46 protein-coding genes, 1 tRNA gene and 2 pseudogenes (1 of these 49 running past the window's edge) are annotated in these 57671 nt (G+C 73.1%); 22 read left to right on the top strand and 27 right to left on the bottom strand.

Annotated features, from left to right (window positions below; all coding sequences use genetic code 11):
* The 3 genes from tilS to dacB all read right to left on the bottom strand — a co-directional run.
* Nucleotides 1-15, bottom strand: the start of a protein-coding gene (gene tilS, locus ACNAW0_RS17385) for a tRNA lysidine(34) synthetase TilS (protein ID WP_416288925.1). Its footprint begins 966 nt before the window's first position; the window shows 15 of its 981 coding nt (coding positions 1-15); its start codon is at nt 13-15; its stop codon lies off the left edge, out of view.
* Nucleotides 16-29: 14 nt separating this feature from the next.
* A complete protein-coding gene (locus ACNAW0_RS17380) occupies nt 30-1100 on the bottom strand; it encodes a zinc-dependent metalloprotease (RefSeq protein WP_416288924.1) in 1071 nt (356 codons plus the stop codon).
* 82 nt (nt 1101-1182) lie between these two features.
* Entirely contained in the window at nt 1183-2682 is a 1500-nt protein-coding gene (gene dacB / locus ACNAW0_RS17375; RefSeq protein ID WP_416288939.1) for a D-alanyl-D-alanine carboxypeptidase/D-alanyl-D-alanine-endopeptidase, read from the bottom strand.
* Nucleotides 2683-3257: 575 nt separating this feature from the next.
* Here dacB and ACNAW0_RS17370 point away from each other — a divergent pair.
* Nucleotides 3258-3758, top strand: a complete 501-nt coding sequence (locus ACNAW0_RS17370; protein ID WP_416288923.1) for an inorganic diphosphatase — start codon at nt 3258-3260, stop codon at nt 3756-3758.
* Nucleotides 3759-3842: 84 nt separating this feature from the next.
* On the opposite strand, the gene eccD is transcribed toward ACNAW0_RS17370, so the two are convergent.
* Nucleotides 3843-5246: a type VII secretion integral membrane protein EccD gene (gene eccD / locus ACNAW0_RS17365; protein WP_416288922.1), complete on the bottom strand. Its 1404-nt coding sequence runs from the start codon at nt 5244-5246 to the stop codon at nt 3843-3845.
* A 105-nt stretch (nt 5247-5351) separates the two neighbouring features.
* Here eccD and eccCa point away from each other — a divergent pair.
* From eccCa to ACNAW0_RS17350, 3 genes and pseudogenes are all read left to right on the top strand, one after another.
* Nucleotides 5352-9297: pseudogene (gene eccCa / locus ACNAW0_RS17360) on the top strand (type VII secretion protein EccCa).
* A 69-nt stretch (nt 9298-9366) separates the two neighbouring features.
* A complete protein-coding gene (gene mycP / locus ACNAW0_RS17355) occupies nt 9367-10731 on the top strand; it encodes a type VII secretion-associated serine protease mycosin (protein ID WP_416288921.1) in 1365 nt (454 codons plus the stop codon).
* 44 nt (nt 10732-10775) lie between these two features.
* Complete coding sequence (locus ACNAW0_RS17350) at nt 10776-11612, top strand: phosphatase PAP2 family protein (protein ID WP_416288920.1); 837 nt, start codon at nt 10776-10778, stop codon at nt 11610-11612.
* Between the two features lie 56 nt (nt 11613-11668).
* Here the strand turns inward: ACNAW0_RS17350 and ACNAW0_RS17345 are convergent, their stop codons facing one another.
* From ACNAW0_RS17345 to ACNAW0_RS17320, 6 genes are all read right to left on the bottom strand, one after another.
* Nucleotides 11669-12847 carry a MarP family serine protease gene (locus ACNAW0_RS17345; RefSeq protein WP_416288919.1) on the bottom strand — a complete coding sequence of 393 codons (1179 nt, stop codon included), beginning with the start codon at nt 12845-12847 and terminating at the stop codon, nt 11669-11671.
* Between the two features lie 63 nt (nt 12848-12910).
* Nucleotides 12911-13603 (bottom strand): NUDIX hydrolase, encoded by a 693-nt coding sequence (locus ACNAW0_RS17340; RefSeq protein WP_416288918.1) that lies wholly within the window; start codon nt 13601-13603, stop codon nt 12911-12913.
* A 34-nt stretch (nt 13604-13637) separates the two neighbouring features.
* Nucleotides 13638-14246 (bottom strand): TlpA family protein disulfide reductase, encoded by a 609-nt coding sequence (locus ACNAW0_RS17335; RefSeq protein ID WP_416288917.1) that lies wholly within the window; start codon nt 14244-14246, stop codon nt 13638-13640.
* Complete coding sequence (gene nth / locus ACNAW0_RS17330; RefSeq protein ID WP_416288916.1) at nt 14243-15022, bottom strand: endonuclease III; 780 nt, start codon at nt 15020-15022, stop codon at nt 14243-14245. The genes ACNAW0_RS17335 and nth overlap by 4 nt, the downstream gene beginning before the upstream one ends.
* A gap of 61 nt (nt 15023-15083) precedes the next feature.
* Nucleotides 15084-16259: a CapA family protein gene (locus ACNAW0_RS17325; RefSeq protein ID WP_416288915.1), complete on the bottom strand. Its 1176-nt coding sequence runs from the start codon at nt 16257-16259 to the stop codon at nt 15084-15086.
* A gap of 86 nt (nt 16260-16345) precedes the next feature.
* Nucleotides 16346-17008: an adenosylcobinamide amidohydrolase gene (locus ACNAW0_RS17320; RefSeq protein ID WP_416288938.1), complete on the bottom strand. Its 663-nt coding sequence runs from the start codon at nt 17006-17008 to the stop codon at nt 16346-16348.
* 130 nt (nt 17009-17138) lie between these two features.
* Here ACNAW0_RS17320 and ACNAW0_RS17315 point away from each other — a divergent pair, with 130 nt between their 5' ends.
* Nucleotides 17139-17816, top strand: coding sequence for a Crp/Fnr family transcriptional regulator (locus ACNAW0_RS17315; RefSeq protein ID WP_416288914.1), 678 nt, complete (start codon nt 17139-17141; stop codon nt 17814-17816).
* A 65-nt stretch (nt 17817-17881) separates the two neighbouring features.
* Here ACNAW0_RS17315 and ACNAW0_RS17310 read toward each other — a convergent pair whose 3' ends face one another.
* On the bottom strand, nt 17882-18529 hold the full coding sequence (locus ACNAW0_RS17310) for a DUF3592 domain-containing protein (RefSeq protein ID WP_416288913.1): 648 nt from the start codon (nt 18527-18529) through the stop codon (nt 17882-17884).
* A 304-nt stretch (nt 18530-18833) separates the two neighbouring features.
* On the opposite strand from ACNAW0_RS17310, the gene ACNAW0_RS17305 reads away from it, so the two are divergent.
* From ACNAW0_RS17305 to ACNAW0_RS17270, 8 genes are all read left to right on the top strand, one after another.
* On the top strand, nt 18834-19487 hold the full coding sequence (locus tag ACNAW0_RS17305; protein ID WP_416288912.1) for a TetR/AcrR family transcriptional regulator: 654 nt from the start codon (nt 18834-18836) through the stop codon (nt 19485-19487).
* A 31-nt stretch (nt 19488-19518) separates the two neighbouring features.
* On the top strand, nt 19519-20313 hold the full coding sequence (locus ACNAW0_RS17300; RefSeq protein WP_416288911.1) for a TIGR03084 family metal-binding protein: 795 nt from the start codon (nt 19519-19521) through the stop codon (nt 20311-20313).
* A gap of 67 nt (nt 20314-20380) precedes the next feature.
* Nucleotides 20381-22084, top strand: coding sequence for an acyclic terpene utilization AtuA family protein (locus tag ACNAW0_RS17295; protein ID WP_416288910.1), 1704 nt, complete (start codon nt 20381-20383; stop codon nt 22082-22084).
* Nucleotides 22081-23220, top strand: coding sequence for an acyl-CoA dehydrogenase family protein (locus tag ACNAW0_RS17290; RefSeq protein ID WP_416288909.1), 1140 nt, complete (start codon nt 22081-22083; stop codon nt 23218-23220). The genes ACNAW0_RS17295 and ACNAW0_RS17290 overlap by 4 nt, the downstream gene beginning before the upstream one ends.
* Nucleotides 23221-23276: 56 nt before the next feature.
* Entirely contained in the window at nt 23277-24878 is a 1602-nt protein-coding gene (locus ACNAW0_RS17285) for an acyl-CoA carboxylase subunit beta (protein ID WP_416288908.1), read from the top strand.
* Between the two features lie 67 nt (nt 24879-24945).
* Complete coding sequence (locus ACNAW0_RS17280; RefSeq protein WP_416288907.1) at nt 24946-26901, top strand: biotin carboxylase N-terminal domain-containing protein; 1956 nt, start codon at nt 24946-24948, stop codon at nt 26899-26901.
* Nucleotides 26898-28088 carry an acyl-CoA dehydrogenase family protein gene (locus ACNAW0_RS17275; protein WP_416288906.1) on the top strand — a complete coding sequence of 397 codons (1191 nt, stop codon included), beginning with the start codon at nt 26898-26900 and terminating at the stop codon, nt 28086-28088. The genes ACNAW0_RS17280 and ACNAW0_RS17275 overlap by 4 nt, the downstream gene beginning before the upstream one ends.
* Nucleotides 28089-28484: 396 nt before the next feature.
* Nucleotides 28485-28730, top strand: a complete 246-nt coding sequence (locus ACNAW0_RS17270) for a hypothetical protein (RefSeq protein ID WP_416288905.1) — start codon at nt 28485-28487, stop codon at nt 28728-28730.
* A gap of 70 nt (nt 28731-28800) precedes the next feature.
* Here the strand turns inward: ACNAW0_RS17270 and ACNAW0_RS17265 are convergent, their stop codons facing one another.
* The 10 genes from ACNAW0_RS17265 to ACNAW0_RS17220 all read right to left on the bottom strand — a co-directional run bounded on the left by ACNAW0_RS17265 (nt 28801) and on the right by ACNAW0_RS17220 (nt 40768).
* A complete protein-coding gene (locus ACNAW0_RS17265) occupies nt 28801-29841 on the bottom strand; it encodes a hypothetical protein (protein ID WP_416288904.1) in 1041 nt (346 codons plus the stop codon).
* Complete coding sequence (locus ACNAW0_RS17260) at nt 29838-30779, bottom strand: transporter substrate-binding domain-containing protein (RefSeq protein ID WP_416288903.1); 942 nt, start codon at nt 30777-30779, stop codon at nt 29838-29840. Before ACNAW0_RS17260 ends, ACNAW0_RS17265 begins: the two co-directional genes overlap by 4 nt.
* A 125-nt stretch (nt 30780-30904) precedes the next feature.
* The gene (locus ACNAW0_RS17255) at nt 30905-32698 is read right to left on the bottom strand and encodes an alpha/beta hydrolase (protein ID WP_416288902.1); all 1794 of its coding nucleotides are present in this window, start codon (nt 32696-32698) and stop codon (nt 30905-30907) included.
* Between the two features lie 210 nt (nt 32699-32908).
* Nucleotides 32909-34417, bottom strand: a complete 1509-nt coding sequence (locus ACNAW0_RS17250; protein ID WP_416288901.1) for a serine/threonine-protein kinase — start codon at nt 34415-34417, stop codon at nt 32909-32911.
* A 30-nt stretch (nt 34418-34447) separates the two neighbouring features.
* Nucleotides 34448-34918, bottom strand: a complete 471-nt coding sequence (locus ACNAW0_RS17245; protein ID WP_416288900.1) for a hypothetical protein — start codon at nt 34916-34918, stop codon at nt 34448-34450.
* Nucleotides 34919-35131: 213 nt separating this feature from the next.
* Nucleotides 35132-38710: an adenylate/guanylate cyclase domain-containing protein gene (locus tag ACNAW0_RS17240; RefSeq protein ID WP_416288899.1), complete on the bottom strand. Its 3579-nt coding sequence runs from the start codon at nt 38708-38710 to the stop codon at nt 35132-35134.
* Nucleotides 38707-39507 (bottom strand): MBL fold metallo-hydrolase, encoded by an 801-nt coding sequence (locus tag ACNAW0_RS17235; protein WP_416288897.1) that lies wholly within the window; start codon nt 39505-39507, stop codon nt 38707-38709. Before ACNAW0_RS17235 ends, ACNAW0_RS17240 begins: the two co-directional genes overlap by 4 nt.
* Nucleotides 39508-39636: 129 nt before the next feature.
* A complete protein-coding gene (locus ACNAW0_RS17230) occupies nt 39637-40098 on the bottom strand; it encodes a RidA family protein (protein ID WP_416288896.1) in 462 nt (153 codons plus the stop codon).
* 5 nt (nt 40099-40103) lie between these two features.
* Complete coding sequence (locus ACNAW0_RS17225) at nt 40104-40259, bottom strand: DUF4177 domain-containing protein (protein ID WP_013736319.1); 156 nt, start codon at nt 40257-40259, stop codon at nt 40104-40106.
* Nucleotides 40260-40318: 59 nt separating this feature from the next.
* Nucleotides 40319-40768 (bottom strand): hypothetical protein, encoded by a 450-nt coding sequence (locus tag ACNAW0_RS17220; protein WP_416288895.1) that lies wholly within the window; start codon nt 40766-40768, stop codon nt 40319-40321.
* A 392-nt stretch (nt 40769-41160) separates the two neighbouring features.
* On the opposite strand from ACNAW0_RS17220, the gene ACNAW0_RS17215 reads away from it, so the two are divergent.
* Genes ACNAW0_RS17215 through ACNAW0_RS17205 form a run of 3 tightly spaced genes read left to right on the top strand, consistent with a single transcriptional unit; the run spans nt 41161 to nt 44027 of the window.
* Nucleotides 41161-41817 (top strand): hypothetical protein, encoded by a 657-nt coding sequence (locus ACNAW0_RS17215; protein ID WP_416288894.1) that lies wholly within the window; start codon nt 41161-41163, stop codon nt 41815-41817.
* A 26-nt stretch (nt 41818-41843) separates the two neighbouring features.
* On the top strand, nt 41844-42821 hold the full coding sequence (locus tag ACNAW0_RS17210; RefSeq protein ID WP_416288893.1) for an ArsA-related P-loop ATPase: 978 nt from the start codon (nt 41844-41846) through the stop codon (nt 42819-42821).
* Between the two features lie 54 nt (nt 42822-42875).
* Nucleotides 42876-44027, top strand: a complete 1152-nt coding sequence (locus ACNAW0_RS17205) for an ArsA family ATPase (protein WP_416288892.1) — start codon at nt 42876-42878, stop codon at nt 44025-44027.
* A gap of 30 nt (nt 44028-44057) precedes the next feature.
* On the opposite strand, the gene ACNAW0_RS17200 is transcribed toward ACNAW0_RS17205, so the two are convergent.
* A complete protein-coding gene (locus ACNAW0_RS17200; RefSeq protein WP_091199158.1) occupies nt 44058-44378 on the bottom strand; it encodes a WhiB family transcriptional regulator in 321 nt (106 codons plus the stop codon).
* A gap of 401 nt (nt 44379-44779) precedes the next feature.
* Here ACNAW0_RS17200 and ACNAW0_RS17195 point away from each other — a divergent pair, with 401 nt between their 5' ends.
* Nucleotides 44780-47230 (top strand): penicillin-binding protein, encoded by a 2451-nt coding sequence (locus ACNAW0_RS17195; protein ID WP_416288891.1) that lies wholly within the window; start codon nt 44780-44782, stop codon nt 47228-47230.
* Between the two features lie 66 nt (nt 47231-47296).
* Here ACNAW0_RS17195 and ACNAW0_RS17190 read toward each other — a convergent pair whose 3' ends face one another.
* Nucleotides 47297-47752: a GatB/YqeY domain-containing protein gene (locus tag ACNAW0_RS17190; protein ID WP_416288890.1), complete on the bottom strand. Its 456-nt coding sequence runs from the start codon at nt 47750-47752 to the stop codon at nt 47297-47299.
* A gap of 25 nt (nt 47753-47777) precedes the next feature.
* Here ACNAW0_RS17190 and ACNAW0_RS17185 point away from each other — a divergent pair, with 25 nt between their 5' ends.
* Entirely contained in the window at nt 47778-48671 is an 894-nt protein-coding gene (locus ACNAW0_RS17185) for a metallophosphoesterase (RefSeq protein ID WP_416288889.1), read from the top strand.
* A gap of 72 nt (nt 48672-48743) precedes the next feature.
* A tRNA-Pro gene (locus ACNAW0_RS17180) sits at nt 48744-48820 on the top strand.
* Nucleotides 48821-48961: 141 nt separating this feature from the next.
* Here ACNAW0_RS17180 and ACNAW0_RS17175 read toward each other — a convergent pair.
* Nucleotides 48962-50980, bottom strand: a complete 2019-nt coding sequence (locus tag ACNAW0_RS17175) for a DUF6541 family protein (protein ID WP_416288888.1) — start codon at nt 50978-50980, stop codon at nt 48962-48964.
* Between the two features lie 242 nt (nt 50981-51222).
* On the opposite strand from ACNAW0_RS17175, the gene ACNAW0_RS17170 reads away from it, so the two are divergent.
* On the top strand, nt 51223-52335 hold the full coding sequence (locus ACNAW0_RS17170) for a calcium:proton antiporter (RefSeq protein ID WP_416288887.1): 1113 nt from the start codon (nt 51223-51225) through the stop codon (nt 52333-52335).
* An 84-nt stretch (nt 52336-52419) separates the two neighbouring features.
* On the opposite strand, the gene ACNAW0_RS17165 is transcribed toward ACNAW0_RS17170, so the two are convergent.
* Complete coding sequence (locus tag ACNAW0_RS17165) at nt 52420-52893, bottom strand: hypothetical protein (protein WP_416288886.1); 474 nt, start codon at nt 52891-52893, stop codon at nt 52420-52422.
* A gap of 110 nt (nt 52894-53003) precedes the next feature.
* Between ACNAW0_RS17165 and ACNAW0_RS17160 the strand changes: the two genes are divergently transcribed.
* The gene (locus tag ACNAW0_RS17160; protein WP_416288885.1) at nt 53004-54290 is read left to right on the top strand and encodes an MFS transporter; all 1287 of its coding nucleotides are present in this window, start codon (nt 53004-53006) and stop codon (nt 54288-54290) included.
* A gap of 97 nt (nt 54291-54387) precedes the next feature.
* Here the strand turns inward: ACNAW0_RS17160 and ACNAW0_RS17155 are convergent, their stop codons facing one another.
* Nucleotides 54388-56130, bottom strand: coding sequence for a bifunctional metallophosphatase/5'-nucleotidase (locus tag ACNAW0_RS17155; RefSeq protein ID WP_416288884.1), 1743 nt, complete (start codon nt 56128-56130; stop codon nt 54388-54390).
* Between the two features lie 314 nt (nt 56131-56444).
* A complete protein-coding gene (locus ACNAW0_RS17150; protein ID WP_416288883.1) occupies nt 56445-57224 on the bottom strand; it encodes a phosphodiesterase in 780 nt (259 codons plus the stop codon).
* Between the two features lie 172 nt (nt 57225-57396).
* On the opposite strand from ACNAW0_RS17150, the pseudogene ACNAW0_RS17145 reads away from it, so the two are divergent.
* Nucleotides 57397-57671, top strand: a pseudogene (locus tag ACNAW0_RS17145) (GGDEF domain-containing protein); the annotation flags it as partial.

Raw genomic sequence — 57671 nt, 5'->3', positions numbered from 1 at the left:
GGCTAGTACGGCCATGGAGGGTGGGCGGCTCAGTCGGCGGCCGGGGTGGCGCGGGCCGGCCCCCCGTGCACCCGGGCCACCCAGGCGTCCGGGTCACCCAGCTCGTCCAGCCGGGGCAGGGTCAGCGGCGAAGCGAAGATCTTGTTGAAGCCCGCCATGCCGACCCGGTCGACCACACCGTGCACGAACTTGCGGCCCTCGGCGTACTGGCGCATCTTGACCTCGATGCCGAGCAGCCGGCGGATCGCCTTCTCCAGCGGGTTGCCGGACTCCCGGCGGCGGTTGAACGCCGCCCGGATCGACTCGACGCTGGGGATCACCTGCGGGCCGACGCCGTCCATCACGAACTCGGCGTGCCCCTCGAGCAGGGTCATCAGCGCGGTGAGCCGGTCGAGCACGGCCCGCTGCGCCGGGGTCTGCACGATGTCCAGCACACTGGCCCGGCTGTTCGGGTCCTTCACCGCGTCGGAGAGGGTGGCGACCCCGCGCCGTAGCCGCTCCAGCAGGTGCTCGCCGCCCTGCGCGGCATCCACGAACGCCTGCACCTCGCTGAGGAAGTAGGCCCGCATCCACGGCACGGCGGTGAACTGGGTCCGGTGGGTCACCTCGTGCAGGCACACCCAGAGCCGGAAGTCCCGGGGGTCGGCCTGCAGCTTCCGCTCCACCTCGACGATGTTCGGCGCGACCAGCAGCAGCTGGCCGGGATCGCCGGCGAAGACCTCGTACTGGCCGAGCACCCGGCCGGAGAGGTACGCCAGCACGGTGCCGGCCTGCACCCCGGTGATGCGGGAGCCGATCGCCTCGGCCAGCGGCCCGGGACGCTTGTCGCCGGACAGGCGGGTCACCAGCGGGCCGATCACCTCGCGCAGCCCGTCGATGTTGGCGGCGGCCCAGTCCCGGCGGTCCACCACGCGTACCGGCGGGTGGGCGACCTGGGCCCGGAGGCCGGTGTAGTCGGCCACGTGCCCGGCCGCCTCCTCGGTCAGTCGTCGCAGCGCGCCGACCACGTCGGTGGCCTCGGCGAACGACACCCGGGGGCCCGACTTGCCCAGCGCCCCCGCGGTGGCGGCGGCCAGATCCCAGTCCACGAACTGCGCCATGAACCCACCGTACCCGCGCCGCGACACCCCCACCCCGGCTCGCGGCCTGGCGATCGGCGTCGGCCGCCGGTGCCGGAACGGGTCAGCGGCAGCCGCAGCCGGCCAGCGCGGAGCTGATCCGGTCGAGGGCCTCCCGGGTGTCGTCGAGGCCGCCGGTCGTCCGGTCGGTCAGCACGGCGAAGGTGAGCAGCCGGCCCTCGGCGGTGGTGACCAGCCCGGCGATCGCGTTGACCCCGGTCAACGTGCCGGTCTTGGCCCGGACCACGCCGGCCCCGGCCCTCGTCGCCGCCTTCTGGTAGCGGCCGTCCAGGGTGCCGGACCAGCCGCCGACCGGCAGACCGCCGAAGATCGCCGCCAGCTCCGGGTGGCTGCCGTTGCCGGCGAGGGTGATCAGGTCGGTGAGCAGGGACGGGCTGATCCGGTCGGTCCGGGACAACCCGCTGCCGTCAGCCAGGCTGATCTCGTTGGCCGGCAGGCCCAACTCGCCGAGCACCTCGTCGGTGGCGGCCGCGCCGCCGGCGAAGGAGGCCGGCTTGCCCTTGGTCAGCGCCACCTGCCGGGCCAGGTACTCGGCGATGACGTTGTCGCTGTCGCTGATCATGATGTCGACCAGCCGGATCATCGGCAGTGATTCGACCTTGCCCAGCTCGGTGCCGGGCGCGGAGGTCGCCCCGGCCGAGGCACCGGAGGCGGCGGGCGCGGTACCCGGCTTCACCTCGTCGGCGTCGCCGGAGAGCCCGAGCAGCTTCGCGAACTGCCGGCCGGCGGTGAGGTCCGGCTTCGGTACCCGCTCGGCCGCGCCGTGCGTGTCGTCGAAGTTCTTCCGGGCCTCCTCCGGATCCTTCCGGGCGGCGTCGGTGGTCAGCGCGGTGATCGCCGCGCCGAAGCCGCCCGTCGGGATGTCGGAGTCCCAGCCGGGCTCGTACACCGGGCCGGAGAACAGGGACGAGTCGACCGTCACCTTCGTCGGTGCGGTGCCGCCGAGCGCCTTGCGTACCTGGCCGGCCAGGTCGTCGAGCCGGGCCGCGCCCGGGTAGAAGCCGTTCTTGTCGACGGCGAGGGTCGGGTCGCCACCGCCGACGAGGACCACCTCGCCGGGGGCGGCGCCGGCCACCGCCCGGGTGGGGATCCGGTACGCCGGACCTCGGGCGGCCAGCACGGCCACCCCGGTCGCCAGCTTGGTCACCGACGCGGGGACGGTGGGGTCGTCCTGTCCGCGGCCGTACAGCTCCTGTCCGGTGGCCACGTCGGCCACCGACACGTTCACCCGGTCGCCGAGCGCGGCGGCGCGGACCAGCGGTTCGAGCGCGGCACGTACCCCCTCCGGGGTCGGCAGCGGCGCGTTGGGGTCGGCGCCGACGAGCACGGCCGGCGGGTCGGGCTCGGGCGGCTGGCTCGCCTTCTGCGCGGCCCCGCCACCCAGCCAGCCGGCGACCGGGCCGGGACGGACCACGACCAGCCCGACGGCGGCCAGGGCGACGACCAGCACGGCGGAGAGCACCGCGACCAGTTGGAGGCGACGGCGCGGTGGTGGCTGGGGTGGGGGCGGGGCGGCCCCGGACGGCGGGACGGGTGGGCTCACCGGTACCCCGCCGGGCGCGTCATCCGCCGGCCAGCTCACCGGGGCGGCCGGGCCCGGGCCGTACCACCCCGGGTCGGCCCGGCCCACGGGGTCGGCGTCGTATGCCCGGGGGTCGTTGCCGTGTGCCCGGGGATCGGTGCCGTGTGCCCGGGGATCGGTGCCGTACGTCCGAGGGTCGGTGCCGTACGTCCGAGGGTCGGTGCCGTACGTCCGAGGGTCGGTGCCGTAGGTGCGGGGGTCGGTGCCGTACGTCTGGGGGTCGGCACGGCCGACGGGGGCGGAGCCGGTCGGCCGGCTCGGAACGCGCGGGAGATGCGCGTCGGGGACCGGTACCCGTCCGGTGGCACCACCGGAACCGGAAGGGCCGGACTTGCGTCCGTCAACCCTCTCGGGGCGGTAGTGTGAATCTTCCCTCCCCACGACCCCCTCCTCCCCCGTTCGAAAACACCTTGGGTGACACTACTTTGGTCCGAACACTATGCGGCGGCCGGCGTCGGTGGGGGGTGATTCCCCCGTCCGGGTGCGGCGGCACTGGTTTCCGTTAGCCAGCGTGGGCAAAAAAGGGAGCGTGGGAGATGGATTTCGACGTCACGGTTGAGATCCCGAAGGGTCACCGCAACAAGTACGAGGTGGACCACGCGACCGGCCGGATCCGGCTGGACCGTACCCTCTTCACCTCCACGCAGTACCCGGCCGACTACGGCTTCATCGAGGGCACCCTCGGCGAGGACGGCGACCCGCTGGACGCGCTGGTGCTGGTCTCCGAGCCCACCTTCCCGGGCTGCCTGATCCGCTGCCGGACCATCGGCATGTTCCGGATGACCGACGAGAAGGGCGGCGACGACAAGGTCCTCTGCGTCCCCTACGAGGACCCGCGCCAGGAGCACCTGCGGGACATCCACCACCTGGGCGAGTTCGACCGGCTGGAGATCCAGCACTTCTTCGAGGTGTACAAGGACCTGGAGCCCGGCAAGTCGGTCGAGGGCGCGACCTGGGTGGGCCGCACCGAGGCCGAGGCCGAGATCCTGGCCTCGTTCCAGCGCGCCAAGGATGCCGCCGAGCACGGCGAGCACTGATCTTCGACGTAGCCGGGCCCGGGCCGCTCCACCGAGCGTCCCGGGCCCGCGCGTGGTAGGGCGTGTCTCCGCGAGGCACGCCCGCTAGCCGAGCAGACCACGGGCCCGGTCGTAGAGGTCCAGCACCGCGCTGGCCACCGGCACCACGGAGACCACCAGCGCGGTGTCGGCCAGGTCGGCCAGCCGCCCGAGGTACGGGGAGACCGGCCGCCGGGCGTACGTGGCGCCGGCCGCGACGGCGAGCAGGGCCAGGATGGGCCCGCCGACGGCCAGCGCGAGCCGACCGCCCGGGCCGGTGTGGCCGACGAGCACACCGCCGAGCAGGGCGCACCCGGCCAGGCCGGCGACAATGGTGGGCACCCGGTGGCGTACCGCCACGAACAGCCGGGAGCGCAGCAGCAGCACCGCGCAGCCGACCGCCGCCAGCAGCCGGCCGGCCCACCCGCCGGACGTGGCCAGCACCGCCGTGGCGGCGACCGCCAGCAGGGCGTGCCCGAGCAGCATCCCGGTGAGCATCTCCTCGGTCCTGGCCACCGCCGCGTGCACCCGGTCCCGGTCGGGCAGGTCGCGGACGCCGTCGGGACCACCGGCCGGGGTGGTGGGGGGCAGGGTGATCGGCGGCAGCGGCACCTTGCCGAGCCGGATGGCCAGCAGCGGCAGCCCGCCGAGCGCGAAGACCAGCACGCTCAGCAGCACCGCGGCGGTGCCCGCCGGGTCGAGGAAGAGCCCGCCGAGGGCGGCGAGCCCGCCGACCGCCCCGGCGGTGGCGCCGGCCACGAAGACCCGGGACCGGCTCGCCACCCCGAGCAGCCCCAGCACCGCCGCCAGCAGCAGCGCCACCGAGCCGGCCAGCAGCTCGGGCGCGCCCACCCAGGGCAGCGGCCGGAACGGGCCGACCGGGTCGCCGGAGCCGACCGCGAGCGCGCCGGCCGCGGCGGCGTACGGCAGGGCGTACCCGCCGAGGGTGGCACCGGCTGGCCCGTCCCCGTACGCCCGGGAGGCGACGGTGGCGGCGAGCAGGAGGAGCAGGGCCACTGCGGTGGCGACCGGCCAGCCGGCCCGGTGCCCGGGCCCGCCGGCCAACACGGGGAGCAGCCCCACGGCCAGCGGCACGCCCGCCCCGGCCAGGGTGGCCACCCGGGTGGCCGCGGGCGACCAGGCGGCGCCCCGGCGCCGGGCCCCCTCGGCGATCGTTTCGACCACGTCGTCGTACTCCAGCTCGGGCCACTGCCCAGAGGCCGGGACGAGGTGCAGCACCTCGCCGTCGCGTACCCCCTGGGGCCGCAGCGCCTGCGCGGTGGCCAGCACGGCGCCGTCGGTGCGGCGCAGCACCCAGCCGCCGTGCCGTTCGCCGTCGTCGGCGAGCCCCTCCCCGGCGTACCGGAGCACGTCGGGCAGCAGCTCGGCCAGGGGAACCTGCTCCGGCAGGGCCACGTCCACCCGCCGCTGCGGGGCGCTGATCGTGACCCGGGCCAGCCCGGTCGTCATCGAGTTATCTCCAAATCGGACGGAACGGTGGCTGACGGACGACAGGACTTTACCTACGATGAGCCAGGCTCGGGTTACCAAGAGCCATATCGGGGAGGGTCCGGGGTGTCCACTGTCGTCATCAAGCGGCCACCGCGGCGGCCGGCCCCGGAGATCCCGGCCGGCGAGCTCCCGGTCGAGGCACCACCGGAGCTCCCCGTCGGCCCCGGCGGGCGCTGGCAGCAGGCGCTGATGGTGCTGCCCATGCTCGGTGGCACAGTGGCGATGGCGATGATGTTCGGCCGAGGCGGCGGCGCCTACTCGTACGTGGTGGGCGGCATGTTCGGGCTCTCCTCGCTGGCGATGCTGGTCACCTCATGGAACAGCGCGGGCCCGAAGAAGTCGGAGATGATGGCCGCCCGCCGGGAGTACCTGCGCCACCTGACCACCCTTCGCCGGCGGGTCCGGGAGACCGCGGCGGCGCAGCGGGCCGGGCTCTACTACCGGCACCCCGACCCGGCTCGGCTCTGGTCGACGGTGCACAGCCACCGGGTGTGGGAGCGCCGGCCGGGCGACCCGGACTTCGCCGTGGTCCGCGTGGGGGTCGGGCCGCAGACGCTGGCCACCCCGCTGGTCCCGCCGGTCACCCGACCGCTCGAGGAACTGGAGCCGATGACCGCGGGGGCGCTGCGGCGCTTCCTCGACGCGTACTCGGTGGTGCCGGACCTGCCGGTGGCGCTCTCGCTGCGCAGCTTCGCCCGGGTCTTCGTCCGCGCCCGGTCCCAGCTCGGCGCGTCTGACCTCGCGCAGGCGCTGGCTCGGGCCGTGCTCACCCAGCTCGCCGTCTTCCACGCCCCCGACGAGCTGCTGATCGCGGTCTGCGCCGGCCCGGAACGGCGGTCGCTCTGGGAGTGGGTGAAGTGGCTGCCGCACGCCCACCACCCGAGCCGCACCGACGCGCTCGGCCCGGTCCGGCTGGTCACCAGCTCCGCCGCCGAGCTGGAACGGCTCCTCGACGAGGTGCTGTCCAGCCGCTCCCGGTTCAGCCCGGTCGGCCCGGCCACGGACGGCCCGCACGTGGTGGTGGTGCTGGACGGGGGCGACCTGACCGGGGCCACCGATCTGGTTGGCGACGGCGGCATCGACGCGGTCACCGTGCTCGACCTGGACACCCCGCCGCCCCGCCTGCTCGACCGGTACGCCCTCCTGCTCGACCTGGCCGACGGCCGGCTGCACTCGCACTCCGCCGAGGGGCACGCAGAGGTCGGCACCGCGGACGGGTTGGCCCTCGCCGACGCCGAGGCGGTCGCCCGCCGGCTCGCCCCGCTGCGACTCGCCGGCACGGTACGCGGACCCGACGCCCCGCCCGGCGCCGAGCCGGGCCTGCCCGAACTGCTCGGCATCGGCGACCCGGAGAGCTTCACCGCCGAGCAGGGCTGGACGCCCCGGGCGGCCCGGGAACGGCTGCGGGTGCCGATCGGGGTGGGCGCCGACGGCGGCGCGATCGAGCTGGACCTCAAGGAGTCGGCGCAGGACGGCATGGGCCCGCACGGCCTGCTCATCGGCGCGACCGGCTCCGGCAAGTCGGAGCTGCTCCGCACCCTGGTGCTGGGGCTGGCCGCCACGCACAGCTCGGAACAGCTCAACTTCGTCCTGGTCGACTTCAAGGGCGGCGCCACCTTCGCGCCGTTCGAGCGGCTGCCGCACACCGCCGCGGTGATCACCAACCTGGCCGACGCGCTGCCCCTGGTCGACCGGATGGTCGACGCGATCAACGGCGAGCTGATGCGCCGGCAGGAGCTGCTCCGCCGGGCCGGCAACTTCGCCAGCCTGCGCGACTACGAGCGGGCCCGGGCCGCCGGCACCCCGCTCGCCCCGCTGCCGTCGCTGCTGCTGATCTGTGACGAGTTCTCCGAGCTGCTCTCCGCCAAGCCGGACTTCATCGACCTGTTCGTCCAGATCGGGCGGTTGGGTCGGTCGCTCGGCGTACACCTGCTGCTGGCGAGCCAGCGGTTGGAAGAGGGGCGGCTACGCGGGCTCGACACCCACCTGTCGTACCGGATCGGGTTGCGGACCTTCTCGGCGCTGGAGTCCCGAACGGTGCTCGGGGTGCCGGACGCGTACGAGCTGCCCCGCACCCCCGGGCACGGCTACCTGCGCGCGCACCGACCCGCTGGTCCGGTTCAAGGCCGCGTACGTCTCCGGCGCGGTACGCCGCCGGGGCGGCCCGGCGGGCGGGGCCGACGCGGGTACGCCCAGGCTGCTGACCTTCACCACCCATCTCGTGCCGGTGCCCGAGCCGGCCACCCCGGCCCCGCCGCCCGCAGCGGAGGAGGCCGCCGAGAGCCTGCTCGACCTGCTGGTCGGACGGCTGGCCGGGCAGGGGCCGCCGGCGCACCAGGTGTGGTTGCCGCCGCTGGACGAAGCACCCTCCCTCGACGAGTTGCTCGGCCCGGTGGCGACCGACCCGGTACGCGGGCTCAGCGTCGGCAACCCGGAGCTGCACGGCGCCCTCCAGGTGCCGGTGGCCGTCGTGGACAAGCCGTTCGAGCAGCGCCGGGACCTGTTGTGGCTGGCCCTGGACGGGGCGGCCGGTCACGTGGCGGTGGTCGGCACCACGCGCAGCGGCCGATCCACCGCGCTGCGGACGCTGATCTGCGCGCTGGCGCTCACCCACACCCCGGCCGAGGCGCAGGTCTACTGCCTCGACCTCGGCGGCGGGACGCTCGCCGCGCTGCGCGACCTGCCGCATGTCGGGGGCGTGAGCGGGCGGGCCGACGACACAGCCGTACGCCGGACCGTCGGGGAGATCGCCACCCTGCTGGCCGAGCGGGAGCGGCGCTTCGCCGAGGCGGGCGTGGAGTCGATGGCGGCCTGGCGACGGCGGCGGGCCGCGGCGCTGGCCGGCGGGCAGCTCGGCACCGACCGATTCGGCGACGTGTTCCTGGTGATCGACGGCTGGAGCACCCTGCGCAAGGACTACGAGGACCTGGAACCGCTGGTCACCGAGCTGGCCACCCGGGGCCTGGCGTACGGGGTGCACGTGGTGGCGAGTGCGCTGCGCTGGTCGGACTTCCGGCCGGCGATCCGGGACCTGTTCGGTTCCCGCCTGGAACTGCGCCTCGGCGACCCGGCCGACTCGGTGGTGGTCAAGCGTGCGGTCGCGGCGACCGTGCCGGAGGAGCAACCTGGACGCGGGATCACCGCCGGCGGGCTGCACTTCCTCACCGCCGAACCGCGGATCACCGGGCTGGGCGCGGAGACCGCCGACCTGGTCAAGGCGGCCGCCGGGGCCTGGTCCGGGCCGGTGGCGCCCCGGGTGCGGCTGCTTCCGCCGGTGCTGCCGTACGCCGAGCTGGACCAGAGCGCCACCAGCGGCCTCGCCTTTCCGGTCGGGGTGGCCGAGGCGGACCTGCGCCCGGTCGTGCTGGATTTCGCCACCGAGCCGAACTTCCTGGTGTTCGGCGACGCCGAGTGCGGCAAGTCGTCGTTCCTGCGCGCGCTGGCCACCTCGGTCGTCAACCGGTTCACCCCCGAGCAGGCCCGGGTGATGCTGGTGGACTACCGCCGCAGTCTGATGGGGACGATCGAGACGCCGCACCTGATCGGGTACGGCACGGCGGCGCCGCACACCACCGAGCTGATCGAGTCGGCGGCCGGCTACCTCCAGGGGCGGCTCCCGGGACCGGAGGTCACCCCGGCCGAGCTGCGCAGCCGGTCGTGGTGGACCGGCCCGGAGCTGTTCGTGCTGGTCGACGACTACGACCTGGTGGCCGGTGGGCCGACGAATCCGCTGCGCGCGCTGGAGGAGCACCTGCCGCACGCCCGGGACGTCGGCCTGCACCTGGTGCTGGTCCGCCGCACCGGTGGGGCCGGCCGGACCTCGTTCGAGCCGATCATCCAACGGCTGCGGGAGCTCTCCACGCCCGGCCTGGTGATGTCCGGCGGCCCGGAGGAGGGGCCGCTCGTCGGCCAGGTGAAGGCCGGCCCGCTGCCTCCCGGCCGGGGCCGCCTGGTCACCCGCCGGGAGGGCGTACGCCTGGTGCAACTGGCCCATCTGCCGCCCGGTTGACGGCTTCACCGACTTGCACCTTGGCGCACGGGAAACCCGGTAATCTCCGAGCAGCATGTTTCGGTCGCGATGAAATGGCTGGGGAATGTGACCAGGGATCGGCAGGGAGCTTCGACCGCGGCCCGGCGTGTCACCGGTCGCGCGCTGCTCAGCGTGATGGCCGTCGTCGCCACCGTGGCCGGTCCGCTGATGCCGCCCGCGCAGGCGCCCCCGCTCACGTACACCGCCTCGGCTCGTTCGGTCGCCACGGCACGGCCGGCCTGGTTGGCCCCGGTGGACACGACCGCGCCGGTGGACCAGATCCGCGAGGAGCAGTGGCAGCTCGAAAAGCTGCGGGCGAAGACCGCGTGGCGTACGTCGACCGGGCGTGGCGTGGTGGTCGCGGTGATCGACTCCGGGGTGGACGGTTCCCACCCGGACCTGGCCGGCCGGGTGCTTGCCGGCATCGACCTGGTCTCCCCCGACGGCGCCGACGGGCCGGACCCGGTGGGGCACGGCACCACGGTCGCCAGCCTGATCGCCGGGCGCGCCGACGACGACCGCGGGGTGGTCGGGCTGGCGCCGGACGCGCGGATCCTTCCGGTCCGGGTGCTCGACGGCGAGAACCGCTACGACGACGCGATGATCGTCGCCAAGGGGGTGCGCTGGGCGGTCGACAACGGCGCCCGCGTGATCAACCTGTCCCTCGGCGGCAGCGGGGACAGCCCGCCCCTGGCCGCGGCCCTCGACTACGCCTTCGCCCGGGACGTCGTGGTGGTCGCCTGCACCGGCAACCTGGCCACGTCGAACAGCCCCAAGGTCTGGTACCCGGCCCGGGAGCCGGGCGTGGTGGCCGTCGCCGGCCTGGAACGCGACACCCAGAACCTCTGGTCCGGCTCGATCACCGGTTCCCAGACCGTGCTCACCGCGCCGGCCACCGCGCTGTTCGGGGCCCGGCCGCCCGCCGGGTACTGGCGGGTACAGGGGACCAGCTTCGCGGCTCCGCTGGTCGCCGCGACCGCCGCCCTCATCCGGGCCCGTTACCCGCAGATGTCGGCCGGGGACGTCATCAACCGGATGATCAGCACCGCTCGGGACCTCGGCCCGACCGGCCGCGACGACCGGTTCGGCTACGGAATGGTGGATCCGGTGGCCGCGCTGACCGCGGACGTGCCGTCGGTGGGGGGTAACCCGCTCGACGACAACGACTCCCCCGGCGTGGCGGGCTTCGGCCCGGCACCCGGTTCGGGCCGGGACACCTCGGATGCCGCCGGGCCGGGAGTCGACCCGTTCACCCTCACCGCCCCGAAGCAGCCGGCCCGGTGGTCGGCCCGTCCGGCCGGCGAGGTCGCCGACCCGGCGCCGGAGCAGGTCTGGGCCGGCCTCGCCATGTTCGTCGCCCTGGTCATCGGTGCCGCGTTGGTGGTCCGCCGGTTCCGGCAGGCCCGCCGCTGACCCAAGGCCGGGCTGGCCGGGCGGTTGCTCGGTAGTGTCGGCGGATGAATCCCTCGGACATGGTCGAGCGGTCCTGGTGCCACCGCCGCCTCGACCCGGACCGTTCGCTGGGCCTCCACCTCACCCTGGCCGCCGCGGCGTTCCTGGTGCTGGTGCCGTTCACCCTGCTGGCGCTCCTGGTGCTGGCCGCCTGGCCACCGCTGTACCGGCTGGACGCCGCGGTGGCCGACGCGCTGCACCGGTACGCCCTCGACCACCCGACCTGGGTACGGCTGATGAGTCTCTGGACCGACGTCTTCGCGCCCGGCCCGCTGCGGGTCGCCGCCGGGGCGGTGGTCGTCTGGCTGTTGCTCCGCAGGGCCCCCCGCCCGGCCTTCATTCGGTCCGGAGCGCCGTCCAGCGGCGCGGAGGCCAAATTGTGGCTGGTGCTCTGGGTGGTCACCACGATGACCGTCGGCGGCCTGCTCGGCGTGCTGCTCAAGGTGCTGGTCGGCCGGCACCGGCCGGAACTGCTCGACCCGGTGGCCCGGGCGTCCGGGTTCTCCTTCCCGTCCGGGCACGCGCTCACCGCCACCCTGGCCGCCGGGGTCCTGCTGCTGGTCTTCCTGCCGTTCACCCGCGACCGACGGCCGCTGCGCCGGGCGCTGTGGGCCGTGGCGGTGCTGATCGCGGTGGTGACCGGGCTGAGCCGGATCGCGCTGGGCGTGCACTGGACCAGCGACGTGGTCGGCGGGTGGCTGCTCGGGTTGGCGGTGCTCGCCGCGACGACGGCCGCCTTCCGCCCCTGGCGGGCCCGCACCGGTCGCCGGCCCGCGGGTAGCGGCCGGGAGGGCGTCGAGCCGGAGCTGGTCGAGCCGGGCCCGGAGGGCACGCCGAGATAGCCCGACCCGGGTGGGCGGCCCCCGGCGTCCGTCGCGGACCGCCGACGCCGGGTCGCTCAGGTGCAGTCGCCGGTGCCGACCGCCCGGGTACGCTCCGCGCCCGCGAGGGCCACCGGCCGGGCCTCGGCGGCGGTCACCGCGAAACCGGTGTTCGGGTCGTCGGCCGCCGCCGCGAAGATCACCCCGAGCACGAGCCCGTTGGCGGAGACCAGCGGGCCGCCCGAATTGCCGCTGCGCACCAGCGCCCGGATCGTGTAGATCTGCCGGGTCACGTCCCCAGAGGAGTAGATGTCCGGCCCGGTGATCCGGTCGACGTCCCGGATCCGGGCCGGGCGGGCGTCGTACGGGCCGTCGAGGGGGAAGCCCAGCACGATGGCGTCCGCCCCGGTGCCGGCCTGGCCCGCGGCGAAGCGGAGGGACGGCCCGGGCAGCCCCGGCACGTGCAGCACGGCCAGGTCCCGTTGCGGGTCGTAGGCGACCACGTCGCCGTCGTACCGCTGGCCGCGCAGTTCCACCGCCACCGAGCGGGTGCCCGCCACCACGTGCGCATTGGTCATCACCCGGTCGTCCGCGTACACGAAGCCGGAGCCCTCGATGCGGCGGGCGCAGCTTGGCGCGGAGCCCAGCACCTTCACCACCGACCGCTGGCTGTTCGACACCACCTGGGACCCCTCCAGCGTCGGGTCCGGCGGGGCGACCTGACGGGCGCGGGTCGGCGCGAGGTTGCCGAAGACGTCCGGGAAACCGTTGGTGTCGACCGTGTCACGCAGCGCTGTGGAGAGCTGCTGCGCCCTGTCCGGCATGATCCGGTCGATCACGGTGAGCAGGGCGCTGTTGCGCACCGAGGAGGCCACCCAGGGCACCCCCGAGGAGCCCAGCGGCACCGCGACCAGCCAGACCACCAGCATGACCGCGACGACCGAGACGAGCGCGCCGCCGATGTCGTCGAGCCGCCTGGCCAGCTCGTTGGTGATGGTCTGGCGCAGGTGGGACCCGATCCAGCCGGCCACTGCCTGCCCCGCCACGGCGAGCCCGAAGATCGCGACCAGGGAGATCAGCACCCGGGTCCCGCTGTCGTCGAACTGCCGGGCGACCAGCGGGCCGACCTGGAGGCCGACCAGCACGCCCAGGAAGAACCCGGAGAGGGACAGCGCCCCGATGGCGAAACCCTGGCGATATCCGCTGATCGCGAACGCCAGCATGAGCAGGAGCAGTACGAGATCCACGGCGGACACCCGTCAAGGGTACGGGCACCGGCAGCGGCGTGCCGTCATCGCTCGCGGAACGTGACCGTCAGGTCAGCGGACCGGACTCTCGTCGACCGCGTCGGTGCCGGCCGAGGGGGCCGGGGCGGCACCGGCCGGCGGCAGCTCCACGACCCGGGAGCGTGGCCACGGGCGGGCCCAGCCCCCCATCTCCAGCAACGTGTTGAGCACCCCGGCGGTGAAGCCCCAGACCAGCATGCCGCGTACGGAGAAGGCCGGGCCGATCCAGCCGCTCGGGTGGCGTACCCGCATCCGGTTCTCCGGATCGACCAGTTCGCTGACGGGCAACCGGGTGACGTGCGCCACCTCGGCCGGTTCGCACGGATGCACCGGGTGCGGGGCGTGCCACCAGGCGAGCACGGGGGTGACGACGAAGTCGCTGACCGGGATCCACAGCTTTGGCAGCTCGGCGAGCACGGTGACGCTGGCCGGGTCGAGCCCGACCTCCTCGTTCGCCTCGCGCAGCGCGGTGGCGCTGGCGTCGGCGTCCTCCGGGTCGGCCGCGCCACCGGGGAAGGCCGGCTGACCGGCGTGGTTGCGCAGCGTGGCGGCGCGCTGCAGGACCAGCACATCCGGGCCGGCCCCTGCCTCCTCGCCGAGCAGCACCAGCACGGCGCTCTCCCGGCCGCCGCTTTCCGGGGTGATGAGCCGGGTGAAATCCTCGGCGCGGGCGGTGCCGAGCCGGCCGAGCAGCGGGCCCAGCCACGCCGGCGGCTGCCGGGTCATGATCCCTGCTCCGACCGGGGCGCGGCGCACCCGTTCACGTCGACATCTCCACGCCGAGGTGCTCCCGGACCAGCTCGGCGAGACGGGCGTCGTCCAACGCGCCGGTCGAGTCGGTGTGCCGGATCCGGCCGTCCGCGTCCACGAGCACGGTCAGCGGGAAGGCGGTGCGTTCGAGCGCCCGCTCGAACGCATTCCCCTGGTCGACCAGCATGGGAAAGCGGACGCCGAAGTCCTCGCCGATGGACTGCGCCCCGTCGCGGCTGTCCCGGCTGTTCACGCCGATCACCTGGAACCGGCCGGCGGCCCGCTCGCTGAGCCGCTGGAAGGCGGGCAGTTCCTTGCGGCAGGGCGGGCACCAGGACGCCCAGACGTTGATCACAGCGGGGCCCTTGACGTCCCGCAGCGACACCGGGGCGCCCCCGGTGAAGCAGGGCAGGGCCAGCTCGGGCAGCGAGCCACCCGGAGCGCCGGCCGGCACCGGGGCGGCCGAGGGCGGCGCGGCGGTCAGCGGGGCGCAGCCGGCGAACGGCGAGGGGCGCTCGGCCCGGGCCGCCGACGGGCTCGCGGGCTGCTCGGCGGTGGGGGTGCAGCCGGCGGACGCCAGCAGCAGCGGGACGATGAGGTACGCGAGCCGCCGGGTCACGGCACCTCCGCCGCGACCGCCTGCTGCGGCACCAGGTCCGGGTCGATGCCGACGGCCGCCGCGAGGTCCCGGGCGCGCGGCCCCTTGAGCAGCTTGGCCGCCACCACGGGATCGGTCGGCCCGGTGCCGTACGACGGGCAGAGCTTCGCCAACGTGCAGGCGCCGCAGGCGGGCTTGCGGGCATGGCAGACCCGCCGCCCGTGGAAGATGATCCGGTGCGACAGCATCGTCCAGTCGCGCTTCGGGAACAGCGCGCCGACGGCGTGCTCGATCTTGACCGGATCGGTCTCGGTGGTCAGCTTCCACCGGTGGACCAGCCGCTGGAAGTGCGTGTCGACGGTGATGCCGGGGACCCCGAAGGCGTTGCCGAGGATCACGTTGGCGGTCTTGCGGCCGATGCCGGGGAGGGTGACCAGGTCGGCCAGCCGGCCCGGGACCTCGCCGTCGTACCGCTCGCATAGCGCCCGACCGAGGTTGATCAGCGAGGTGGTCTTGTTCCGGTAGAACCCGGTGGGCCGGATCAGCTCCTCCATCTCGGCGCGGTCCGCCCCGGCGTAGTCGGCGGCGGTGCGGTAGCGGGCGAAGAGCTTCGGGGTGACCTCGTTGACCTTCTTGTCGGTGCACTGCGCCGACAGGATGGTGGCGACCGCCAACTCCAACGCGCTGGAGTGGTCGAGTTCACAGTGTGCGTCGGGATGGGTCTCGGCCAGCGCCCGACCGATCCGCCGGGCGCGGCGCGTACGGCCGAGCTTGGTCTCGGGGGAACTCGTGGTCACGCCGGCCAGCCTACGTCGCGCGGACGATCTCCCGGTGCGGCCCACACGCGGATCGGCCGCGCTACCCGCCCGCCGGGGCGGTGATCCGGCCGTTCGCGTCGAGCCGGGCACCGGTCTTCGGGAAGTCCGCCTTGCTCACCTCCCGGACCAGCCCGAGGCCGCGGTGCTGCCCGTCGATCCCCGGCCGCCCCACGCCGTTCATCGCCGTCGAGGTGAACCCACCGTCGACGAAGCTGCCGTCCGCCGTGAGCGAGACCTTCAGCACACCGCCCCAGCCGAGCCGGCCGGTGCTGCTCAACGACTTCCCGCCACCGGCGAAGTTGCCCAAGCTGTACGCGATCAGCCGCCCCTTGTAGAACTCCATGCCGCGCAGCACGTGCGGGCTGTGCCCGATCACCAGGTCCGCGCCCGCGTCGATCACCGCGTGCGAAAAGCGGATCGGGTCGCCCCGGTTCTCCCCCGCGTACATCTCGGTGCCCGGCTTGACCCGGGTCTGGTCGGCGCCCTCGGCCCCCATGTGCACCTGCACCACGACCAGGTCGGCCTGCTCCGTGGCCTGGGCGACCACCCTCTTGGCCGCTTCGATGTCGTTGAGGTCGTTCGACCACGCGTACGCCGAGAAGCCCAGCACCGCGATCTTCACGCCCCGCACCTCGACCACGGTGATCTCGCCGGGCGCGCCGGTGTGCTTGAGCCCGTGCGCCTCCAGCGCGGCCTTGGTGTTCTCGTAGCCCCGCGGGCCGTAGTCGTACCCGTGGTTGTTGGCCTGGTTGAGCAGGTGGAACCCGGCGTCGCGCAGGTGCGCCGCGTAGCCGGGGGGTGCCCGGAACTGGAAGCACTTCGTCGCGCCGGGCGCGCACTTGCCGGTGCCCGTGTCCTCGGTGAGCGGCTCTTCCAGGTTGCCCATCATCAGGTCGGCCTTGAGCGCGGCCTTGACGTCGTCGAAGAAGCCCTTCCCCCCATTGGCCGGGAGCCGGGACGGCGCGTTGCCCATGATCACATCGCCAGTCGCGGCGAGCGAGACGGTCTCCGAGGGCTCGTCCGGCTTGCTGGACGGGCTGGCGCCTACGGGGGTCGCCGCGCCGGTGGGCCCAGGTCCCGCGCCCGACTGCCAGACCGGTCCGCCGTCGCCGGCATCACTACAGCCAGCGGCGAGCAGGGCGAACACCAGTATGCCGAAGGCGGCCACCAGTCGACGACGACGGGGACGCGACGCGGAGCGGGCGGGAGCATACATCGCCCGCGACCGTACCGCCCGAGAGGCTGCCTGACGACGGCCAATCGGCCGGAAATGCCGGCCGGTCTCGGGAAACCTCGCCGGGCTCAGCCCGCCCTGCGGTCGGACCAGGGCACGACGGCGGCGGCGCCGCCGGCCCGGACGGCCGCGTGCACGGCCCGGGCCAGCGGGGCACCCCAGGTCGACCGGGGGCCGCCGTACGGGGCCGGCTCGCCGTCGGCCGGGCAGAGCACGGTGACCGCGTCCGTGGGGGTGCCGGTGGCCGGCAACCCCAGCTCCCAGATCGCCTGTGCCTTCGCCTCGGTGGCCGTGGCCACCGCGTTGACCAGAGCGGCCTCGCCGAGCCGGGCCGGGACGTGGACCACGATGTTGACCGTGCCGACGCGCTGGGCCGGGGTCGCGGGCGCGGGCGCGGCGGCCCAGACCGGGGTGCCGAGCCCGACCGTCGCCCAGACCCGCACGCCGGTGTCGGTCCGGGCCACGACCTCGGCCACGTCGACCCCGGTCAGCAGCCCCACCCCGGGTCCGGCCAGGCCCAGGCCGTCGGCCAGCTCGGCCAGGTGGTCCGCGGGGTCGTCCCGGTCGTACGACATCGGCACGGTCGCGTTGACCACCCACCGGCGTACGCCGATCCCGCCCCCGAGCGGGGCGGTGCCGACCGCCAGCAGCGGCTCCTCGGCCCGCCAGACCAGCAATGGGACATCCCGCCCGTCCTCGGGACGGATGGTCAGGAACGGCTCGCGCAGCATGTCCCAGAGCCTATGATCCAAGGGGTGCACCTCTGATTCCTGCTCATGTGCGCCTAGACTTGGCGGCGCGCGAGGGACCAGCGGACGGCGGACCCGGCCGACGGACGGCACGCGCAGGCGGAGGTGCGCGATGGACGAGGTACTGGCCCGCAGCGGGATCTTCCAGGGTGTCGACCCGGAGGCTGCCGAGGCGCTCGCCAAGGAGATGGAGACGGTCGAGATTCGCAAGGGCGAGGTCGTCTTCAACGAGGGCGAGCCCGGCGACAGCCTCTACATCCTCCTGACCGGCAAGATCAAGGTGGGCCGCCGCGCGGCGGACGGCCGGCAAAACCTGATCGCCGTGATGGGCCCGTCGGACATGGTCGGTGAGCTGTCGCTCTTCGACCCCGGCCCGCGTACGGCGACGGCCACCGCGGTGACCGACACCCGGCTGGTGCGGCTGCGCAAGCAGGCACTGCGGCCCTGGCTGAACAACCGGCCGGAGATCGCCGAGCAGCTGCTGCGGGTGCTCGCCCGCCGGCTGCGCCGGACCAACGACTCACTGGCCGACCTGATCTTCACGGACGTGCCGGGCCGGGTCGCCAAGAACCTGCTCCAGATGGCCGGCCGGTTCGGCACCCGCGACGGCGGCGTGCTGCGAGTGACCCACGACCTGACCCAGGAGGAGATCGCCCAGCTGGTCGGCGCCTCCCGGGAGACCGTCAACAAGGCCCTCGCGGACTTCGCCTCGCGCGGCTGGCTGCGGCTGGACGGCAAGAGCATCATCATCCTCGACCCGGAGCGCCTGGCCCGCCGCGCGCGGGTCTGACCGCTCCCCGACGCAGCTCCCGGCCCGGCCGCCCCGATGCGGTCCGGGCCGGTCGCATCCCAGGGTCAGGCCCGTCGACGTGGCCAGGGATCCTGACGTACGCCCAACCGGCGCACCGGCCGACGGTGCCGCCAGTTCTCGGCCTGGTCGCGCCAGCGCCACCAGGTCCGCCGCAGGTACCACCCGTACAGCACACCGGGCACCACCCCGAGCGCGATGATCAGGACGGCGCTGCCCGCCGCCTGCCCGTCGCCGGGCAGGTACGCGTACTCCGGCTCCTCGGGGTCGTAGACGACGGTGAGCCGGTCCCCCGGGGCCGGCAGGTCGCCCGGTGGGTGAATCACTCTCGCGCTCACCACCTCGCCCCGGGGCGTGGTGATCCGCACCGTCATCCAGACCCCCCGCCGCTGCTGGCGCGCCACCTCGACGACGGCGATGGTGGACTCGCCCCGCTCCCGCAGATGCTTCTGGTCGACCAGTCCGCCGACCCCGCAGCTCACGAGGATCAGCACCCCACAGCCGAACAGAAGCGCGGCGAACACCGGGTGCCGCAGCCAATAGCCGGGCCGCCAGCGGCTCCGCGGCTCGCGCTGGACCGGGCCGCGCGGCGGCAGCCGCCTGTTCACCGACCGCAGCTCCCGCCGGGTGGTCAGCGTCCGGCGCGTGGTCGCCGCTAGCTCCTGCCGCCAGCGTCGTCTCTTCCGCCTCGCCACCGCCGCCTCCCCCGCCCCGGCCGTCGTGCAGCCCCGGCCGTCGGCGTCCACGGTAGGTAGCGGCGACAATCGCGCCCACCGTCGGCTGGTGGTGAACGCGGGCAGCGTGGCACTGCCTTGCCCGCCGAGCGGCCGGGCCCGGCTGAGCAGACAGGCCCGGCCGAACAGCCGGGGCCGGTCGAGCAGGCATGTGGCTGTCCACGTGACCAGGTCGTGCTGGCTGATCCGGTAGGCGCCTTCGAGCGGGCGGGCGCAGAAACAGTCAGTCTTGACGGTTTCTTCTTCCGGCGGCAGGCTGTCCTCTGTGGCCGATGCATCGACCCGCGTCCCGCAGCAGGAACGCAGCCGCGCCACCCAGGCGCGGCTGCTGGAGGCGACCGTCGAGTGCCTGGTGGAGCGCGGCTGGTCAGGCACCACCACGACCGTCGTGGCGGCCCGGGCCGGCGTCTCCCGGGGCGCCCAGCTGCACCACTACCCGACCAAGGCCGCCCTGGTCACCGCCGCCGTCGCCCACCTCACCGAGCGCCGGGCGGCGGAGCTACGCACCGAGGCCGACGGCCTGCCGGCCGGCCCGCACCGGCTGGACCGGGTGGTCGACCTGCTCGCCGCCGCCTTCACCGGGCCGCTCTTCGTCGCCGCCCTGGAGCTGTGGGTGGCCGCCCGGACCGACGCCGAGCTGCGCGACGCCCTGGTACCCCTCGAGGCCCGGGTCGGTCGGGAGATGCACCGGCTCACCGTCGAGTTGCTGGGGGTGGACGAGCGCCGGCCCGGCGTACGGGAGGCGGTGCAGACCACCCTCGACCTGCTCCGCGGCCTCGGCGTTGCCAACCTGCTCAGCGATGACTCCGCCCGCCGTACCGCCCTGCTGCACAGCTGGAAGCGCCAGCTGACCACCCTGCTCACGCCCGACGACGGCCCGCCGGACGCCGGCGGAGCACCCGGAAGCGAGCGGCCCTGACCCCTGACCGGCCCACCCATCCGGAGGCACCATGGTCGACCTGACAGCACTGCTCGCGGATCTGGCCGCCGAGTCCGAGCAGCTTGACGCCCTCGCCGCCGCGCTGCCTCCCCAGGAGTGGGGCCGGCCGACACCGGCTCCGGGCTGGACGGTCGCCCACCAGATCGCGCACCTGGCCTGGACCGACCACGTGGCCCACCTCGCCGCGACCGACGCCGCGGCGTTCTTCGCCTCGGTCACGGCCACACCGGACCCGTCCCGCCTGGTCGACGACGGCGCGGAGTCGTTCCTCGCCCCGCCGGCCGAGCTGCTGGCCCGCTGGCGGGACGGCCGCGCCACGCTCGCGGCGGCCCTCACCGCCGCCCCACCCGGCGAAAAGCTGCCCTGGTACGGGACCACGATGTCACCCGCCTCGATGGCCACCGCCCGGCTCATGGAGACCTGGGCGCACGGCGAGGACCTGGCCGAGGCGCTCGGCGTTCGCCGGCCCCCGACCATCCGCCTGCGGCACGTCGCGCACCTCGGCTTCCGTACCCTCGGGCACGGCTTCGCCGTCCACGGCCGCCCGGTGCCGGCGGCGCCGGTCCGCCTGGAGCTGGCCGGGCCCGACGGCGGCACCTGGGCCTTCGGGCCGGCGGACGCGGCCGACCGGGTCACCGGGCCGGCGCTCGACTTCTGCCTGCTGGTCACCCAGCGTCGGCACCGCGCCGACCTGGCCCTGGTCGCCACCGGGCCGGTCGCGGACGAGTGGCTGGACGTGGCCCAGGCGTTCGCCGGCCCACCCGGCGTCAAGCGGGCACCCGCCGGCAGCGGGGCCACGACATGAGCGAGCAAATCGTCGGGCTCAGCGCGTGGGTGCCTCATGGCGCCGCCGAGCGAAGCGAGGTGGGGACATGAGCGTGCTGCGGGTCGGCAACGCCGCCGGCTTCTACGGCGACCGCTTCTCGGCCTGGCAGGAGATGCTCGACGGCGGCGAGCTGGACGTGCTGACCGGCGACTACCTGGCCGAGCTGACCATGCTGATCCTCGGCCGCGACCGGCAGCGCGACCCCGCCCTCGGCTACGCGAAGACGTTCCTCCGCCAACTGGAGGGCTGCCTCGGCACCGCGCTCGGTCGCGGGGTCAAGCTGGTGACCAACGCCGGCGGGCTCAACCCGGCCGGCCTGGCCGCCGCGATCGCCTCGCTCGCCGACCGGCTCGGCCTCCGCGTCCGGATCGGGTACGTCGAGGGCGACGCGCTCGACCGGCCCGGCGCGCTGACCGCCAACGCGTACCTGGGGGCGTTCGGGATCGCGGCCTGCCTCGACGCGGGGGCGGACGTCGTGGTGACCGGCCGGGTCACCGACGCCTCGCTGGCGGTCGGCCCGGCCATCGCCCGCTTCGGCTGGCGCCGGGACGCCCTGGACGCGCTGGCCGGGGCCACCGTCGCCGGGCACCTGATCGAGTGCGGGGCGCAGGTCACCGGCGGCAACTTCAGCTTCTTCACGGAACTGCCCGACGGTGGGCGCCGACCCGGCTTCCCGATCGCGGAGATCCATCCGGACGGCTCGTCGGTGCTCACCAAACACGCGGGCACCGGGGGCGCGGTCACCGTCGAGACCGTCACCGCCCAGCTGTTGTACGAGGTGGACGGGCCGGCGTACCTCGGGCCGGACGTGGTGACCCGGCTGGACACGGTGCGGTTGAGCCAGGACGGCCCGGACCGGATACGGGTCAGCGGGGCCCTGGGCACGCCCCCGCCGCCGACGCTCAAGGTGGGCGTCAACAACCTTGGCGGCTTCCGCAACTCGATGACGTTCGTGCTCTGCGGGCTGGACATCCCGGCCAAGGCGGCCCTGGTCCGGGCCCAGCTCGAGGAGGCGGTCGGCAAGGAGGGGCTGGAGTTCGTGCTGGCCCGGACCGACCATCCGGACGCCGCCGACACCGAGGCGGCGAGCGCGCTGCTGCACGTACACCTGCGGGACGGTGACCGGGCGCGGGCCGGGCGGGCCTTCTCGGCGGCCGCTGTGGAGCTGGCGCTGGCCTCCTACCCGGGCTGCACCCTGACCACCCCGCCCGGCGACGCGACGCCCTACGGGGTCTTCACCGCCGACACGGTGCCGCAGGACGCGGTCGCGCACGTCGCCGTGCTGCCCGACGGCACCCGCCTGCCGATCCCTCCCCCGCCCCGCAGGTGTTTGCCGGGGCCCCCTATACAACAGAATCCGTTAACAAGGGGCCCCTCCTTGCACCCGACCCGGCGGGGCGCGTTGGGCGAGCTGGTCGGGGCGCGCTCGGGGGACAAGAGCGGGGACGCCAACCTCGGCGTCTGGGCCCGGACCGACGCGACCTGGGCCTGGCTGCGCAACTGGCTCACCGTCGAACGGCTGGCCGAGCTGCTGCCGGAGACCGCCCCGCTGGCCGTCGAGCGGTACGAGCTGCCGAACCTGCGCGCGGTCAACTTCGTGATCCGGGGGCTGCTCGGGGCGGGGGTGGCCGCCTCCACCCGTTTCGACCCGCAGGCCAAGGCGCTCGGTGAGCTGCTCCGCTCCCGGATGGCGGACCTGCCGGCGGACCTGCCCGCCGGCCCGTCGAACGTCGGGGAGGTACGCCGATGACCATCGTGGACACCCCGGAACGCCGGCAGCTCCGCGAGCTGACCCGGGCCTTCGTGATCCGGGAGGTGCTGCCCCACCTCGACGACTGGGAGCGGGCCGGCGAGGTGCCCCGGTCGCTGCACGAGACCGCCGCGAAGATCGGACTGCTCGGCATCGGCTTTCCAGAGAAGGTCGGGGGCAGCGGCGGCGACCTGCTCGACTCGATTGTGGTCACCGAGGAGATCATCCGATCGGGCGGCTCGTCGGGCCTGGTCGCGGCGCTGTTCACGCACGGCATCGCGCTGCCGCACATGGTGGCTTCCGGGGACGACGACCTGATCGACCGGTACGTCCGGCCGACCCTCGGCGGGACGATGATCGGCGCGTTGGCGATCACCGAGCCGGACGGCGGCTCCGACGTGGCGGGCATCCGCACCTGCGCCCGCCGGGACGGCGACCACTACCTGGTGAACGGGTCGAAGACGTACGTCACCAGCGGGGTCCGGGCCGACTTCGTGACCACCGCCGTCTGCACCGACTTTCCCGGCTCCGGTTCACTCAGCCTGCTGGCGATCGAGAAGGGCACGCCCGGCTTCACCGTGGGCCGACGGCTGGAGAAGCTGGGTTGGCACTGCTCGGACACGGCCGAGCTGTCCTTCACGGACGTACGCGTGCCGGTGGCAAACCAGATCGGCCCGGAGGACACGGGCTTCCTGATGATCATGCAGCACTTCGCGACCGAGCGGCTCTCCCTGGCCACGAGCGCGTACGCGACCGCGCAGCGCTGCGTCGAGCTGGCGGTCCGCTGGTGCCGGGACCGGTCCACGTTCGGCCGGCCGCTGGCCAGCCGGCAGCTGATCCGGCACCGGCTGGCCGAGATGCACACCCGGGCCGAGGCGGCGCGGGCGTACGTGCACGAGGTGGCCGAGCGGGTAGTCGCCGGCCAGCCGGTGGTGACCGAGGTGGCGATGGCGAAGAACGTGGCCGTGGCCGCCTGCGACTTCGTGGTCGACGCGGCACTGCAACTGCACGGCGGCTTCGGCTACCTGCGCGAGGCCGAGGTGGAGCGGCACTACCGGGACGCCCGGATCCTCGGCATCGGCGGCGGCACCACCGAGATCATGAACGAGATCATCGCGAAGGGCATCGGCCTGTGAGTGCGAGGAGTGAGCCGGGTCTGCGAGCCCCGCAGTCACGAACGAAGAAGGCCGCTGTGACCACGCTGGACAGCGCGCTCGACCCGTCCTCGCCGGCCTTCCGGGCCAATCGGGACGCCCTGCTGGAACGCCTCGCCGAGCTGGAGGCCGCGCTCGACCAGGCCCGCGCCGGCGGCGGAGAGAAGTACGTGACCCGGCACCACCGGCGCGGCAAGCTGCTCCCCCGGGAGCGGATCGAGCTGCTGCTCGACCCGGACGGCCCGTTCCTGGAGCTGTCGCCGGTGGCCGGGTACGGCACCGACTTCCCGGTCGGCGCCAGTGTGGTGACCGGCATCGGGGTGGTAGAGGGCGTGGAGTGCCTGATCGTCGCCAACGACCCGACCGTACGCGGCGGCGCGGTCAACCCGTGGTCCCTCGCGAAGACCCGGCGGGCCGGCGAGATCGCCCTGGCCAACCGGCTGCCGATGGTCAACCTGGTCGAGTCGGCCGGCGCGGACCTGCCCACCCAGGCGGAGATCTTCATCCCGGGCGGCCGGGTGTTCCGCGACCTGACCCGGCTCTCCGCGGCGAGGATCCCCACGATCAGCGTGGTCTTCGGCAACGCCACCGCCGGCGGCGCGTACCTCCCGGGGATGTCCGACTACACCATCATGATCCGGGACCGGTCCCAGGTGTACCTGGCCGGGCCGCCGCTGGTGAAGATGGCCACCGGCGAGGTCACCGACGACGAGTCGCTGGGCGGGGCGGCCATGCACGCCACCAGGTCGGGCCTGGCCGACTTCCTCGCCGAGGACGAGCGGGACGGCCTCCGGCTGGCTCGTCAGTGCGTACGCCGGCTCAACTGGCGCAAGCAGGGGCCGCCGCCGCGCACCGCGTACCCGCAGCCGCCGAGGTACGACCCGGAGGAGCTGCTCGGCGTCGCCAGCGCCGACCTCAAGGTGCCCTTCGACCCCCGCGAGGTGCTGGCCCGGGTACTCGACGGCAGCGAGTTCGACGAGTTCAAGCCGAGCTACGGCGGCGCGCTGGTCACCGGCTGGGGCGAGCTGCACGGGTGGCCGGTCGGCGTGCTGGCCAACGCCCGGGGCGTGCTGTTCAGCGAGGAGGCGCAGAAGGCGGCCCAGTTCATCCAGCTCGCCAACGCCGCCGACACCCCGCTGGTCTTCCTGCAGAACACCACCGGCTACATGGTCGGCACCGAGTACGAGCAGCGGGGCATCATCAAGCACGGCGCCCTGATGATCAATGCGGTGTCGAACTCGACCGTGCCGCACCTGACGGTCAACCTGGGGGCCTCGTACGGCGCCGGCAACTACGGCATGTGCGGCCGGGCGTACGAGCCGAGGTTCCTGTTCACCTGGCCGAACGCCAAGTCGGCGGTGATGGGTCCGGCGCAGCTCGCCGGGGTGCTCTCCATCGTGGCCCGGCAGGCCGCCGCCGCCCGGGGCCGGGACTACGACGAGGACTCCGACGCCGCGATGCGGGCGATGGTCGAGCAGCAGATCGAGTCCCAGTCCGGGGCGCTCTTCCTCTCCGGCCGGCTCTACGACGACGGCGTGATCGACCCCCGGGACACCCGTACCGTCCTCGGGCTCTGCCTGTCGGCGATCCACAACGGACCGGTCAAGGGCGCCGACGGCTTCGGCGTCTTCCGGATGTAACCGTGAGCGCGAGGAACGCAGCGAAGCAGAGTCCCGCAGTCGCGAACGAAAGGCAGGTGCAGCGCCCGTGATCAACCGACTACTGGTGGCCAACCGGGGCGAGATCGCTCGCCGGATCTTCGCCACATGCCGCGCGCTCGGCGTCGAGACGGTCGCCGTGCACTCCGACGCGGACGCCGGCGCGCCCTTCGCCGCCGAGGCCGACCAGGCCGTACGCCTGCCCGGGAACACGCCGGCCGAGACGTACCTGCGGATCGGCCTGGTCCTCGACGCGGCCCGCCGGGCCGGCGCGGACGCCGTCCACCCGGGCTACGGCTTCCTCGCCGAGAATGCCGAGTTCGCCGCGGCGGTGACCGAGGCGGGGCTGACCTGGGTGGGCCCGTCCGCCAAGGCGATCGCCGCGATGGGCGACAAGCTGGCGGCGAAGGCGCTGCTCGCCGACGCGCGCGTGCCGATGCTGCCCACCTGGACCGACGCCGACCAGGTGACCGACTTCCCGGTGCTGGTCAAGGCGGCGGCGGGCGGCGGCGGGCGGGGCATGCGCATGGTCCGCGACGCCGCCGGGCTCGCCGGGGCCGTCGCCGCCGCGCGCCGCGAGGCGGCCGCCGCGTTCGGCGACGGCACGGTCTTCGTCGAGCGGTACGTCGAGCACGGCCGGCACGTCGAGGTGCAGATCTTCGGCGACACCTACGGCACGGTGGTGGCCCTGGGGGTACGCGAGTGCTCGATCCAGCGCCGCTACCAGAAGATCGTCGAGGAGGCGCCCGGGGTGGTCCCGCCGCAGGTGCGGCAGCGGCTGCACGAGGCGGCGGTGGCGGCCGGCCGCGCGGTCGACTACGTCGGAGCGGGAACGGTCGAGTTCCTGCTCGCCCCCGACGGGCAGGTCTTCTTCCTGGAGATGAATACCCGCCTCCAGGTCGAGCACCCGGTCACCGAGCTGATCACTGGATTGGACCTGGTCCGGCTGCAACTGCTGGTCGCCGAGGGCGAGCCGCTGCCGCTGGCGGCCACCCCGCCGACCGACGGCCACGCGATCGAGGTACGGCTCTGCGCCGAGGACCCGGCCCAGGGCCATCGACCGGCGACGGGGGTCCTGCACCGGTTCTCGGTCCCGGGAGTGGCCGGGGAGTTCGCTCCGCTTCACGGGCTCCGGCTCGACTCCGGCGTGGTGGACGGCTCGGCGGTGAGCGTCCACTACGACTCGATGCTCGCCAAGCTGGTCGCCTGGGCACCGACCCGCGCCGAGGCGGCCCGGGCCCTGGCCGGGGCGCTCGCCCGGGCCGAGCTGCACGGCGTCGCCACCAACCGGGACCTGCTGGTCCGGGTGCTGCGCAGCCGGGAGTTCGGCGCTGTCGAGATCGACACCGGCTTCCTCGACCGGCACCCCGAGGTCTTCGCCCCGCTGCTCCCCGGCGACCAACTCCCCCTGTTCGCGCTGGCCGCCGCGCTCGCCTCGGCAGCCGACCGCCGGGCCGCCGCTCCGGTCCTCGCGGGCCTGCCCTCGGGCTGGCGCAACGTGCCGGCGTTCCCGCAGGTCACCCGCTTCACCGGCCCGGACGGCGTGATCGAGGTCCGCTACCGGCTGGACCGCGCGGGTGCGTTGGCCGAGTGCTCGGTGCCGGCCGTGGCACTCGTCGAGGCCGCCCCGGACCGGGTCGTGCTCGACGTGGCAGGGGTGCGGCGGGTGTTCCGCGTACACCGGGTGGGGTCGGCGGTCTTCGTGGACGGCCCGGACGGGGCGGCGAGCCTCACCGTGCTACCACGCTTCCCGCTGACCGCCGCGGAGCCGGCGGCCGGGTCGCTGCTCGCGCCGCTGCCCGGCACGGTCGCCCGGGTGTACGTCGAGGTCGGCCAGCGGGTCGCCGCCGGTGACCTGCTGCTGACCCTGGAGGCGATGAAGCTCGAACACCCCGTGCTCGCCCCGGCCGACGGCATGGTCACCGAGCTGCCGGTGCCGCCCGGCGGCCAGGTCGACGCCGGGGCCGTGCTGGCCGTGGTCACCCCCGAGGAGGAACCGCGATGAACTTCGACCTCACTCCCGAGCAGGAGCAGCTCCGCGACGCCGTCCGGACGCTGGGCCGCCGGTACGGCCACGACTACTTCGTGGCGAAGGCGAAGGCCGGCGAGCACACCACCGAGCTGTGGCACGAGGCCGGCCGGCTCGGCTACCTCGGCGTCAACATCCCCACCGAGTACGGCGGCGGGGGCGGCGGCATCACCGAACTGGCCCTCGTCTGCGAGGAACTGGCCGGGGCCGGCTGCCCGCTGCTGCTGCTCGTGGTCTCCCCCGCCATCGCCGCCACCGTGATCAACAAACATGGCACCGAGGCACAGCGCAAGCGCCACCTGCCCGGCCTCGCCGACGGCTCCCAGAAGATCGTCTTCGCGATCACCGAGCCGGAGTCCGGCTCGAACTTCCACCGGCTCCGCACGGTGGCCCGCCGGGACGGCGACGACTGGCTGCTCTCCGGCCGCAAGTGCTACATCTCCGGGGTCGATGAGGCGCAGCACATACTGGTGGTGGCCCGCGTCGCCGTCGGAGACGGCAATGCCGGCTCAGGGGACGTCGCTCCGCAGAAGCTGAAGCCGGCGCTGTTCATCGTGCCGGCCGACGCCCCCGGACTGATCTGGTCCAAGCTGGACATGGAGATCCTCTCCCCGGAGAACCAGTTCCTGCTCTACCTGGACGACGTCCGGCTGCCCGCCGGCGCGCTGGTCGGCGAATCCCTGGACGCCGGGCTGCCGGCCCTCTTCTCCGGGCTGAACCCGGAACGGATCACGGTCGCCGCGATGAGCGCCGGCACCGGCCGATACGCGATCAAGCGGGCCAGCGAGTACATCGCCACCCGCAAGGTGTGGGGCGGCCGGAGCATCGGCTCGCACCAAGGCGTGTCCCACCCCCTCGCGCACGCCGCCGTCCAGGTGGAACTGGCCCGCCTCATGATCCACAAGGCGGCCACCCTCTACGACACGGGCCGCGACCTGGAAGCTGGCGTCTCCGCCAACATGGCCAAGTACGCGGCCGGCGAGGCCGCCGCACTCGCCGTGGACACCGCCGTGCAGGCGCTCGGCGGGGCCGGCATGACCACCGAGTACGGCGTGGCCACGCTGCTCGGCGCGGTGCGGGCGGGCCGGATCGCCCCGGTCAGCCGCGAGATGATCCTCAACTTCGTCGCCCAACACGTCCTCAACCAGGAAAAGTCCTACTGAGGCCATTGTGGAGATCTTGGACGGAAACGGCCCCGGGAAGGGCAGTTTCTTTCCGAGATCGCGTCTATCGGCTCTGCCCTCTGATACCGGGGTTGCCCCTGTTGAGGTCCAGCAGCCGCCGGATCTGATAGGACAACACGCGACCCTGCCCGAGGGACAGGATCACGTCACGGCCGCTGTCGCCATCCACGACGGCGAGGGGCGATAGGTGGGGTGCGCATGGGTTGGACCTCTATCGTCCGATCAAGGGCCCCCGTTGCGGTGATGTCACGGCGGGGTTCCGCTTTCGTGGCTCGCCCGTAACCGTACGCCTTCTTGGCCAGGCATTCCATGCGTTGTTGGCCAGCTCTGCGGCTGATGGCTGGCCAAGATCAGGCGTGTGACAGGGTGACGCTCGTGGCCCAGGATCTCGCCTCCGCGTCTGCGACGTATCGTGCGGCGCAACAGGCCGTCGACGCGGCGAAGGTGGCGCTGAGGGATAGCCAGGACAGCCTGCGGCAGGCCCGCCAGGAGCTGGCTGAAGCTATCGTCGTCGAGGCCAAGGCCGGCACGCGGATGCGTGACCTGGTGGCGACCACCGGCCTGTCGCGGGAGTGGATCCGCACCCTGCTACGGCAGGCTGGCGTCATGGCCGACGACTGAACAGCAAGGCATAGGGCCGGACAGGACAATCCCGCCCCACACCCGTGTTCCGACGACTTCCCCTCGCCGGTCAGCGGACGGCGCGGCAGGCGGCGTCGATGCGGTGCACCGGGCGGACCCGCCGGCCCAGCCCCTCCAACAGCGAGTCCTCGACATGGAAGTCGTGGATGCGCAGCTGCCGGCGGGGCAGTTCCTCCTCGCTCGGGCAGAGCACCTGGGCCTGTACCTGGCCGACCGGCACGTAGCGGACGCCGCCGCGCTCCTGGAGCAGCACGACGTTGACGTCGTCCACGGTCACCACGTGGCCGCGGACGTCCTCGCTCACGCCCGGCGTCGACTCGATCGTCGTGACGGTGAGCGGCAACACCGGGGTGCTGATCACCGGCAGCGCGGCCCACACCAGGGTGGCCAGCACCGCCGCCTCGGTCACCGGGGCCAGCGGCCGGATCACCGCCGCCGGCAGCGGCCCGGTGACGAACAGGGCCAGCACCGGCGGTACGACGAGCAGCACCATCGCGAGCCACTCCCGCTGCTGCCAGCCGTCCTTCAGGGTTGGCGCGAGGAGCCACAGGTACCCGGTGAAGCCGGCGGAGAGCAGCAGCACGCGGGGCATCACCTGTTCGTGCAGCCGCTCCGGGCTGAGCTGGAACGCCGCCGCGAACGCCGGGACGAGCAGCGGCAGGTAGAGCAGCGGCCAGGTGACCACGGCCAGCAGGAAGCTGGCCCCGGCGAACCAGGCCGGGGTGATGTCCAGCCAGCGGGCGAAGAGCGGACGGCGGACACCCGGCGGCATCCGTTCCACGCTGACCTGGAGCACCGCGCCGAGCGCGAACACCGCGACCAGTCCGGCGGAGAGCAGTCGGGCGGCCGTGGTGAGGAACCCGGCGAGCAGGTTGACCGTGCCGACGTTGGCGACGAGCAGCAGGGTGGTCTGCAGTTCCCCGCCGGCCTCGACGCCCAGGCGGAGCACGGAGAAGATCGCCGGAACGCCGACCACCGCCGTCCAGAACGACTGGCTGGCGCGGGCCCGCCGTTCGGCCTGGTCGCCGCCGGCGGGGACGGGCGGGACCGGACCCGTCTGCTCCGGGGCGGTCGCCGCCTGCGCGCTCATCGCCGGGGTGCCTTGTCGTCGAAGTCGACGAGCTTGGGGACGTCCAGCGGCTGCGGCTGCGACCGGTCCTCCTTCAGCCAGGGCCCCAGGCTGTGGTTGTAGGCGGTGAGCCAGGGGCTGCTGTTGTTCTTTCGCCCCTCCAGGTAGCTCTTCTGCAGGAAGAACGCGACCAGGTCGCGCAGCGCCGGGTCGCCGATCGGTACGCCGATGCCGAGCAGCTCGCTGGTGCCGAACGGCATGTCGACGATCTCGAACTCGGTGGGATACCGGGAGAGGAAGCCGGCGAGGATCGTCTCGTCCGAACTCACCGCGTCGTAGCGGTCCTTCCGGATGCCCTCGACGCAGTCGCCGACCTCCTTCGCCACGTACGTCTTGACGCCGTGCTTCTCCAGTTCGGTCTCGGTGGTGGAGCCGCCGCTGGTGCAGATCCGGTACTCCGGCTTACGGAGGTCCTCGATGGTGCGGATGCGGTCCTTGAGCCGCTTCGGCACCATCACCTCCTGTGTGGTGACGAAGTACGGTCCGGCGAAGCTGACCAGCTTCTTGCGCTCCTCGGTCATCGAGAAGCCGGACACGACCAGGTCAACCGTGCCGGCCTGCAGGGCCGGAATGCGGCCTTCGGTGTCCAGTGACTTCCACTCGATCCGTTGGTCGCCCTCGAAGCCGAGCGATGCGGCGATGTAGCGGGCGATCTCCACGTCGAAGCCGCTGTGCCTGCCGTCGCGCAGCTCGCCCATCAGCGGCTCGGTGGTGGACACCCCGATCTTGATCTTGGGCTGATCGTCGATGTGCGACTCACGCAGCTTGTCGAGGACCGACGGCAGCGCAGGCTTCTGGCGGTTGTCGCAGCCCGCCGCGGCGGCCAGGGTCAGGGTCAGCGCCACCGCGAGCGTGGTGGCGACGGATCGGAGCCGGTGCCGGCGGGAGACGTCGTTCATGGGCGACCTCGCTGACAGGTACGAGGAGGGGGCACTCAGGGTAGCCGCCTGAGCGCAACCCCGGGCACCCGCTGGCCGGCCCGGGGTACGGCGGGTGCCCGATCACCCGCCGTACCCCGGGGTCCTCAGCGGACGGCCAGCGTGCCGAGCACCGGCAGCGGTGCGACGACCGGCGGGAGTCGCTTCGGCTCGCCCCGGCGCGGCGCACCCCGCTGGGCGAGGGCGCTCTTCGACACGGTCGCCCGCGCGTCCGGCCACTCGGGCACAGCCACGAACGGCTGGGCGTCACCGGTGCACACGGTGCCCCGCGCCGGCAGCTTCACCTTCAGCAGGTACGCGTCGATCGCGCCGGTCGCGCACTCCGAGGTGCCGTACGCGGTGTGCCCCCAACTGTCGCTGCTGAGCAGCCGGCTGTTCGGCAGCAGCGCCGCCGAGCTGACCGCGCCCCGGTAGTTGGTCGCCGGGTCCCAGTAGTTGCCGACCACCAGCACCGGAGCGCTGGTACGCCGGTTGAACGGGCCGGTGTAGGCGTCCTCGTCGCGCACCTTCCAGGTGCTGCGGGCGCAGGGCGCGGTGCCCCAGGCCCAGAGCCGACCGAAGTACGGGGAACGCTTGTCCTCCGCCGCGGCGAGCGCCGGCCAGGCAGTGGCGTTCTTCGGGTGGTACGCGTCGGTGCAGTCCACCGTCAGGAACGTCTCCAGCCCGTTGTCGTACGGGAAGTCGTAGCCGCGCTGCTTCCGGGCCTTCGCGGCGCGCTGGGCCAGGGCGGTGTGGGCCTGGGCTCGGGCCGGCGCGGCGGGGGCCGGGCCGGTCGCCACCAGCAGATCCTTGGTCATGTCGGTGATGTCCTGCCAACCGTAGGGGCTGTAGAGCGCACCGAGGGACGCGCCGACGAAGTCGGCGTAGCTGACCGTGAACGAGCCTCCGTAGGGATCGTTGATCACCACCGGCTTCTTGCGCAGCCGCTTCGCCACCGTCTCGTACGCGGCGACCGGGTTGCCGGCGGACGCCAGCTCGCACTTCGCCGCGCCGACCTTCGCGCAGCGGACCAGAATCTCGTGCAGCGCCTTGTGCGCCCCCTCGGCGCTGCGCAGCCGGGTCTCCTGGAGCTGGTTGCGGGCCTTGCCCTGGCCGACCCAGGCGTTCGGGTTGAGCACGCCGTCGATCACGAGGGCGCGGACCCGGTCCGGGAACATGTTGGCGTAGTACTGGCCCAGTGCGCTGCCGTAGCTGAAGCCCAGGTAGTTGAGCTTCTTGTCGCCGACCGCGCGGCGCAGCACGTCCAGGTCCCGGGCCACCTCGGCGGTGGACGCCGCGCCGGTCAGCGGCTTGCCGGTGGTGGAGCACCCCTTGCCGACTGCCTTGGACGACGCGATGTACGCCTTCTCCTCGGCCTTGGTCCACGGGAAGGCCATGTCAAGCCCGGCGTACGCCTTCGTCTGGTCCCGCACCGAACGGAAGCACTTGATGTTGTCGCTGGCAGCGACGCCGCGCGGGTCCACACCGACGATGTCGAAGCGGTCGAGCAGGTCGTCGCCGAGGAAGTACGGCGCGACGAGCGCGAAGCCGGTGCCCGAGCCGCCCGGGCCGCCCGGGTTGAGGAAGAGGCTGCCGATCTTGTGCTTCTGGTCGCGGGCCTTGACCCGCAGCACCGCGACCTCGGTGGTGGCGCCCTTCGGCTTGTCGTAGTCGAGCGGCAGCCGGACGGTGGCGCACTGGGCGTAGCCGTAGCAGCCGTACCAGTGGAGTTTCGGGGTTGGCACGCGGTCGACCCGGCGGGCCTGGACGGCGCTGGTCCGGTCGGAGGCGGGCGGCTGCGGGACGCGGGCCGGTGCCGCGGCCGCGGGCGCGATCGCTGATCCGGCGAGGACGATGCCGGCTATCCCTGTTGCGGCCAGGGACCGGATTGCACGTGGCATGTGGACGCCTTCCGGTGGGGAACGGGTCGGTCGAGGACACCTCGACCCCCGTCACTCTAGGGATCACCGACAACGGCGGTCGCCCGTCAAACGCAGATCAGCAGGACAAATTGCCGACTGATGTACGAAGTTTTCTTGCTCGACACGTTTCGCCCTCTGGCACCCGCCGGGTACGCGGTGCGGACCGGCAGCAGCGGAAGACGCCCGGGCTCAGCGACCGGTGATGGTCGGCACGGCGAGCGCGTCCACGCCCTGTCCGGCCAGGCAACGGTAGCTACGGTCCATGTCCGTCCCGGACGGGGGCAACACCTCGAGGTTCCAGCCGGCCGCCTCGTCGATGCCGCTGACCAGCCGGAAGGTGCGGACGTTGCAGACCTGCTGGACGGCCGGGTCGGCGACCACCACCGCGTGACCCGCCCCGGTCAGCGTCGCGGGCAGGTCGCCCACGGCGTACGTCTCCCAGGTGTGCCGGCCGTCGCACGGCACCCGGGTCGCCTCGGCCCGGTCGCGGCGCAGCCGTACCGGCCCGAAACACTCCAGCTCGGACGCGCAGCGGGCACCCGTCGGCAGGCGTACGCCCCCGGCCGCGCAGCCCGGCAGGGCCTTCAACCCGGTCGGATCGGCGATTTCGCTGACCACCGGCGTCGGCGGCTCCAGGCCCGGCAAACCGCTGGCGAGCCAGGCTCCCGCGCCGGCGGAGGCGGCCAACGCGAGCACCCCCAAGCCGCCGAGGAACCAGCGACGCGGCCACCGCCGGTCACGCGCGGGCGCGGTCGGGTCGTCCTCCGTGGGCGGGCGCGGCGCCGGCTGCCCCGTCCGGCCCACGACGTACGGCCCGCCCAGGCGTGCCGGGGCGCCGGAAAACGGTACGCCGCCGACCGGGGAGACGCCCGGATCGAGCGGGAGCGCGGCGCGCATGCCACCCAGCTCGACGGCCGACGGGCGCTCCCCCGGGTCGTTGGCCATGCCGAACCGCAGCACGTCGATCAGCTCGTCGGGCACCCCGGGTAGGCCGGGGATCGGCTGGTTGAACATCTCCAGCACGGTGACCAGGCTCGGGTTGCGCTCCGACTGCCAGCGCGGCGGCCGGCCGTGCATCACCGCGTAGAGGGTGGCGCAGAGCGCGTAGACGTCGACCGCCGGCGTCGGCGGACTGTTGTTGAACATCTCCGGCGGCGCGTACGCCGGGGTGAGCACCTCCAGGGTGACCGAGGCGTCGCGCACCTCGGCCAGCACCGCCAGCCCGAAGTCGGCCAGCACCGCCGGGTTGAAGTGGGAGTAGAGGATGTTGGCCGGCTTGACGTCCCGGTGCAGCACCCCGGCCGCGTGCGAGTGGGCGAGCGCGTCGGCGATCTTGACGCCGAGGTCGCGGGCCTCCACCGGGCCCAGCGGCGAGGTACGCATCCGCTCCGCGTACGTCCCGTCACAGAGCTCCATGATCAGGTAGGGATGCTGGTCGACGGTGACCCCGACGTCGAAGAGGTCGACCACGTGCGGATGAGAGGACATCTTGCCGGCGGCCCGCGCCTCGCGCAGGAAGCGCGCCTGGTCCCGATCGCTGTCCAGCGTGCGATTCTCCACCTTGACCGCGACCTCGCGCCCCACCGAAATCTGGGTGGCCCGGTAGACGGTGGCGTAGCCGCCGCGGGCAAACACTTCCAAATCGGTTAGACCGGGCACGATGGGCAGCCGCAGGGCGCCGGGCGGGGTCTCGGTCACGGCTCGAAAATACCCAACGATCCCGGTCGCTCAGTGCACCGTGTCAGCCGCTGGCACGGAGCCCGCCCCGGCGGTGGTGTCGTCCGGCGTACCGTCGCCGGCCGCCCGGCGGGCATCCCACCAGAGGCCGACGGCCGTCGCCACGGCACCAAGCCCCTCCCAGGCGGCCACCCCGAAGAACCGGCCCGGAGCCACGTCGGAGAGCACCGCGATGCTGAAGACAGTGAACGTCACCAGCCGGAACCAGACCGTGAACCGGAAGAACGGCCGCCACTCGGTGGCGGCGGCGAGCAGGTAGTAGACCCCCATGTTGAACGAGGCCATCGAGGACGCGGTGAGGAACGTGCCGGTGTAGTCGCCCGGGGCACGCTCGGCCGGAATCTCGAAGCCCAGCATGCGTAGCTGGGCCTCCGGCCAGATCAGCCCGAGCGCGCCGAGTACCAGCGCCAGGACCCCGAAGACCGCCATCGTCCAGCCGGCACCCGAACGCGGCAGTCTCATGTGTCCTCCCCACCCGCGACCGTCGCCGTGGACGGCCTCCTCGGCCACCGAGGCTAGCCGCCACTCCCCGTCGCCCATATCCCCGAAACCGCCAAACCTGCCCACTCCCGCCAACTCGTGACCGCGGGTTCACGGAAAGTGCTACCTCACGACGCGAAATGGCCACGTCTTCCGCGAATCTGTGCGGATCTTGAGGGCACCCCGCGGGACGGGTCAGGTGGCGAGGCGGGTGTAGAGGGCGTCGGCTGCGGGGCGCTCGCCGCACTGCTCGGTGGCGTACGCCAGGCGGACCGCCTCCTCGGCGCTGGCCAGCGCCTCGGCCGGGCGGGCGCAGGCGGCCAGCGCCTCGGCCAGTACGCAGGCCCCGATCACCTGGCTGCGGACGTCCTCGGCCGGGGTGGCCACGGCGCGCTGTGCCCAGTCCAGCGCCTGTTCATGCTGGCCGTGGGCGAGCAGCGCGGACGCGTACCGGGCCATCGTCTGGCGGCGGGAGAAGAGCAGCGACGGGGTGTGGGCGGCGGCGGTGGCGACCGGGGCGAGCAGCCCCACCGCGGTCGCCGAATCACCGGCGGCGAGCCGGGCCATGGCGAGCAGCACCCGGGGCCCCACCTGGGCGGGAGCCTGCGGGTTGTGCGGCTCGACGGTGGTCAGCACCGACCGGGCGTCCCGCTCGGCGGTCTCGCTGTCGCCCAGTTCCAGGGCCACGAACCCGCGCAGCGTGCCGGCCATCCCGGTGAGCAACGGGTGCGACGTCCGGTTGGCATACCCGAGCGCGTCGGTGAGCAGGTCCGCGGCGTGCTCGGGCGCACCCAGCCCACGCGCCACCACCCCGCGGACGACCAGCGCGAACCCCTGCCCCCAGTCGTCGCCGACCTCGGCGAACTCCCGGTACGCCCGGCGCGCCCCCCGGTCGGCCTCGGCCAGCTCGCCCAGTTCGGCGGTGGCGTACGCCTCGACCGCCCGGAGCGTGCCGACCGCCCAGGCCTCGCCGACCCGTTCCCCGAACGGCAGGAACACCCGCGCCAGCCGGGAGGCCTCCCGCAGCCGACCGTCGAGCAGCCGGGCGAAGGCGGTGGTGCCGCGCAGCCAGGCCCGCCCGTACGGGTCCCCCAGCTCGGCGAAGAGCCGGGCGGCCCGGCCGAGCACGGCGTCCGCGCCGGCGAAGTCGCCCCGGGTGGTGGTCACCCACGCCAGGTTCTGCAACGACCACGCCTGCCCGCGCGGATCCCCGGCGGAGAGACTCAGCTGGTAGGAGGCGGCCAGTCGGCTGCTGGCCTGCCCCAGCCGGCCGGCGATGAAGTCGGCCATGCCGAGCCGGCGCATCGCCGAGGCGCGCATCGCCGGCAGCTCGGCCGCCGTGGCCACCTGCAACGACTCCTGCCAGCAGCGCACCGCCCGGTCAGCGTCGCCCACAGTCTGGTGGGCCTGCCCGGCGAGCAGCAGCGCACTGGCCCGGGTGGCCGCCGCGTCCCCGGCGTTGGCCGCGATCTTCTCGGCCGAGGCGAGCGCGTCGTTCGGGCGTCCGATCTGGAGCAGTGCCCGGGCGTGCACCACCTGGTCAGCCAGCGGCAGTCCGTCCCGGGCCAGCTCGGCGGCCCGTTCGGCGTGCTCGACGGCCAGGGCCGGCTCCCCGGAACGCAGCGCCCGGCGGGCGGCCCGGCCGAGCGCGGCCACGCCCAGCGGGGCCACCGCACGGGCCGGCGCGTCGGGACGCAGCTTCACCGCGTCGGCGAGCGCGGCGGCCCGCTCGACGTGCTCGGCGACGAAGTCGTCCCGGGCGGTCTCGGTGAACCCGCCGGCCGGGGGCGCGGCGGCGTCGGCGCTCTCCGCTGCGGCCCAGCGGGCCAGTACGGCGTGCCGCTCGGCCAGCTCCGCCTTGCTCACCCCGGCGTACGCGGCCTCCCGCATCAGCGGGGTGGCGAACGCATACCCGGTGCGGATGCGGTGCAGCATGCGGCGTTGCAGCAGCTCGTCCACGGCCCGGTCCAGCTCGACCGCGGCCACCGCCGCCGGCCGGCCGTCCCGCCCGACGCGCTGCTCACGGAGCGCCTCCAGCGCGCCGGCCGGCACGGTGTCACCGATCACCGCGGCGTCCCGCAGCACCGACCGGGCGTCCGGCGGCAGCGCGTCGATACGCGCCGCGAGCACGGCGGCCAGGTCCCGGGAGAGCAGCCGGCTGCCCAGCGAGCCGGGGGCGAGCCGCCAGCCGACCGGGGGGTTCCGGTCCGGGCCGGGGGTCAGCGCCCCACGCTCCATCAGCAGGGTGACCAGCTCGGCCAGGTAGAAGGGGTTGCCCTGCGCGGTGGCGAGCAGTCGGTCGGCGTCGGCCTGCGACAGCTTGCCGCCGCCGAGGTAGCTGGTGAGCAGCCGGGCCGCGTCCGCGCCGCGCAGCGGGGGCAGCGCGTGCACCTCGGCGTCCGCGACCCGGGTCAGCGCGCCGGCGGTCCGCACCAGCTCGGGGCGGCCGAGCAGCAGCACCAGCACCGGGCCGGTCAGCCGGGACAGGGTCAACCCGAGCGCGTTGATCGTCTCGGCGGTGGCGTCGTGCAGATCGTCCACCACGATCACCAGGGGCGCCTCGACGGCGAGCACGCTGAGTAGGTCGGCGACCGCGTTCGGCACCGCCTCGGCGTCCGATGGCGGGGCGGCGGCGTTCCAGTCGCCGTTCTCGCCGGCGGCCGGGAGCTCGGCGTACCCGAGCAGCGCGAGGAGCTGGTCGACGGCGAGCGGGGGCAGGTCGCCGGGGAGCCGGCCGAGCCGCTGCCCGAGCCGGCGCAGCCGCTCCTCGACCGCCGGGCGGGTGAGTGCGGTGGAGGCGTCGTTGGGCAGGCCGACCGCGGCCCGGACCAGGTCGGCGAGGGGGGCCAGCCGGCGCCGCTCCCCGAAGGCGGCGCAGCGCACGGAGAGCACCCGGGCACCGGTGTGTGCGGCGTACCGGCCCGCGCCGACGTCGTAGCCGGCGGCGAGGCGTTCCACCTCGGCGGCGAACCGGGACTTGCCGATCCCCGCCTCGGCGGTCATCAGCAGCACCCGGGGCTCGCTCCGGTCGATCACCTCGGCGAGCCGGCCGGCGACCCGGCCGATCTCGGTCTCCCGGCCCACGAAGGGCGCCTCGTCGCCGAGGCCCGACCGGGTGCCCGGCGCGTCCAGGAGACCCAGCAACTCGTACGCCTCGACCGGCTCGCGCTTGCCCTTGAGCCGCAGCGGGCGCAGCGCCCGCCAGGAGGCGACGTGCCGGGCGGCGGCGGAGGTGCGGGCCCCGGCGTACACCGCGCCGACGGCGGCGGCATCGGCCAGCCGGGCGGCGGTGTTCACCGTGTCGCCGATGACGGTGTACTCGATGGCGGCCTGGATGCCGGCGATCACGTCGCCGGTGTTCAGCCCGACCCGCAGGCCGAGCGGCGCGCCGCCGCCGCGCTCGTCGTCGAGCACCCGACGGACCGCCCGCTGCATGGAGAGCGCGGCCCGGACCGCCCGCTCGGCGTCGTCCTCGTGCGCGACGGGCGCCCCGAAGACGGCCATGATCCCGTCGCCGGTGAGCTTGTCGACGTGCCCGCCGAAGGTCTTGACCGCACCGGCGAGGGCGGCGAGCACGCGGTCGGTGACCGCGCCGACCCGTTCCGGGTCGAGATCCTCCGACCAGGAGGTGAAGTCGGAGAGGTCACCGAAAAGCACGGTGACCACCCGACGCTCGGCGGCGGGCAGCGTCGCGGCGGCTGGCAGCGCGGCCCCGCAGTTGTGGCAGAACCGCGCGCCGGGTACAGCGACGGTTCCGCACACCGGGCAGGTCACGGCTGCTCCACTCCGAGATATTCGAGCTGCGCGCGGACCGACCACTCGGCCGCCCACCAGAGCGACCGGTCGACGTCGGCGTAGACCCTGGCGACCACCTCCGGCGCGGTAATGGCCCCCTCGGCCACCGCGGCGCGGACCTGGTCGAGCCGGGCCCGCCGGTGGGCCAGGTAGAACTCGGCCGCCGCGCCGCAGTCGGCCAGCGCCGGGCCGTGCCCCGGCAGCGCCGGGACCCCCCGGTACGTCGACAGCAGCTCCAGGCTCGACAGGTAGTCACCCAGGTGCCCGTCCGGGTGGGCGACCACGGTGGTGCCCCGGCCCAGGATGGTGTCGCCGGTGAGCACCGCCCGCTCGTCGCCGTGCTCGACCAGGAAGCAGACCGAGTCGGCGGTGTGGCCGGGGGTGTTGAGCAGGCGGATCTCCAGCCCGAAGCCACCGAAGTGCTCGCCGGGCTCGGTCAGCGGCTCGCCGCCGATGGTGTGGGCCGGGTCGGCGGCGAGAACGTGCGTACCGCCGAGCAGCTCGCTCAGGCGGGCCGAGCCCTCGGTGTGGTCCGGGTGCCCGTGGGTGATCAGCACCAACCCGACCGGGCCGTACGCCGCGATCGCGGCCAGGTGCTCGTCGTCGGCGGGGCCTGGATCTACGACGACCGCGTGCTCCGCGCCGGGGGCGCGCAGCACCCAGGTGTTGGTGCCGTCGAGCGTCATCGGCCCCGGGTTCGGGGCGCGCAGCAGCGTCGCCCACTCCGGCAGCTGGTCCGCGAGGGCCCCCGCTGCGCCGGTCACATGCCCGCCCATGGCAGCGATCGTACGACCCCGCTCGCCACTCCCCGCGATCTTGCAGTTCAGGCCACTGGTTTGTGGTCGTTCACGGCTTTTACGCCGGCCGAAACCGCAAGATCGCGGGGGCTGAGCAGGGCGGACGGGTCAGGCGACCTCGACGATGGCCTCGACCTCGACGGGGGCGTCGAGGGGAAGCTCGGCGACGCCGACGGCGCTGCGGGCGTGCCGGCCGGCCTCGCCGAAGACCGCGAGGAACAGGTCGGAGGCACCGTTCATCACGCCCGGCTGGCCGGTGAAGCCCGGCGCGCTGGCCACGAAGCCGGTCAGCTTGACGATCTTGACGACGTTCTCCAGGCCGACCAGCGAATCGATCGCGGCGATGGCGTTCAGCGCGCATCGCTGCGCCAGGTCCTTCGCCTGCTCGGCGGAGACGCCGGCGCCGACCTTGCCGGTGGCGAGCAGCTTGCCCTCCGCCATCGGCAGCTGACCGGAGACATAGACGTGCTGCCCCGACTGGACGGCCGGCACGTAGCTGGCCACCGGCGGCACCACCTCGGGCAGGGCCAGGCCCAGCTCGGCGAGCTTCGCGTACGGTCCGTTCGCCATGCCGCTCACGCCTTCGGCCGCTTGAGGTAGGCGACGAGCTGCTCCGGGTTCGGGCCGGGAACCACGGAGACAAGCTCCCAGCCGTCCTCGCCCCAGTTGTCGAGGATCTGCTTGGTCGCATGGACCAGCAGCGGCACCGTGGCGTATTCCCACTTCTGCATGCGTGAAGGCTCCCTTGCCTGAATTACTTCGGTCAGGGACAGCCTACGATCCGGCGATGCTACCGGGGCACGGGACGCTGCTCGGGCGTCGTGGGTGGCTCGCCGCAGGGGCCCTGGTGGTCGTACTGCTGGGGGCACCGGGTGCGATCGGGCAGCAGCAGGTCGCAGAAGACCCGGTGTCGGTTGTTCTGGTCGTCCGCGGTGGAGACGGTCGTCTCGCCGGCGTCCAACTCCCTGAGGAAGCCGAGCGAGGTGGCCACGGTGCCGGCCAGCGCGGCCGCCGCGGTCAGATCGGCGACCCGGACCGGCAGGTGGATGACATAGCCAGGCTCCTCCTCGTCCCGGCCCCGCTCACCGGGCCCGACCAGCGCGCGAGTCACCTCGACCGGCGGCCGGTACGACCGTTCGTTGAACGGCAGCCCCGTACCGGTCCCGTCGGCGTCGCCGCGCCGTCCCGCCCGCTCACCGGGGCGGAACTGGCCTCGAGGGATGTCCTCCGCGTCGCGCATAGCCTTGCCTCCGGGCGTCGTACCTGCTCAAAATCACCATCGTCCGGCTCGGACTCGCCGGCGGTCCGCCCCCGCGTGCGACGAAACTAGGATCTGGCAGACGACCCCGGCAACGAGACGCGCAGCGCCGGTCACGTTCAGTCACATATGCGACAGACGTCCGGTCGGGGAAGCGACGGCGTTCTCCCGTTCGCCCCAGTGCGCGGACCGCGCGCCCGTCCGGGTCGACGGGGACCGACCGGGGTACGGGGACCGACCGGGTACACGGGACCGACCGGTCCTCCACCGACCGATACCCTTCCGGTCTGGACGGGCATCCCGCGCTCGCCCGCCACGCCCGATCACGCGTCGGTCGCCATCGGCGGCGACGGCACCGCACCTTGGGGGGAGACATGACCCAACCGCCCATCGGTGGCGCAGCCGGCTCGCCCGGCGGTCCGGCCCACCCCGAGCCGCCCGCCGGCGCCACGCCACCCCCCGGAGCCATCCCGCCCGCCGGGGCCTTCGCCCCGCCGCCGACGTCCGGCCACCCGCCGTACCCGAACCCAGCCGCGCCGTACCCGAACCCGGCGGCGCCATACCCGAACCCGAACCCGGCGGCGCCGAAGCAGCGGCGCGGACTGCTGATCGCCTCGATCGTGCTGGCCGCGGCGATCCTGCTCTGCGGCGGTGGCGGCACCGCCGCGTTCCTCACCCTCCGCCAGGCCGAGGAGGGCCAGGGCGCGAAGGAGCCGGCCGTCGCGGTGGACGGCTTCCTCGCCGCGGTCTACCGGGACCAGGACGCCGAGAAGGCGGCCACCTTCGTCTGCTCGGCCGCCCGCGACGACAAGAAGATCGCCGATAAGGTCGCCGAGGTGCGGAAGTACGCGACGCAGTACCGGAATCCGCGGTTCCGCTGGACGACTCCGAAGGTGGACAACCGGACCGGCGACCGGGCGACCGTCACCACCAAGGTCACCATGACCACCGCGGACGAAAAGGTGGCCGACCAGGAGCTGCGCTTCACCGTGGTGCAGAAGACAGGTTGGTGGGTCTGCGAGGTCTCCTGAACCCGGCGGCTGGGTAGGCTCGACCGGTGGCAGCAGCTGAACGGCCGGCCGAGTCCGCCGGCACCGGGTGGCCGGCCCGCCTCCACGTGGTGACGGGCAAGGGCGGCACGGGCAAGACCAGTGTCGCCGCGGCGCTGGCCCTCGGGCTGGCCGCCGGCGGCCGGCGGACCCTGCTCGTCGAGGTGGAGGGGCGGCAGGGCATCGCCCAGCTCTTCGGCACCGATCCGCTGCCCTACGAGGAAGGGCACCTGACCGACGCCCCGGGCGGCGGCGAGGTGCGGGCCCTGGCCGTGGACGCCGAGGAGGCGCTCCTGGAGTACCTGGACCTGTTCTACAAGCTCGGCGCGGCCGGCCGGGCGCTGCGCAAGCTGGGTGCCATCGACTTCGCCACCACCATCGCCCCAGGCCTACGGGACGTGCTGCTCACCGGCAAGGTCAAGGAGGCGACCACGCGGACCAACGGGCAGCGTCGGGTGTACGACGCGGTGGTGCTGGACGCACCGCCGACCGGGCGGATCGGCCGCTTCCTCAACGTCACCGCGGAGACCGCCCGGCTGGCCAAGGTCGGCCCGATCAAGACCCAGAGCGAGGGGGTCGCCGCGCTGCTCCGCTCGCCGATCGCGGCGGTGCACGTGGTGACGCTGTTGGAGGAGATGCCGGTCCAGGAGACGGTCGACGCGATCACCGACCTGACCCAGCTCGGCTTCCCGATCGGCCGGGTGATCGTCAACGGCGCCCGGCCGCCGGTGCCGGCCGGGCGCGAGGTGACCGCGGCCGAGCTGAGGCGGGGGCTGGCCGTTGCCGGCCTGCCGACCGACGCCCGGACCGTGGCCGGCCTGGCCGAGGAGGCTCGGGACCAGCAGGTACGCCGGGAGCTGGAGGACTCGCTCCGGGCCGACCTGGTGGAGTTGGGCCTGCCCCTGACCGAGCTGCCGCTGCTCCCCGAGGGAGTCGACCGGGCGGGGCTGGAGACACTGGCCGGAGCGCTCGTCCGGGCGGATTGACTCACACCTGCGGGCAGCACGCGGCAGAGACACCCGGTAGCCCGATACGCTCGATTGGTGCCTTCCGAAGCCGCGGCGCCACCGCTGGACGTCGACCAGATTCTCGCCGATCCTGGCGTACGGATCGTGGTCTGCTGCGGCGCGGGCGGGGTGGGCAAGACGACGACCGCGGCCGCGCTGGCGCTACGGGCGGCCGAGCGGCACGGCCGGCGGACGGTGGTGCTCACCATCGACCCGGCACGCCGGCTTGCCCAGTCGCTCGGCCTGACGGAGTTGGACAACACGCCCCGCCAGGTCAAGGGGATCGACGTCGAGGACAGCGGCGGTGAGCTGCACGCCATGATGCTCGACATGAAGCGGACCTTCGACGACGTGGTGCTGGCGCACACCGATCCGGCGAAGGCGGCGGAGATCTTCGCCAACCCCTTCTACCAGGCCATGAGCTCCACCTTCGCCGGCACGCAGGAATACATGGCGATGGAGAAGCTGGGCCAGTTGCACGCCCGGGGCGAGTGGGACCTGATCGTGGTGGACACCCCGCCGTCCCGCTCGGCGCTCGACTTCCTGGATGCGCCGGCCCGGCTCTCCCGTTTCCTCGACGGCCGGATGCTGCGGCTGCTGCTCGCCCCGGCGCGCACCGGGGGGCGGAGCATGTTCAGCTTCGTCACTGCCGGTTTCGGGATGTTCTCGAAGGCGGTGCAGAAGGTGATCGGGGCGCAAATGCTCACCGACCTCTCCGGCTTCGTCGCCGCCCTGGACTCGATGTTCGGCGGCTTCCGGCAGCGGGCCGAGCAGACGTACCGGATCCTGCAGGCGCGGGAGACGGCGTTCCTGCTGGTCGCGGCCCCGGAGCCGGACGCCGTCCGGGAGGCGGCCTACTTCGCTGGCCGGCTGCGCGAGGAGCGGATGCCGCTGGCCGGCCTGGTGCTCAACCGGGTGCACCGGCCGGCGGTGCCGGAGCTGAGCGCGGCCGACAGCGTGGCCGCGGCGGAGCGGCTGGCGCGCGACGGCGGGCACGCGGGCACCGTCGAGGTGCTGCGGGCCCACGCCACGCTGGCCCAGCAGGCGCTACGCGAGCAGAGAGTGTCGGCCCAGTTCACCGCGGCGTTCCCCGCGGTGCCGATGGTGTCGGTGACGGCGCAGCCCGCCGACGTACACGACGTCGACGGGCTGCGGACGATCGGCGAGGCGATCAGCCGGCGGTGAGCCGCCAGGACCGGCCGGGCGGCACTTTGGTCAGTTGGCCGAGGTCACCAGGATCTTGTCCTTGCCGGCCTTCTCTTTGGCGTTCTTCTTCATCGCCGCCTCGAACATCTTGCGCCAGCTGGTCACCTGCGGGTGACGGCGCAGCAGCGCTCGGCGCTCGCGTTCGGTCATGCCACCCCACACACCGAACTCGATCCGGTTGTCGAGCGCATCGGCCAGGCACTCGTACCGGACCGGGCAGCTCCGGCAGATCCGCTTCGCCACGTTCTGTTCAGCGCCCTGTACGAACAACGCGTCCGGGTCCCCGTTCTGACATGCCGCCAGTGACGGCCAGTCAGCGATCATGCCCATCTGTACACGTCCCCCCTTGCATCAACCACGACTTCGCGCGACCAGCCGTCGAATTCCCCCCGGTCGTCCCGCCGGCCTCCCCCAGGGCGGCACGGACGACATGTGGCTCTGTCGCCGCCATCATCATGCTCGGTAGTCACCCGATTACGCAACGTTGTCGGCGAAATCCATCATTCCGGACACTCCCGGCTTCCCGGGCCTACGCCCGCCGTCTACCCTGTCGGGGTACGTGAAAACCCTGCGCCGCTCCCCCGTTCGGTGGAGACTTCACGCCAGGTTCCCGCAACCACGCACCAGGGTTCGTGCGTTTAGCACAACGAGGCCGGCGCGCGCAGGAAATGGGGAAAAGACGCCCCAGCGCCCCTCGTTCCCTACTCGCGTACCCTGTCGAGGTGACCTGGATGCGGAAACGTGACCACAATGTGCTGACCAACGCCGCATCGCTACTCATCTGTGGCCTGTTGGCCGGCGTGGTGGTCGCCGCGGCGGCCTTCCCCGTGGTGGCGATGTCGGGGCTGGCCGCCAAGGCGGGCGCGCAAACCTTCGACGCGCTGCCGAAGAAAATGAACGAGGCACGCTCCCCGCAGATCAGCTATCTGCTCGCCGCGGACGGCAAGACGCCGCTGGCCACGATGTACGACGAGAACCGCCGCGACGTCAAGCTCAAGGACATCTCGCCGTACATGCAGAAGGCGATCATCGCGGCCGAGGACCACAGCTTCTACAAGCACAACGGCGTCGACTTCAACGGCGTCGCCCGGGCCTTCGTCAACAACAGCTCCAAGACCAGCTCCCGGCAGGGCGCGTCGACGCTGACCATGCAGTACGTCCGGCTGGCCATCTCCTACTCGGCGACCCACCCGGCCGATGTGGTGGCCGCGACCGAGGACACCAGCGCCCGCAAGCTGCGCGAGATGTCGCTGGCCCTCCAGGTGGACAAGGAGCTCTCCAAGGACGAGATCCTGGAGCGCTACCTCAACCTCGCCGCCTTCGGCAACGGCGCGTACGGCGTCTACGCCGCCAGCCAGGTCTACTTCGGCAAGCCGCCGAGCAAGCTGGACATCCAGGAGTCGGCGCTGCTGGCCGGGCTGGTGAAGGCACCGACCGCGTTCGACCCCACCACCGCGTCCGGCTACCCGGAGGCGGTCGGCCGGCGGGACTACGTCATCGACAACATGCAGCTGATCAAAGCCATCACCCCGGAGGAAGCGACCCAGGCCAAGAAGATCACGCTGAAGGTCAACCACAAGCGCACCCCGAACGGCTGCGTCGCCACCAACACGCAGACCTGGGGCTTCTTCTGCGACTACTTCTACCGCTGGTGGCTGCAGCAGGAGACGTTCGGCTCCACCACGTATGACCGGGAGCGCCGGCTGAAGAGCGGTGGCTACACCATCACCACCAGCCTCGACGTGCAGGCGCAGAAGGGCGCCGACGCGGCGGTGCGCAGGCACCTGAGCGTGAATAGCAAGGCCGCCCGGATGCTCGCGGTGATCGAGCCGGGCAGCGGCCGGGTCCGCGCCCTCGCGACCAACCGGAACTTCAAGCTCGATGACCCGGACAACCCGCAGAACAGGCTCTCCAGCAATCCGAAGAAGGCCAAGAGGGGCATCCGGGGCAGCTATCCGAACACGGTCAACCCGCTGATGAGCGGCGGCGGCGGCTACCAGGCCGGCTCGACCTTCAAAATCTTCACGCTGGTGGCCGCGCTGGAGAAGGGCTACCCGCTCGCCTACACCATCAACGCGCAGCAGCAGTTCAGGTCCGAGTACCCCGTCGAGTTCAACTCGCCGGCCGCCTGCGAGGGCACGAGCCTCTACTGCCCGAAGAACGCCAATCCGAAAATGGCCGGGCCGCACACCATGTGGAGCGGGTTCGGCTTCTCGGTCAACACCTACTTCGTCGCCCTCGAGCAGCAGGTCGGCGCGGAGAACGTGGTGAAGGCGGCGCAGAAGCTCGGCATCACCTTCCGCAACTCGGACGACGCCCTGCTCGCCGCGAACGCGCACACCTGGGGCGCGTTCACCCTGGGCGTCTCGCAGACCACGCCGCTGGAGCTGGCCAACGCGTACGCCACCCTGGCGGCGGACGGCAAGTACTGCGAGCCGATCCCGGTCCAGGAGATCCGCGGCCCCGACGGCAAGAAGCTCGACATCGCCAACCCGCGCTGTGAGCAGCGGATCAGCACGCAGGTGGCCCGGGCCGCCGTGGATGCGGCCCGCTGCCCGGTCGGCGACAACTCCTCGACCTCCAAGTGCGGGAGCCGCACCGCGGGCGAGGTCCGCGGCATCGTCAAGGCCCCGGTGGCCGGCAAGTCCGGCACCACCGACTCGGACAAGACGTCGGCCCTGGTCGCGATGACCAAGCAGTACGCGGTGGCCGGCATCCTGGCCGACCCGGACTGGCCGCAGACCAATCAGAAGATGGGCCACAAGGAGCTGGACGGCATCAACCGCCCCGTGCAGGAGACGCTACGGGACGCGATGGACGGCAAGGAGCGCATCGAGTTCACCCCGCCGAGCGGGAAGATCGTCCTGGGTGACCAGCGGTCCATCCCCGGCGTCAAGTGCGAGTCGGTCGAGACCGCCAGGTCGCGGCTGCGCGGTGCCGGCTTCGAGCCGACGGTGTCCAGCAGCAAGGTGCCGTCGGAGTGCCCGGCCGGCACCGCCGCCGGCACCAGCCCGGACGGTAAGACCATCAAGGGCGGCGTGGTGACCATCGAGGTCAGCTCCGGCCAGCCGGCTCCCGGCGGCAGCCCCACACCCGGCACCAGTCTGCCGCCGAACGGCAACGGCAATGGGCCCGGACCCGGCAACGGCAACGGCCGCTGGCCACGACTGCCGGGCAACTGATTCGGAGCAACGACAGGGGGCGGGCGCCCCCCAAGGGGTGCCCGCCCGCTTCGTCTTCGGCCCGGATCAGAGGCCGAGCTGCCGGCGTACCTCGGCGGCGACCCGGCCACCCTCGGCCCGGCCGGCCACCGCGGCCTGGGCCGCCTTCATGGCCGGGCCCATCTGCGCCTTTCCGGTGAGGCCGCCCGCGGCGAGCGCACCCCCGACCAGCTCGGCCAGCTCGGCGTCGGAGAGCTGCTTCGGCAGGTAGCGATCCAGCACCTCACCCTCAGCGGTCTCCTTGCTCGCCTGCTCGGTGCGGCCCGCGTCGGCGAACGCGGTGGCCGCCTCGCGCCGCTTCTTCGCCTCCCTGGTCAGCACCGCGAGCACCTCGTCGTCGCTGAGCTCGCGCTTCTCTTTGCCCGCGACCTCGGCGTTGCCGACGGCCGCGAGGGCCATCCGCAGCGTGGAGGTGGTCAGCTCGTCGCGCGCCTTCAGGGCGGCGCGCATGTCGGCGGTGAGACGATCCTTCAGCGTGCTCATGGGTGGTCAAACTACCCTGAACGTCATGCGAAAGCGCACACTATTCCGGCTCGCCGCCGGGACCGCCGTCGCCGGCGCCGCCGCCCTGGCGTACGCGTCGCTCGTCGAGCGCAACATGTTCACCCTGCGCCGGTACGACGTACCGGTGCTCCCGACCGACGCCGAGCCGCTGCGCGTGCTGCACCTGTCGGACCTGCACATGACACCCAACCAACGGCGCAAGCAGGACTGGGTCGCCTCGCTGGCCGCCCTCGACCCGGACCTGGTGGTGGTCACCGGGGACAACCTGGCCCACCCCGACGCGCTCCCCGGCGTGCTGCGCGCCCTGCAACCGCTGCTCGACCTGCCGGGTGCCTTCGTCTTCGGCTCCAACGACTACACCGGCCCGGTGTGGAAGAACCCGTTCACCTACTTCCTGCCGGACCGGGAGTACACCGAGGGCGTGCCGCTGCCGTACGAGGAGCTGCGCGACGTCTTCACCGGCGCCGGCTGGGCGGACCTCAACAACGCGCGGACCACCCTGAAGGCCGGTGGCCGGGAGATCGAGCTGGTTGGCGTCGACGACCCCCACATCGGGCGTGACGACTACGACGCGGTGGCCGGGCCGGTCAGCTCCGGAGCGGCGCTCGCCATCGCCCTCAGCCATTCCCCGGAACCGGTCGTGCTGGACCGGATGGCCGCCGACGGCTTCGGACTGCTGCTCGCCGGGCACACCCACGGCGGCCAGGTCTGCGTACCCGGCTACGGCGCGCTGGTGACGAACTGCGGCCTGCCCCGCTCGATGGCCCGCGGGCTGCACCGCTGGCCCGGCTCGGATTCCTGGCTGCACGTCACCGCCGGCCTCGGTACGCACCCCACCGCGCCGGTGCGCTTCGCCTGCCCGCCCGAGGCGAACGTGCTCACGCTGATCCCCCGCTGAGCGACCCGCTCCGGGAGTGGGGTACCGAGTTTGACCATCGGAGCGGGTGGGCTACTATTTGTCGGCACGCCTCGGGGTGTGGCGCAGCTTGGTAGCGCGCTTCGTTCGGGACGAAGAGGTCGTCGGTTCGAATCCGGCCACCCCGACCAGAGGTAACAGCAGGTCAAGGCCCCTCCATCGAGGGGCCTTGACTGGTTTCGAGGGGATCACCGCTACCCGGAGGCAGCGAGACGGCCGCAGCCGGCGTGGCGCCGGCAGGGCCCGCCCGGCACCGCGTCCCGAGCACCTGCTCATCCGGCCGAGCGGCAGGCTCGGCCCGCCTCGGTCACCCGGTAGATCTTGAGCGTGCCCACCTGATGCACCAGGGCCAGCCGATCCGAGACCGCGACGCGTTGCGGGTCGTAGCTCCCTCCGGTGGGCTCGAGGCCTCCGCCCACCACGAGATATTCGAGGTCGAACCGGCGAACCTCGCAGCCGCCCGGCTGGGCTCCCTTCTTGTCGACCAGCCAGTCCCATGCCCTCGACCGTCCCGAGTAGTAGTCGGCCTCGGCGGCCGGCACCGGTTCGATACCGAACAGCCCCGGCACGCCGTAGTCGACGTAGAACCACGCGAGGTAGTGCCGCCGGTCAGCGGCGATCGCCTTGCCGGGCGGCGTGTTCTCCGCGAGCCACTGGAAGACCGCGCGGTAGGACCCGTCGACCGGAGCAAGGCTCTCGAAATGGGTACGCAACGGCCGCCAGGAGGCGGGTATTGCGGCAAGAACCGCCAGGCTCAGCACCACGACCGAAGCGGCCACGGCAGCCGGTGCGGCCGATTCGCGCAACCTGGCCGCCCGGGCGACGAGCCTCACCAGCAGCCACTGTACGGCGAGCCCGACAGCGACCGCGCCAGCCACCGTGAGCACGCCGTACACCGGAAAGATCAGCACCCGTAGCCGCTCCCGGCTCCCGTACCAGAGGCTGGCGACGAAGGCTGCGGACGGGGAGTTCGACATCGTCGTCCAGATCCCCACGGCGGTGAACACAACGCCGGCGAGCAGCCATGGCCGGGCCCAGCGCAGCTGACGGAAGACCAGGCACAGCGGCGAGGCGACGAGACAGGCGATGGTCAGCACCAGGGCGCCCCGGATCGTCGGCACGCTGAGCTGGAAGTCGCCTCCGCCCGGTGACGGGAAGCCGAAGAGCACATAGCGCTGCGGGTCGGTGACCCAGTATGCGAACGCTTTGCCGAACTGGCCGGGAAGTGCGGCGGCGTACGAGGCGCGTTCGCCGTTCGCTCCGGCCAGCGCGGCGAGGAAGGGGCCGACGGCCACCAGGCCACCTACGGCGGCCGCTCCGGTCCCGGCGGCGCTTCGACGCAGGGCCGGCGGCCCGTCCACCAGGAGAAGAAAGCCCAGAGCCAGTACGCCGGCCAGGAAGATGTCGTAGGTGTGGCTCATGATCAGGCCCGCGCTCGCGAGGCCGGCCAGCAGACCCAACCGGACGGGGTGGGGGCCCCGCAGGGCCAGGGCGACGAGCAGCGCGATGCCCACCGCCATGCAGGGACCGGTCAGCTGGGTGATCCGGCCGAGGACCGCGGAGAACCAGAACGGGCCGAGAAAGGCCGGGGCCGCCGCCGCGCAGGCAGCGACGACCGGCCCGCCGCGCAGGACGCGGACAGCGGCGTACACGCCGGCGACCAGGATGAGTGGCCCGACCAGAATCGACCAGGTGGTCATGGCCTGGCTGATGTGGCCGCCCGACAGCTGGGCCGCCTGCGCCCACGAGACGTTCGCGGCCGCCGGATAGAACCCGCAGGTCGGAATCGAATCGATGGACGTGCTGCAGGCCGACGAGACCGTGGCGCTGCCCGTCTCGAGGATGCGCCGGCTGAAGTAGCCGTGGTGCATGGCGTCCCAGCCGGGCGGCGCGATGAGCCCGCCGAGCATCAGCCAGCCGAAGCTCACATTGATGGCCGTGGATACCGCGACGCCGATGATGTCAGCGCGCCGGGGCCGAACGGACCGTAGCCGGAAGCGCCACAGGCGGGGTCGTTCGCCAGGGTTTCCCACGCTGGGCAGGCCGCGGGCGACGAGTCGCGAGGCAAGGATCGCCGCCCCGGCAAGGACCACCTCCACGACGAGAACCGACATCGCGCTGTCGGGCAGGCCGAGCTTCGGTAGCCACCCCATCGCCACACTGGTCAGCCCCAGGGTCAGCGCGGGCGCCGACGCCCAGACGGCCCAGCGGTAACGGCCGGGCGGAAGGACGAAACCGAGCAGCGCCCCAGGGACGACGGCCACGACCAGGGCGACGACACTCGTCAGCATGAAAGTCCTTCCGGGGGCACGAAATCCCATGTCGTCCTGGACCTCGACGGTCAAGGCAACCGCGACCTTGTAGGCGGGACTTTCGCAAGGCGTAGATTACCCTGGCTCGATGGCTGGGCGGGCCCCGGAAGGGTGTGGGGCGGCGGTCCGGATCGGCCTGATCCGGCAATCGGCGGTGACTCGTTGCGACCTCGCCGTACGGGCGGCGGCAGGTGATCGACTCACCTGGCAATCTTGATGGCATGGCCGCGCTGACCCGCTCCCGCCTGACCGACTGGACCACCCTCGTACCCGTGATCGCGGTGCTGGTGCTCGCGGCTTCCTGGGGTCGCCACCTGCCCGGCGGGCTGATCGCGGTGGTGGCCGCGCTGCTGGCCGGCGCGGTGCTGGCCGCCGTGCACCACGCGGAAGTGGTGGCGCACAAGGTGGGAGAGCCGTTCGGCTCGCTGCTGCTCGCCGTGGCGGTCACGGTGATCGAGGTCGGACTGATCGTCACGCTCATGATCAGTGGCGGGGACAAGACTCAGGCGCTGGCCCGAGACACCGTCTTCGCCGCCGTGATGATCACCTGCAACGGGATCTTCGGCCTGTCGCTGCTGATCGGCGCGCTGCGTTGCCGGGTCGCGGTCTTCAACCCGGAGGGCACCGGTGGCGCGCTGGCCACCGTGGCCACGCTCGCCACCCTCAGCCTGGTGGTGCCGACCTTCACCATCGGCAGGCCGGGCCCGCAGTTCTCCCCGGCGCAGCTCACCTTCGCGGCGGTCGCGTCGCTCGCCCTCTACGGCCTGTTCGTCATGGTGCAGACCGGCCGGCACCGCGACTACTTCCTCCCGGTCACCGAGGAGGGCAACATCCTGGCCGTCGACGCCGACGGCGACGGGCACGCCGACCCGCCCTCGGCCCGTACCGCGCTGGCCAGCCTGGCGCTGCTGCTGGTCGCCCTGGTCTCGGTGGTCGGCAACGCGAAGATAATCTCTCCGGCGATCGAGGCGGGCGTGTCCGCGGCGAACCTGCCGCAGGCGTTCGTCGGGGTGGTCATCGCCCTGCTGGTGCTGCTGCCGGAGACCGTCGCCGCGGCCCGGGCCGCCCGGCGGAACCGGGTCCAGATCAGCCTCAACCTGGCCCTCGGTTCGGCGATGGCGAGCATCGGCCTGACCATCCCGGCCATAGCGCTGGCCTCGATCTGGCTGGCGGGCCCGCTGGTCCTCGGCCTCGGCGGCACCCAGCTGACGCTGCTCACGCTCACCGTCGTGACCGGTGTGCTCACCGTGGTGCCGGGTCGGGCAACCGTGCTCCAGGGCGGGGTGCATCTGGTCCTGCTCGCCGCGTTCGTCTTCCTCGCCGCGAGCCCCTGACGCCGGGCTTCGTCGGCGACAGCCGGTAGCCCGCCGTGACGGCCCCGTACCGCGCTGAAGCCGGTCGGATCCGCGGCCCGCGGTTCAGTCGTGCAGCTCGGTACGGGCCACCTCGGCGAACGCGGCGGCCAGGTAGCCCGCCAGCGGCCGGCCGGTGACCGCCAGCAGGTCGGCCACGAGCAGCGGGGCGTGCCGGGCGACCGCGGCCGAATCGGGCGGGGTTTCGTCGTCGGCCGGTTCGTACACGCCGAGGGCGCTCGCCAGCAGCACCAGCAGCACGTGCGGGTCGACGTCGGGCCGCCACGGCGCGGTGGTCCGGACGCAGCGCTCCAGCACCTGGCGGACGTCGTCCCCAGCCAGCCCGTCCGGTTGGGTCTCCTCCAGCAGCAGCCGGACCACCCCGCCGAGCACCAGTCCGGCCCGGTCGGCGGCGGCGAGCCGCTCCACCGCCGGCCCGTACGCCCCGGCGTCCCGGTCGGAGGCGGCGGCGACGGCGCCGGTGACCGCCGTGGCGATCTCGCGGGCCGGGGCGGGCAGGTGGCGCCAGGTCACGGTCACCGGGCCAGCATGCCAGACACCGTGTTCTTGCTCACCAACTGGCGCTACGGGGTGCGGAACCAGCGTTATCCGCTCGCCGCTCGTCGTACCCCTCGCCGAGAATCCACCTCATGCTGCGCCGCGCCCTGCCCGCCCGTCCGGAAGCCCGTCGGATCCTGCTCGGCACCCTGCTGTCGGCCGTCGGGCGCGGGCTGACCCTGCCGTTCCTCTTCATCTATCTCACCGACGTACGCGGCCTGACCGACAACCAGGCCGGCCTGGTAATCGGTTGGTTCGGCGCGGTGACCCTCGCCCTGTCCCCGCTGGGCGGGACGTTGATCGACCGGTTCGGCGCCCGCCGGGTGGTGCTGCCCTGCCTGGCGGTCGAGGCGGTCGGCACCGGCTCGCTCGCGCTGGTCGACTCGCTCGGGTCGGCGTTCGCGGTCGCCACGCTGATCGCGGTGGGCGGCTCGGCGATCTGGGCCGGGCAGACCACCATCCTCGCCTCGCTCACCGGCGACGGCGAGCGGCAGCGGGTGTTCGGTCTCCAGTTCGCCCTGCTCAACCTCGGCATCGGAGTGGGTGGCCTGATCTCCGGCGCGGTGGTCGACATCGCCCGTCCGGTCACCTTCCAGGCCATCTACCTGCTGGACGCGCTGAGCTTCCTGATGCCGGCCCTGATCCTGCTGACCCTGCCGCACGTCGGGCACCGGCTGGCGCAGGCCTCGGCCACGGGCACCGGGCGGTCCGCCGGCGGATACCTCACCGTGCTGCGTGACCGGCCGTTCCGGCGGCTGGTCATCTTCGGCTTGGTGCTCACCACCTGCGGGTACGCGCAGGTCGAGGTGGGTTTCGCCGCGTACTCGGTCCGGGTGGTGGAGGTGACGCCGCGGGTGGTGGCCTGGGCGCTCGCCGCCAACACCGTGATGATCGTGCTCTCCCAGCTACTGGTGATCCGCCGGATGGAGGGGCGCAGCCGGGCGCGGGCGCTCGCCGCGGTGGGCGCGGTCTTCGCGGCCGCCTGGCTGGTGCTTGGCGCGGCCGGCCTGGTCGGTACGGGAAACGCGCTGGTCGCAGCGTTCGGCGTGGTGGCCTGCTCGGCGATCTTCGGGTTCGGCGAGATGATGCTCTCGCCGGTGATGCCGGCGTTGACCAACGCGCTCGCCACCGACGAGCTGCGGGGGCGGTACAACGCGATGAGCTCGATGATCTTCGGAATCAGCGGGATCATCGGCCCGGTCACCGCCGGTCCGCTGCTCAGCGCGGCGCACGGGCGGCTCTGGGTGGCGTTCGTGGTGGGCGGCTGCCTGGCGGCGTCGGCGCTGGCCCTGTCGCTGCACCGGCTGCTCACCGCCGCCCAGGACGGCCGTACCACCCCAGCCCCGGCCACCCCCACGCCGGAACCCCTCCCCGCCTGACGACCGACCCCCGGGATAGGGCGGCGACCGGCCGAGACACACGAAACGGGCCCCGGAGCGCGGATGCTCCGGGGCCCGTCGTCGTACCGGGTCCGCGTCAGGCGGCCGGGACCTCCGCGGTCGTCTGGATCCGGTCCAGCGCCGGCGGCGAGACCGGCGACTTCTCGGTCAGGTACGCCACGAAGGCGTCCAGGTCGATCATGCCGGTGACCTGGTTCTTGCCATCGGGGAGGACGCTGAAGCCGTCGCCGCCCCCAGAGAGGAAGTTGTTCACCGTGACCCGGTAGGTCGCGGTGTCGCTGACCGGGGTGCCGTTGATGGTGAGGCTGCCGCGGACCACCCGGGTGCCGCTGCAGGGCGCGGTGACGGGCGCGGTGGTGCCCTTGGTGTCGACGACGTAGTGCACGGTCGAGGACGCGTACAGCACGCGGGCGACGGTGAACTGCTGCTCCAGCATGCAGTAGAGCTGCGCGCCGGTCAGGTCCAGGGTCACCAGGTTGTTGGCGAACGGCTGGACGGTGAACGCGTCGGCGTAGGTGACCTTGCCGGCGCCGAGGTCGGCCCGGACGCCGCCCGGGTTCATGAACGCGGCGACCGCGTTCTGCTCGTTGTCGGTCGCGGCGAGCTGGGCGTCAGCGATCAGGTTGCCGAGCGGCGACTCACCGGTCTGGTAGGTCGGCTTGCCGTTGGCGTCGACCCCGGTCTGGTACAGGTTCTCCTGGGTCTTGGTGATCGCGGCGGTGGTCTCGCCGACCACCTTGTCGGCGACCGGGCCGAGGGCGGTCTTGTAGTGGTCGATCAGCGCGGTGCTGGCCTGGTCCTTCGGGATGTCCCGGGTGACCACGACGTTGTTCGCCTTGGCGCTGATCACGTCGCCGCTGCGCCGGTCGAGCTTCAGGTCAATTTCGGTGACCAGGCGGCCGAAGGAGCTGGCGCTGGTGACCAGCTTGCCGTTGATGTTGCAGTTGTACGCGGCGTGGGTGTGCCCGCTGACGATCGCGTCGATGGCCGGGTCCATCCGGTTGGCGATGTCGACGATCGGCCCGCTGAACCCGGTGCAGTCGTTGATGCCGCCGCCGTTCTGCACGCCACCCTCGTGCAGCAGCACGACGATGGCCTGCACGCCCTGGGCCTGCAGGATGCGGGCGTACTTGTTGGCGGTCTCCGCCTCGTCGGCGAAGGTCAGGCCGGCGACGCCCTGCTGGCTGACGATCTGCGGGGTGCCCTCCAGGGTCATCCCGATGAAGCCGACCTTGATCCCGTCGATCTTCTTGATGCCGTACGGCGGCAGCAGCGGCTGGCCGGTGGCGGTCTTGAAGGCGTTCGCCGAGAGGTACTTGAACTTGGCGCCCTTGAACGGGGTGCCGTCGGCACAGCCGTCGACCGGGTGGCAGCCGCCGTTCTGCATGCGGAGCAGCTCGGTGGCGCCCTCGTCGAACTCGTGGTTGCCGACGCTGCTGAACTCGAGCCCGGCGAGGTTCATCTCCTCGATGGTGGGCTCGTCGTGGAAGGCCGCGCTGAGCAGCGGGGAGGCGCCGATCAGGTCACCCGCGGCGACCGTGACGGTGTGCTCCCGCTGCTCCTGGGTGGTGCCGCGCAGCTTGGCGAGGTGGGCGGCCAGATACTCCGCGCCACCCGCGGTCTTGCCGTCGATGGTGCCGCTGGAGCCGGTCGGCGGCTCCAGGTTGCCGTGGAAGTCGTTGATGGCGAGCAGCTTGACGTCGACCGGCTTCGGATCGGCCTCGGCCTGGTCGGGGTGGACGGCGACCGCGGTGAACGCGGCCGTGGCGAGCGCGGCCAGGCCGACGGCGGCCCGGAGACGCATCCCGGGGACGGACATGGAACTCCTCGTGAGATTGGCGCATGGGTGTCCGGACGATGGTTCGCCCGGTGGCCCTGATCCGTGCCGTGACAGGGCTCGATCTTGGGTGGCGAAATCGGGGGATGCCACCTGCGGGGGAAAGCTTCTCATCCGCCGGGCCATCGGTCGACCGGGCCGTCCATCAGGATGGTGGACAGGGCTGGTGGCCTGCACTAGTCAGTCCGATGAGTCCGACATGACCGGCTGGTGAATTTCCGCACATACCGCAACGCCCTGCTACCCGTCTTCAGGGGTGCCGGCGCCGCGCCGAGCCGGAGATCCCGACGGCCGAGTCAGAACCAGCAGGTCGGCCCGGCGGCGTGACTCACCTGGACGGTGTGCGTGACGCAGCCGTCGCCGTCCACCCGGTGCAGCAGGAAGGCGGTCGGTTCGGCGACCAGCCCGATCTCGGGCTCGTCGGTCATCGTCAGGCTCACCTGCACCCAGGTGCTCGGCGCGGTGGTCAGCACCGTCCCGGCGAACGCACTGGTCACCGGGCGGTGCAGATGACCGGCGGCGACGCGTACGACATGGGGGTGGCGCGCGATCACCGCGGCGAACGCGTCGGCGTCGGCGAGCCGGATGGCGTCCATCGCCGCCATCCCGACCGGGACCGGCGGATGGTGCAGGCACACCACGGCGGGCACGTCCGGCCGGCCGGCGAGCACCCCGTCGAGCCAGCCGAGCTGCTCGTCGCCGAGCCGCCCGGCGTCGTCCCCGGGGGCGAGTGAGTCGAGCACCACCAGCGTTCCGTCCGGGTGGTCGACGTGGTAATACGCCAAGAAGCCGCCGCCCAGGTAGGGGGTGCCGCCGAAGGTGTCGAGCAGCGACTCGCGGTCGTCGTGGTTGCCGAGGGCGAGATGGACCGGCAGCGGAAAGCGCCCGATGATCTCGCGCAGCGCGACGTACTCGTCCGGACGGCCGTTGCCGACCAGGTCGCCGGTGATGACGACGCAGTCGGGCCGGGGTCGCAGCGCCAGCACCCGGCCGAGGGCGCGGTGCAGCCCGGAGGCCTGGTCGGTGGCGAGCGGGCCGGTGGTCACGTGCGGGTCACTGAGCTGGGCGATGAGCATCGACGCCTCCTCGGGCCCGGGACTCTCACGCTATCGCCGCTGGCCGCGCCGCGCGGCCCGCGTACCCACAGGCCGTGTCCACATCCTGTGGATAGCACATGTGTACGAAGGCCGCGGGATGACCCGCTGAGTACCCTTGATCGCACCCCCGGCCTCTCTGACCAGGAACGACGTGGATCACGAGCAAGTCGTCCGAGACGTCACCGTCCGCCTCCCGATGGCGTCGACCGCTCTTGAGGCGTGCGAGTGGACCGTCACCGCGCTCGCCCGGTACACCCCGGCGGCGATCTCGATCCTGCTCCGGGCGCACGACCGGCTCCGCTGCGTCGCGGCCACCGGCGCCTGGCAGGTCTTCTCCACCGTGCCGTCGCAGAGCGGGAGCCACAACTCCGGCACCGCTGGCGGCCATAATTCGGCCTCCGCGCCGCCAGGCGGCACTCCGGACCG

This window comes from Micromonospora sp. SL1-18 (genome assembly GCF_047921505.1).
Lineage (GTDB): Bacteria > Actinomycetota > Actinomycetes > Mycobacteriales > Micromonosporaceae > Micromonospora.
Note: the sequence above shows the minus strand (reverse complement) of the source record. Positions and strands in the feature narration are given on the sequence as shown.

Bases quoted from the DNA above. Each gene is read 5' to 3' on its own strand.
- ACNAW0_RS17380 (WP_416288924.1), bottom strand. From the start codon at position 1,100: ATGGCGCAGTTCGTGGACTGGGATCTGGCCGCCGCCACCGCGGGGGCG.
- ACNAW0_RS17370 (WP_416288923.1), top strand. From the start codon at position 3,258: ATGGATTTCGACGTCACGGTTGAGATCCCGAAGGGTCACCGCAACAAG.
- eccD (WP_416288922.1), bottom strand. From the start codon at position 5,246: ATGACGACCGGGCTGGCCCGGGTCACGATCAGCGCCCCGCAGCGGCGG.
- mycP (WP_416288921.1), top strand. From the start codon at position 9,367: ATGAAATGGCTGGGGAATGTGACCAGGGATCGGCAGGGAGCTTCGACC.
- ACNAW0_RS17350 (WP_416288920.1), top strand. From the start codon at position 10,776: ATGAATCCCTCGGACATGGTCGAGCGGTCCTGGTGCCACCGCCGCCTC.
- ACNAW0_RS17340 (WP_416288918.1), bottom strand. From the start codon at position 13,603: ATGACCCGGCAGCCGCCGGCGTGGCTGGGCCCGCTGCTCGGCCGGCTC.
- ACNAW0_RS17325 (WP_416288915.1), bottom strand. From the start codon at position 16,259: ATGTATGCTCCCGCCCGCTCCGCGTCGCGTCCCCGTCGTCGTCGACTG.
- ACNAW0_RS17320 (WP_416288938.1), bottom strand. From the start codon at position 17,008: ATGCTGCGCGAGCCGTTCCTGACCATCCGTCCCGAGGACGGGCGGGAT.
- ACNAW0_RS17315 (WP_416288914.1), top strand. From the start codon at position 17,139: ATGGACGAGGTACTGGCCCGCAGCGGGATCTTCCAGGGTGTCGACCCG.
- ACNAW0_RS17300 (WP_416288911.1), top strand. From the start codon at position 19,519: ATGGTCGACCTGACAGCACTGCTCGCGGATCTGGCCGCCGAGTCCGAG.
- ACNAW0_RS17295 (WP_416288910.1), top strand. From the start codon at position 20,381: ATGAGCGTGCTGCGGGTCGGCAACGCCGCCGGCTTCTACGGCGACCGC.
- ACNAW0_RS17290 (WP_416288909.1), top strand. From the start codon at position 22,081: ATGACCATCGTGGACACCCCGGAACGCCGGCAGCTCCGCGAGCTGACC.
- ACNAW0_RS17275 (WP_416288906.1), top strand. From the start codon at position 26,898: ATGAACTTCGACCTCACTCCCGAGCAGGAGCAGCTCCGCGACGCCGTC.
- ACNAW0_RS17265 (WP_416288904.1), bottom strand. From the start codon at position 29,841: ATGAGCGCGCAGGCGGCGACCGCCCCGGAGCAGACGGGTCCGGTCCCG.
- ACNAW0_RS17260 (WP_416288903.1), bottom strand. From the start codon at position 30,779: ATGAACGACGTCTCCCGCCGGCACCGGCTCCGATCCGTCGCCACCACG.
- ACNAW0_RS17255 (WP_416288902.1), bottom strand. From the start codon at position 32,698: ATGCCACGTGCAATCCGGTCCCTGGCCGCAACAGGGATAGCCGGCATC.
- ACNAW0_RS17245 (WP_416288900.1), bottom strand. From the start codon at position 34,918: ATGAGACTGCCGCGTTCGGGTGCCGGCTGGACGATGGCGGTCTTCGGG.
- ACNAW0_RS17235 (WP_416288897.1), bottom strand. From the start codon at position 39,507: ATGGGCGGGCATGTGACCGGCGCAGCGGGGGCCCTCGCGGACCAGCTG.
- ACNAW0_RS17230 (WP_416288896.1), bottom strand. From the start codon at position 40,098: ATGGCGAACGGACCGTACGCGAAGCTCGCCGAGCTGGGCCTGGCCCTG.
- ACNAW0_RS17225 (WP_013736319.1), bottom strand. From the start codon at position 40,259: ATGCAGAAGTGGGAATACGCCACGGTGCCGCTGCTGGTCCATGCGACC.
- ACNAW0_RS17220 (WP_416288895.1), bottom strand. From the start codon at position 40,768: ATGCGCGACGCGGAGGACATCCCTCGAGGCCAGTTCCGCCCCGGTGAG.
- ACNAW0_RS17215 (WP_416288894.1), top strand. From the start codon at position 41,161: ATGACCCAACCGCCCATCGGTGGCGCAGCCGGCTCGCCCGGCGGTCCG.
- ACNAW0_RS17200 (WP_091199158.1), bottom strand. From the start codon at position 44,378: ATGGGCATGATCGCTGACTGGCCGTCACTGGCGGCATGTCAGAACGGG.
- ACNAW0_RS17195 (WP_416288891.1), top strand. From the start codon at position 44,780: ATGCGGAAACGTGACCACAATGTGCTGACCAACGCCGCATCGCTACTC.
- ACNAW0_RS17190 (WP_416288890.1), bottom strand. From the start codon at position 47,752: ATGAGCACGCTGAAGGATCGTCTCACCGCCGACATGCGCGCCGCCCTG.
- ACNAW0_RS17185 (WP_416288889.1), top strand. From the start codon at position 47,778: ATGCGAAAGCGCACACTATTCCGGCTCGCCGCCGGGACCGCCGTCGCC.
- ACNAW0_RS17175 (WP_416288888.1), bottom strand. From the start codon at position 50,980: ATGCTGACGAGTGTCGTCGCCCTGGTCGTGGCCGTCGTCCCTGGGGCG.
- ACNAW0_RS17170 (WP_416288887.1), top strand. From the start codon at position 51,223: ATGGCCGCGCTGACCCGCTCCCGCCTGACCGACTGGACCACCCTCGTA.
- ACNAW0_RS17160 (WP_416288885.1), top strand. From the start codon at position 53,004: ATGCTGCGCCGCGCCCTGCCCGCCCGTCCGGAAGCCCGTCGGATCCTG.
- ACNAW0_RS17155 (WP_416288884.1), bottom strand. From the start codon at position 56,130: ATGTCCGTCCCCGGGATGCGTCTCCGGGCCGCCGTCGGCCTGGCCGCG.
- ACNAW0_RS17150 (WP_416288883.1), bottom strand. From the start codon at position 57,224: ATGCTCATCGCCCAGCTCAGTGACCCGCACGTGACCACCGGCCCGCTC.